53 protein-coding genes and 1 pseudogene (1 of these 54 only partly in view) are annotated in these 54,825 nt (G+C 68.7%); 37 read left to right on the plus strand and 17 right to left on the minus strand.

Features of this window, described 5'->3' with window-relative positions; all coding sequences use genetic code 11:
* Window positions 1–995 (minus strand): annotated as a pseudogene (locus tag QZ772_RS23765) (hypothetical protein); the annotation flags it as partial.
* Between the two features lie 438 nt (window positions 996–1,433).
* On the opposite strand from QZ772_RS23765, the gene QZ772_RS23770 reads away from it, so the two are divergent.
* The 8 genes from QZ772_RS23770 to QZ772_RS23805 all read left to right on the plus strand — a co-directional run bounded on the left by QZ772_RS23770 (window position 1,434) and on the right by QZ772_RS23805 (window position 11,376).
* Window positions 1,434–2,198, plus strand: a complete 765-nt coding sequence (locus tag QZ772_RS23770; RefSeq protein ID WP_295532041.1) for a response regulator transcription factor — start codon at window positions 1,434–1,436, stop codon at window positions 2,196–2,198.
* A 287-nt stretch (window positions 2,199–2,485) separates the two neighbouring features.
* The gene (locus QZ772_RS23775; RefSeq protein WP_295532044.1) at window positions 2,486–3,979 is read left to right on the plus strand and encodes a DUF4331 domain-containing protein; all 1,494 of its coding nucleotides are present in this window, start codon (window positions 2,486–2,488) and stop codon (window positions 3,977–3,979) included.
* Between the two features lie 11 nt (window positions 3,980–3,990).
* Window positions 3,991–4,305, plus strand: coding sequence for a hypothetical protein (locus tag QZ772_RS23780; RefSeq protein ID WP_295532047.1), 315 nt, complete (start codon window positions 3,991–3,993; stop codon window positions 4,303–4,305).
* On the plus strand, window positions 4,302–5,486 hold the full coding sequence (locus QZ772_RS23785; protein ID WP_295532049.1) for a hypothetical protein: 1,185 nt from the start codon (window positions 4,302–4,304) through the stop codon (window positions 5,484–5,486). Before QZ772_RS23780 ends, QZ772_RS23785 begins: the two co-directional genes overlap by 4 nt.
* Window positions 5,473–6,660, plus strand: a complete 1,188-nt coding sequence (locus QZ772_RS23790) for a HupE/UreJ family protein (RefSeq protein WP_295532051.1) — start codon at window positions 5,473–5,475, stop codon at window positions 6,658–6,660. The genes QZ772_RS23785 and QZ772_RS23790 overlap by 14 nt, the downstream gene beginning before the upstream one ends.
* Window positions 6,661–6,764: 104 nt before the next feature.
* A complete protein-coding gene (locus QZ772_RS23795) occupies window positions 6,765–7,172 on the plus strand; it encodes a YkvA family protein (RefSeq protein ID WP_295532054.1) in 408 nt (135 codons plus the stop codon).
* Between the two features lie 274 nt (window positions 7,173–7,446).
* Window positions 7,447–9,477 (plus strand): ATP-binding protein, encoded by a 2,031-nt coding sequence (locus QZ772_RS23800; RefSeq protein ID WP_295532057.1) that lies wholly within the window; start codon window positions 7,447–7,449, stop codon window positions 9,475–9,477.
* Between the two features lie 36 nt (window positions 9,478–9,513).
* Window positions 9,514–11,376 carry a DUF262 domain-containing protein gene (locus tag QZ772_RS23805; RefSeq protein WP_295532060.1) on the plus strand — a complete coding sequence of 621 codons (1,863 nt, stop codon included), beginning with the start codon at window positions 9,514–9,516 and terminating at the stop codon, window positions 11,374–11,376.
* Between the two features lie 146 nt (window positions 11,377–11,522).
* Here QZ772_RS23805 and glmS read toward each other — a convergent pair whose 3' ends face one another.
* Window positions 11,523–13,400 (minus strand): glutamine--fructose-6-phosphate transaminase (isomerizing), encoded by a 1,878-nt coding sequence (gene glmS, locus QZ772_RS23810; RefSeq protein WP_295532063.1) that lies wholly within the window; start codon window positions 13,398–13,400, stop codon window positions 11,523–11,525.
* Between the two features lie 157 nt (window positions 13,401–13,557).
* On the opposite strand from glmS, the gene QZ772_RS23815 reads away from it, so the two are divergent.
* The gene (locus QZ772_RS23815) at window positions 13,558–14,031 is read left to right on the plus strand and encodes an Lrp/AsnC family transcriptional regulator (RefSeq protein ID WP_295532066.1); all 474 of its coding nucleotides are present in this window, start codon (window positions 13,558–13,560) and stop codon (window positions 14,029–14,031) included.
* Between the two features lie 39 nt (window positions 14,032–14,070).
* Here QZ772_RS23815 and glmU read toward each other — a convergent pair whose 3' ends face one another.
* Entirely contained in the window at window positions 14,071–15,504 is a 1,434-nt protein-coding gene (glmU, locus tag QZ772_RS23820) for a bifunctional UDP-N-acetylglucosamine diphosphorylase/glucosamine-1-phosphate N-acetyltransferase GlmU (RefSeq protein WP_295532069.1), read from the minus strand.
* Between the two features lie 85 nt (window positions 15,505–15,589).
* Here glmU and QZ772_RS23825 point away from each other — a divergent pair, with 85 nt between their 5' ends.
* Window positions 15,590–16,444, plus strand: a complete 855-nt coding sequence (locus QZ772_RS23825; RefSeq protein ID WP_295532072.1) for a DUF6279 family lipoprotein — start codon at window positions 15,590–15,592, stop codon at window positions 16,442–16,444.
* A gap of 211 nt (window positions 16,445–16,655) precedes the next feature.
* On the opposite strand, the gene QZ772_RS23830 is transcribed toward QZ772_RS23825, so the two are convergent.
* Window positions 16,656–17,405, minus strand: a complete 750-nt coding sequence (locus QZ772_RS23830; RefSeq protein WP_295532075.1) for a Crp/Fnr family transcriptional regulator — start codon at window positions 17,403–17,405, stop codon at window positions 16,656–16,658.
* Between the two features lie 108 nt (window positions 17,406–17,513).
* Between QZ772_RS23830 and QZ772_RS23835 the strand changes: the two genes are divergently transcribed.
* Window positions 17,514–17,921 carry a BLUF domain-containing protein gene (locus QZ772_RS23835; protein ID WP_295532078.1) on the plus strand — a complete coding sequence of 136 codons (408 nt, stop codon included), beginning with the start codon at window positions 17,514–17,516 and terminating at the stop codon, window positions 17,919–17,921.
* Between the two features lie 117 nt (window positions 17,922–18,038).
* On the opposite strand, the gene QZ772_RS23840 is transcribed toward QZ772_RS23835, so the two are convergent.
* Entirely contained in the window at window positions 18,039–18,353 is a 315-nt protein-coding gene (locus QZ772_RS23840) for a DUF2917 domain-containing protein (RefSeq protein ID WP_295532080.1), read from the minus strand.
* Between the two features lie 160 nt (window positions 18,354–18,513).
* Here QZ772_RS23840 and QZ772_RS23845 point away from each other — a divergent pair, with 160 nt between their 5' ends.
* Window positions 18,514–19,497, plus strand: coding sequence for a LysR substrate-binding domain-containing protein (locus tag QZ772_RS23845; protein WP_295532083.1), 984 nt, complete (start codon window positions 18,514–18,516; stop codon window positions 19,495–19,497).
* A 76-nt stretch (window positions 19,498–19,573) separates the two neighbouring features.
* Here the strand turns inward: QZ772_RS23845 and QZ772_RS23850 are convergent, their stop codons facing one another.
* Entirely contained in the window at window positions 19,574–20,191 is a 618-nt protein-coding gene (locus tag QZ772_RS23850; RefSeq protein WP_114801292.1) for a 5-formyltetrahydrofolate cyclo-ligase, read from the minus strand.
* 9 nt (window positions 20,192–20,200) lie between these two features.
* On the opposite strand from QZ772_RS23850, the gene QZ772_RS23855 reads away from it, so the two are divergent.
* From QZ772_RS23855 to otsA, 6 genes are all read left to right on the plus strand, one after another.
* Window positions 20,201–22,198 (plus strand): lytic transglycosylase domain-containing protein, encoded by a 1,998-nt coding sequence (locus tag QZ772_RS23855; protein WP_295532086.1) that lies wholly within the window; start codon window positions 20,201–20,203, stop codon window positions 22,196–22,198.
* Between the two features lie 23 nt (window positions 22,199–22,221).
* Window positions 22,222–22,800, plus strand: coding sequence for an MgtC/SapB family protein (locus QZ772_RS23860; protein ID WP_295532089.1), 579 nt, complete (start codon window positions 22,222–22,224; stop codon window positions 22,798–22,800).
* A gap of 152 nt (window positions 22,801–22,952) precedes the next feature.
* Window positions 22,953–23,645, plus strand: a complete 693-nt coding sequence (locus QZ772_RS23865; protein WP_295532091.1) for a glutathione S-transferase family protein — start codon at window positions 22,953–22,955, stop codon at window positions 23,643–23,645.
* 78 nt (window positions 23,646–23,723) lie between these two features.
* Window positions 23,724–24,983, plus strand: a complete 1,260-nt coding sequence (locus QZ772_RS23870) for a multifunctional CCA addition/repair protein (RefSeq protein WP_295532094.1) — start codon at window positions 23,724–23,726, stop codon at window positions 24,981–24,983.
* A gap of 91 nt (window positions 24,984–25,074) precedes the next feature.
* The gene (gene otsB, locus QZ772_RS23875) at window positions 25,075–25,824 is read left to right on the plus strand and encodes a trehalose-phosphatase (protein WP_295532097.1); all 750 of its coding nucleotides are present in this window, start codon (window positions 25,075–25,077) and stop codon (window positions 25,822–25,824) included.
* Window positions 25,825–25,859: 35 nt separating this feature from the next.
* Window positions 25,860–27,245, plus strand: coding sequence for an alpha,alpha-trehalose-phosphate synthase (UDP-forming) (otsA, locus tag QZ772_RS23880; protein WP_295532100.1), 1,386 nt, complete (start codon window positions 25,860–25,862; stop codon window positions 27,243–27,245).
* 18 nt (window positions 27,246–27,263) lie between these two features.
* Here the strand turns inward: otsA and QZ772_RS23885 are convergent, their stop codons facing one another.
* A complete protein-coding gene (locus QZ772_RS23885; RefSeq protein ID WP_295532102.1) occupies window positions 27,264–28,187 on the minus strand; it encodes a LysR family transcriptional regulator in 924 nt (307 codons plus the stop codon).
* Between the two features lie 109 nt (window positions 28,188–28,296).
* On the opposite strand from QZ772_RS23885, the gene QZ772_RS23890 reads away from it, so the two are divergent.
* Window positions 28,297–29,076 carry an SDR family oxidoreductase gene (locus QZ772_RS23890; protein ID WP_295532105.1) on the plus strand — a complete coding sequence of 260 codons (780 nt, stop codon included), beginning with the start codon at window positions 28,297–28,299 and terminating at the stop codon, window positions 29,074–29,076.
* On the opposite strand, the gene QZ772_RS23895 is transcribed toward QZ772_RS23890, so the two are convergent.
* On the minus strand, window positions 29,069–29,449 hold the full coding sequence (locus QZ772_RS23895; RefSeq protein WP_295532108.1) for a hypothetical protein: 381 nt from the start codon (window positions 29,447–29,449) through the stop codon (window positions 29,069–29,071). The genes QZ772_RS23890 and QZ772_RS23895 overlap by 8 nt on opposite strands.
* A gap of 181 nt (window positions 29,450–29,630) precedes the next feature.
* Here QZ772_RS23895 and QZ772_RS23900 point away from each other — a divergent pair, with 181 nt between their 5' ends.
* The gene (locus tag QZ772_RS23900) at window positions 29,631–31,091 is read left to right on the plus strand and encodes a PLP-dependent aminotransferase family protein (RefSeq protein ID WP_295532112.1); all 1,461 of its coding nucleotides are present in this window, start codon (window positions 29,631–29,633) and stop codon (window positions 31,089–31,091) included.
* Between the two features lie 16 nt (window positions 31,092–31,107).
* Here QZ772_RS23900 and QZ772_RS23905 read toward each other — a convergent pair whose 3' ends face one another.
* Entirely contained in the window at window positions 31,108–31,755 is a 648-nt protein-coding gene (locus QZ772_RS23905; protein ID WP_295532115.1) for a ferric reductase-like transmembrane domain-containing protein, read from the minus strand.
* A gap of 85 nt (window positions 31,756–31,840) precedes the next feature.
* On the opposite strand from QZ772_RS23905, the gene QZ772_RS23910 reads away from it, so the two are divergent.
* Both QZ772_RS23910 and QZ772_RS23915 read left to right on the plus strand, forming a co-directional pair.
* Window positions 31,841–32,551, plus strand: coding sequence for a TetR/AcrR family transcriptional regulator (locus QZ772_RS23910; RefSeq protein WP_295532118.1), 711 nt, complete (start codon window positions 31,841–31,843; stop codon window positions 32,549–32,551).
* Window positions 32,548–32,967, plus strand: a complete 420-nt coding sequence (locus tag QZ772_RS23915; protein ID WP_295532120.1) for a GFA family protein — start codon at window positions 32,548–32,550, stop codon at window positions 32,965–32,967. The genes QZ772_RS23910 and QZ772_RS23915 overlap by 4 nt, the downstream gene beginning before the upstream one ends.
* Window positions 32,968–32,982: 15 nt before the next feature.
* Here QZ772_RS23915 and QZ772_RS23920 read toward each other — a convergent pair whose 3' ends face one another.
* The 4 genes from QZ772_RS23920 to QZ772_RS23935 form a co-directional block, all read right to left on the minus strand.
* Window positions 32,983–33,909, minus strand: a complete 927-nt coding sequence (locus QZ772_RS23920; RefSeq protein WP_295532123.1) for an ROK family protein — start codon at window positions 33,907–33,909, stop codon at window positions 32,983–32,985.
* Window positions 33,910–34,009: 100 nt separating this feature from the next.
* Window positions 34,010–34,204 carry a DUF2905 domain-containing protein gene (locus QZ772_RS23925; RefSeq protein WP_295532125.1) on the minus strand — a complete coding sequence of 65 codons (195 nt, stop codon included), beginning with the start codon at window positions 34,202–34,204 and terminating at the stop codon, window positions 34,010–34,012.
* 21 nt (window positions 34,205–34,225) lie between these two features.
* Window positions 34,226–34,987, minus strand: a complete 762-nt coding sequence (gene hisN, locus QZ772_RS23930) for a histidinol-phosphatase (RefSeq protein WP_295532128.1) — start codon at window positions 34,985–34,987, stop codon at window positions 34,226–34,228.
* A gap of 44 nt (window positions 34,988–35,031) precedes the next feature.
* Window positions 35,032–36,087: an SAM-dependent methyltransferase gene (locus QZ772_RS23935; protein WP_295532226.1), complete on the minus strand. Its 1,056-nt coding sequence runs from the start codon at window positions 36,085–36,087 to the stop codon at window positions 35,032–35,034.
* A 171-nt stretch (window positions 36,088–36,258) separates the two neighbouring features.
* Between QZ772_RS23935 and QZ772_RS23940 the strand changes: the two genes are divergently transcribed.
* Window positions 36,259–37,035, plus strand: coding sequence for an SDR family oxidoreductase (locus QZ772_RS23940; RefSeq protein WP_295532130.1), 777 nt, complete (start codon window positions 36,259–36,261; stop codon window positions 37,033–37,035).
* Between the two features lie 160 nt (window positions 37,036–37,195).
* Window positions 37,196–37,582, plus strand: a complete 387-nt coding sequence (locus QZ772_RS23945; protein WP_295532133.1) for a dihydroneopterin aldolase — start codon at window positions 37,196–37,198, stop codon at window positions 37,580–37,582.
* A gap of 37 nt (window positions 37,583–37,619) precedes the next feature.
* Here the strand turns inward: QZ772_RS23945 and QZ772_RS23950 are convergent, their stop codons facing one another.
* The 3 genes from QZ772_RS23950 to QZ772_RS23960 form a co-directional block, all read right to left on the minus strand.
* Window positions 37,620–38,609 (minus strand): tripartite tricarboxylate transporter substrate binding protein, encoded by a 990-nt coding sequence (locus tag QZ772_RS23950; RefSeq protein WP_295532135.1) that lies wholly within the window; start codon window positions 38,607–38,609, stop codon window positions 37,620–37,622.
* A gap of 64 nt (window positions 38,610–38,673) precedes the next feature.
* On the minus strand, window positions 38,674–39,444 hold the full coding sequence (locus tag QZ772_RS23955) for an alpha/beta fold hydrolase (RefSeq protein WP_295532137.1): 771 nt from the start codon (window positions 39,442–39,444) through the stop codon (window positions 38,674–38,676).
* Window positions 39,441–40,598 carry an alpha/beta fold hydrolase gene (locus QZ772_RS23960; RefSeq protein ID WP_295532139.1) on the minus strand — a complete coding sequence of 386 codons (1,158 nt, stop codon included), beginning with the start codon at window positions 40,596–40,598 and terminating at the stop codon, window positions 39,441–39,443. Before QZ772_RS23960 ends, QZ772_RS23955 begins: the two co-directional genes overlap by 4 nt.
* Window positions 40,599–40,709: 111 nt before the next feature.
* Between QZ772_RS23960 and QZ772_RS23965 the strand changes: the two genes are divergently transcribed.
* The 11 genes from QZ772_RS23965 (at window position 40,710) to mdoH (ending at window position 52,226) form a co-directional block, all read left to right on the plus strand.
* Window positions 40,710–41,642 carry a LysR family transcriptional regulator gene (locus QZ772_RS23965; RefSeq protein WP_295532141.1) on the plus strand — a complete coding sequence of 311 codons (933 nt, stop codon included), beginning with the start codon at window positions 40,710–40,712 and terminating at the stop codon, window positions 41,640–41,642.
* Window positions 41,643–41,775: 133 nt separating this feature from the next.
* Window positions 41,776–42,717 (plus strand): tRNA 2-thiocytidine(32) synthetase TtcA, encoded by a 942-nt coding sequence (gene ttcA / locus QZ772_RS23970; protein ID WP_295532143.1) that lies wholly within the window; start codon window positions 41,776–41,778, stop codon window positions 42,715–42,717.
* Between the two features lie 101 nt (window positions 42,718–42,818).
* On the plus strand, window positions 42,819–43,541 hold the full coding sequence (locus QZ772_RS23975; protein ID WP_295532145.1) for a DUF4136 domain-containing protein: 723 nt from the start codon (window positions 42,819–42,821) through the stop codon (window positions 43,539–43,541).
* A 60-nt stretch (window positions 43,542–43,601) separates the two neighbouring features.
* Window positions 43,602–44,249 carry a histidine phosphatase family protein gene (locus QZ772_RS23980; RefSeq protein ID WP_295532147.1) on the plus strand — a complete coding sequence of 216 codons (648 nt, stop codon included), beginning with the start codon at window positions 43,602–43,604 and terminating at the stop codon, window positions 44,247–44,249.
* Between the two features lie 55 nt (window positions 44,250–44,304).
* Window positions 44,305–44,745: a hypothetical protein gene (locus tag QZ772_RS23985; RefSeq protein WP_295532149.1), complete on the plus strand. Its 441-nt coding sequence runs from the start codon at window positions 44,305–44,307 to the stop codon at window positions 44,743–44,745.
* A 124-nt stretch (window positions 44,746–44,869) separates the two neighbouring features.
* Window positions 44,870–46,237, plus strand: a complete 1,368-nt coding sequence (gene miaB / locus QZ772_RS23990) for a tRNA (N6-isopentenyl adenosine(37)-C2)-methylthiotransferase MiaB (protein ID WP_295532151.1) — start codon at window positions 44,870–44,872, stop codon at window positions 46,235–46,237.
* Window positions 46,237–47,664, plus strand: a complete 1,428-nt coding sequence (locus tag QZ772_RS23995) for an ATP-binding protein (RefSeq protein WP_295532153.1) — start codon at window positions 46,237–46,239, stop codon at window positions 47,662–47,664. The genes miaB and QZ772_RS23995 overlap by 1 nt, the downstream gene beginning before the upstream one ends.
* A 20-nt stretch (window positions 47,665–47,684) precedes the next feature.
* Complete coding sequence (locus tag QZ772_RS24000; RefSeq protein WP_295532155.1) at window positions 47,685–48,362, plus strand: hypothetical protein; 678 nt, start codon at window positions 47,685–47,687, stop codon at window positions 48,360–48,362.
* 41 nt (window positions 48,363–48,403) lie between these two features.
* Window positions 48,404–49,822 (plus strand): sigma 54-interacting transcriptional regulator, encoded by a 1,419-nt coding sequence (locus tag QZ772_RS24005; RefSeq protein WP_295377509.1) that lies wholly within the window; start codon window positions 48,404–48,406, stop codon window positions 49,820–49,822.
* Window positions 49,823–50,003: 181 nt separating this feature from the next.
* Complete coding sequence (locus QZ772_RS24010) at window positions 50,004–50,207, plus strand: hypothetical protein (protein WP_114801312.1); 204 nt, start codon at window positions 50,004–50,006, stop codon at window positions 50,205–50,207.
* A 9-nt stretch (window positions 50,208–50,216) separates the two neighbouring features.
* A complete protein-coding gene (gene mdoH / locus QZ772_RS24015) occupies window positions 50,217–52,226 on the plus strand; it encodes a glucans biosynthesis glucosyltransferase MdoH (protein WP_295532159.1) in 2,010 nt (669 codons plus the stop codon).
* A 179-nt stretch (window positions 52,227–52,405) separates the two neighbouring features.
* On the opposite strand, the gene ffh is transcribed toward mdoH, so the two are convergent.
* A complete protein-coding gene (ffh, locus tag QZ772_RS24020; RefSeq protein WP_295532161.1) occupies window positions 52,406–53,800 on the minus strand; it encodes a signal recognition particle protein in 1,395 nt (464 codons plus the stop codon).
* A gap of 116 nt (window positions 53,801–53,916) precedes the next feature.
* Here ffh and ccsA point away from each other — a divergent pair, with 116 nt between their 5' ends.
* Together ccsA and QZ772_RS24030 are read left to right on the plus strand one after the other, a co-directional pair.
* On the plus strand, window positions 53,917–54,726 hold the full coding sequence (gene ccsA / locus QZ772_RS24025) for a cytochrome c biogenesis protein CcsA (protein ID WP_295532163.1): 810 nt from the start codon (window positions 53,917–53,919) through the stop codon (window positions 54,724–54,726).
* Window positions 54,726–54,825, plus strand: the start of a protein-coding gene (locus QZ772_RS24030; protein ID WP_295532165.1) for a PP0621 family protein. It continues 140 nt past the right edge of the window; only the first 100 of its 240 coding nucleotides appear in the window; it begins with the start codon at window positions 54,726–54,728; its stop codon lies off the right edge, out of view. The genes ccsA and QZ772_RS24030 overlap by 1 nt, the downstream gene beginning before the upstream one ends.

Below are 54,825 nucleotides of genomic sequence, written 5' to 3' on the forward strand. Positions count from 1 at the left end.
ACCACGGGCGTGAGTACGGTGCCCAGACCGTCGGTGACGCTGTCCACGCTCTGGTCGACGGGGTCGAGGGCGTTGGGATCGTTGGCGGTGAATTCGGAGCCGACCAGGGGTGCGAGGGTGTTGTCCAGCACGGTGGTCACGTTGTCGACGACGCCGACCACGGGGCTGAGCGAGTCGCCCAGTCCCACGGCGTCGGAGACACCACCGACGACGGTGCCGCCGAGGCTGTCGGTGGGGTCGAGCAGGGCGTCTGCGTCGGCGTCGGCGTCGGCGTCGGCATCCGCATCGGCATCGGCATCGGCATCTGCGTCGGCATCTGCGTCGGCGTCGGCGTCGGCATCCGCATCCGCGTCCGCATCCGCATCCGCATCGGCATCGGCATCCCCATCCTCTCCGGGCTGCGGGACCAGCAACGGCAGCACGCTGCTGTCGTCGCCGCCGCTGTCGGCCACGGCAGCCAAGGCGACGCCGCCCAGCGCGGCCAGCGCGAAGTCGGCCAGTCCGAGTCCGCCCGTGGCGGCCAGCGTCTTCTTCACGGCCAGGGCCGCGCCCTCGGCATCGGCGGCGGGCGCCACGGCAAGGTCGCCGGCAGCCAGATCGACGTCGACCTGCTGCAGGCCACCCGGCAGCGCCGTGGTGGAAATGGTGGCATCGGTGCCGCCGGTGAAGGTGCCGACGAGCGGCGCCTGGTTGGCGCCCGCGCCCGGAAAGTTGACGGCCGCCTGGCCGCCGTCCGGCACCAGAACCCGGTCACCGGGCAGCAGGGCCTGGGTGCCGTCCACAGGCATGCGGACGCCCTCGCGAATGACTGCGACACCCGGCGTGGCATTGGACAAGGTGCCCACGCCCGCCGTGGCGGCGCTGCTGGCCGCCGCCGAGGTGGCGACCGGCGCAGCGGGTATCGCCGTCGCCTGGGCCAGCATCATCGGCTTGTCGCCGACCGAGGGCGCCGAATTGGCGGAAGAAGAAGCGGAAGTCGGAGTCTGGAGCGTCATGAGGGCCTCGTTGTGCGACGGAGATGACCCTGTGGGGCAACATGCATGCCGCCACGGCCTCGGCTCACCGCCCTCATCGCTGCGCGATCGCAAGTCGTTGCCAGAAAAGGCATTTTTTCCGATTCATGCCCCTTCGACACAGCGCTGGCGCCGCTTTGCGCAGCGGGCGTTACGGGCTGGCGGCACGTAACGCCGTAACGACATGCGGACGCTGCCTGCCCCCCAGGCCGGTCAAATAAACATTTCTATTCCTATAGGACACGATGTTGTTATCGGTAAATATTTACATTCTTGAATCAATGATATTCAAACATCTTCAATGGTCATTTCGCCTTCTCAACAATAGGCGCGAAATTTAACAGTGCACCTTTTATGTCCTGTCTAATGGCGTCGCTTCCCCGCTAAATCGAATTCCAAACCCTTTCAGGAGAGAGCGATATGCGTATTGCAGTTGTGGACGACGAACCGGCGTCGCTGGATTTCCTGCACCGGACCATCACCCAGGAAGGCCACGAATGCTTCGGCTTCACCAGCGGCCTGGATCTCCTGCGCACCCTGCGTCACCACAGCTTCGACCTGCTGGTGATCGACTGGACCCTGCCCGACCTGACTGGCGCCGAATTGATCCGCATGATCCGCAACGGGCTACCCAGCACCGTGCCGATCATCTTCATCACCACCGGCGACAACGATGCCGACATGGTCGAAGGCCTGGGTGCCGGGGCGGATGACCACCTGTGCCGACCGGTGCGCAGCGGCGAGCTGGCCGCACGCTTGCAGGCCCTGCTGCGCCGCACCTACCCGCAGCTGACGGAGGCCGAACTGGAATTCGGCGTGTACACCTTCCTGCCCCGCCGCCGTCAGTTGACGGTGCGCGGCACCATCGTGCCCCTGACCAATCGGGAATTCGAGCTGGCCCTGCTGCTCTTCCGCAACCTGGGCCGCCTGCTGTCGCGCGAGCACCTGTGCGGCACGGTGGTGGGCCCGGGCGCCGAGACGACGTCCCGCTCGCTGGACACCCACGTCTCGCGCCTGCGCCACAAGCTGGACCTGCGGCCCCACAACGGCTACCTGCTGTCGGCGATCTACCGCATGGGCTACCGGCTCGATGCGATCGAGGAGCGCGCGGTCGGCGCCGCCGCGGCGGCGGGCACAGAACGTCCGCTGTCGCCGGGCCGCAGCCGCACGCCGCCGGCCGCCTGACGTCCCCGCGCCGCAGGCTGCAACGCCGCGGCGCATGTGGCCCAGTCGACCGCAGACGCAGACCGCCCCGGCGGTTGCGCACGCGCCAGTCACTCCAAGCCTTGCCCCCATGAACGGCCGCCCTCGATGGCGGCCGTTTGCTTTGTGTCGCGCCAGGGGTGTCTCAGTGAAAACCCGAGGCCCGGCCTTCCTCTGAATCCAGTGCATGCGCAGTGCCGTATCCGATCTGCCGATGCGAAATCGGTCGAGTCCCACTGCCCATCACTCCACCTACAGAGGTCACGCCGATGAGACTGTCCACCCCTGCCAAGGCGCTCGGCATTGCCGCCGCCGGCGCGCTGCTGATTGCGGGCGCGCATGCGTCCAGCCACCGCGAGGCACCCTCCATCGCGGGCATGCCCAAGCTGGATGCCACCGATTTCTACATGTTCCGCAGCTACGAGGCCGGCCGCCAGGACTACCTGACGCTGATCGCCAACTACCAGCCCGACCAGAGCGCCTACGGGGGGCCCAACTACTTCAGCATGGATCCGAACGCCCTGTACGAGATCCACCTGGACACCAACGGCGATGCGGTGGAGGACCTGACCTTTCAGTTCCGCTTCAAGAACACGCTGCGCGACATCCAGCTGCCCGTGGGCGGCAAACAGGTGTCGATCCCGCTGATCCAGGCCGGCGGCATCACGGGGCCCAACCAGGCCACCAGCAACCTGCGCGAGACCTACACCCTGAGCGTGGTGCGCGGCGACCGGCGCAAGGGCACCGTGCAGCCGGTGACCGGCCCCGGCGGCGCCACCGAGTTCGACAAGCCGACCGACAACATCGGCGAGAAGACCTTCGGCGCCGGGGCGGGCTATGCCAACTACGCCAACCAGCACATCTACACCGTCAACATCCCCGGCTGCAGCGCGCCCGGCCGCGTGTTCGTGGGCCAGCGCAAGGACCCGTTCAGTGTGGCGCTGGGCCAGGTGTTCGACCTGGTCAACCTCAACCCGCTGGGCGCGCCCGATGCCAATGCCGACGCGCTCGCGGCCAAGAACGTGACGACGATGGCGGTGGAACTGCCCATCGCCTGCGTGACCACCGCCAGCCAGCCCATCGTCGGCGGCTGGACCACCGCCAGCGTGCGCCAGGGCCGGCTGATCGCTAGCCCGCCCAAGAGCGGCCACGGCACGACCGCCATCCAGGGCGGCGCCTGGGCGCAGGTCTCGCGCCTGGGCATGCCCCTGGTCAACGAGGTGGTGATCGGCCTGAAGGACAAGGACCGCTTCAACAGCTCCAAGCCCATGGACGACGCCCAGTTCGCCAACTACGTGACCAACCCCACGCTGCCGGCGCTGGTGCAGACGCTGTTCTCGGCGCCCGCCCCGACGAACTTCCCGCGCACCGACCTCGTCGCCGCCTTCCTCACCGGCGTGGACGGCCTGAACAAGCCGGCCAACGTGAAGGCCTCCGAGATGCTGCGGCTCAACACCAGCATCGCCGCGACGCCCAAGGCGCAGCAAAGCAACCTGGGCGTGCTGGGCGGCGACAACGCGGGCTTCCCCAACGGCCGCCGGCCCGGCGACGACGTGGTGGATGCGGAACTGCGCGTGGCCATGGGTGCGCTGTGCGTCGCCACCGGCGCCAACGATGCACTCAAGGTGGGCTGCAAGCCCGCCGACGCACCGGCGGGCAGCGCGGCCTTGACCGATGGCGCGGCGCAGTCGCCCGCGCAGTTCCCGGACGCCTTCCCCTACCTCAACACACCGCTGCCGGGCGCGACCCTGGCGCGCCAGTGAAAGGGCGCGTCATGACCAGCGACAACCGGCTGTCCCTCCGGCTTGCGGGCGCCTTGCTGGCCGCCGCCGCCCTGGCAGGCTGCGGCGGTGGCGGCGGCAGCTCCTTCGCGTTCTTTCCGGCGACACCGCCCGGCAACGGCACGACGAGTCCGCCCCCCCCCACCGCGCCCTCACCCTCCACACCGCAGGCGAGCGCCTATGACCAGTTCGTGGCCTACGTGGTGGCACTCGTGAGCAGCGTGCAGGACACGGCCGAGCCGGCGGACGTGGCGGCCTTCGATCCGCCGCCGACCTCGGAAACCGCCGAACCGACCGCCACGCAATGAGCGTGCAGCCACTGCGCGGCGGGCGCATGCCGGCCCTGGGCCTGGCGCTTGCCGCCGCAGTGGCCTCGGCCGGCGCTGCGCCGCACCTGCCGACTTCCGACGCGCAGGTCGTCGAGACACTGCCGGGCGGGCCCGGCGCGGCCGAGGCTAAGCGCCGACTGCGTGCCAGCCTCGGCGTCAGCGCCGCGGATCCGAAAGCCGCCGTCGAGGCGGCCAGCGCCTATCTCGGCCTGGCCCGCACCCAGGGGGACGCCCGTTACGCGGGACAGGCCCTGGCCGCACTGCGGCATTGGGCGACTGTGCCGCCGGACCAGACGCCTCCCGAAGTGCTGGTCATGCGGGCGACCGTGCAGCAGTTCATCCACGACTTCGACGGTGCCGAGGCCTCGTTGAAGTCCGCGCTGGCCCGCCGGCCGGGTGACGCCCAGGCCTGGCTGACGCTGGCCACCATCCGCCGCGTGCGGGGCCGGCTGGCCGAATCCGACGCGGCCTGCCAGGCCACCGGCCGCACCGGCCCCGCCGTCTACGGCATCGCCTGCCTGGCCGAGAACGCCGCTCTGCGCGGCCGGCACGAGGAAGCGCGCGCCAGCCTGCGTGCCCTGCTGCAGGAGCCCGCGCTGCGCGGCGCGGCACAAGCCGGCCTGCGCCAATGGTTGTCGACCACGCTGGCGGAAGTCGAAGAGCTGGCGGGACGCCCGGCCGATGCCGACGCCGCGTACCGCGAAGCGCTGCCGCTGGGCGAGGACGGCTACCTTCGACTCGCGTACGCCGACTTTCTGCTGCAACAGGGCCGGGCGGCCGAAGTTGCCCCTCTGCTGGCTGCTGAACCGCGCAGCGACGCCGTGTTGCTGCGCCTGGCCATCGCCGAGACCCGCAACGGCCAGCGCAACGGCGCCGCCCGCGAGGAACTGGCACGCCGCTTCGATGCGGCGGCGCAGCGCCCCGAAGGCGCCGTCGGCCATGCGCGCGAGCAGGCGCTGTTCGCCCTGGACGTACAGGGCGATGCCCGCCAGGCCGTGGCGCTCGCCCGCCAGAACGTTGCCCTGCAACGCGAACCGATCGACCTGCTCCTGCTCGCGCGGGCCGCGATGGCGGCCAAGGACGACACGGCCTTGGCCGAGCTGCGGCGTCTGCGCGACGAAACCGGCCTGAAGGACGCCCGCATCGATGCGCTGCGCTGAACGACCCCATCGCGGCCGTTGGCGCCTCGCGCTGGCCATGGTCATGCTGCCGATGCTGGCCCTGGTAATGGTGGCATGGCCGCGCGCCGCCCACGCGCACAAGGCCAGCGATGCCTATCTGCTGATCGACCGCGACGGGCCGACGCTGACCGTGCGCTGGGACATCGCGCTGCGCGACCTCGATGCCGCGCTCGACCTGGACGCGAACCGCGACCAGCGCCTGCAATGGGGCGAAGTGCGCACCCGACTGCCCGAGATCACCGCCTATGCCGCCGCAAGATTGACGCTGCAGAACGGCCAGTGCGCCCTGCAGACGCGCGAGCCGGAAGGCATCGACGACCGGGTGGACGGTGCCTATCTGGCACTGCGCTTCACCGCCACCTGCGCTGCCACCGATGCGCTGACGGTGGACTACCGGCTGCTCAGCGATGTCGACCCCACCCATCGCGGACTGCTGCGTCTCGGCGCAGCAGGCGGCCAGGACTTGAGCGTGCGCTCGCTCGATCCGAATGGCGGCGCGGTCACGGTTCGCTGGCCAGGCAGTGCCGACGCGGGTGCCGGCGGCGGACACGGTTTCTTTGCCGATGGCCTGCACCACATCCTGATCGGCTACGACCACCTGCTCTTTTTGCTGTGCCTGCTGCTGCCGGCCGTGATGCGCCGCAGTGCCGCGGGCTGGACGCCGGTGGGCCGCTGGCGCGACGCCGTCTGGCCCATCGTGAGCTGGGTCACGCTGTTCACCCTGGCGCACTCGCTCACGCTGGCACTGGCAGCGCTCAAGATCGTGAGCCTGTCGCCGCGCATCGTCGAACCGGCCATCGCGGCCACCATCCTGCTGGCGGCGCTGGACAACCTGCGGCCGCTGCTCGGCACACGTCGGCGCTTCTTCAGCTTCGGCTTCGGGCTGATCCACGGCTTCGGCTTCGCCGGTGCCCTGGCCGAGCTAGACCTGCCCACCCGGGCCTTCGCCAGCGCCCTGCTGCAGTTCAACCTGGGCGTGGAAGCGGGGCAACTGCTGGTGGTGGGCATCGCCATGCTGTTGCTGCTGGCCCTGCGGCGCTGGCGTGGCTATGTGCCCGTGGTGCTGCGCGGTGGATCGGTGCTGGCGGCGATGCTGGCCATGGTGTGGCTGGTGGAGCGGGTGTTCGACCTGTCGCTGCTGCCGATGGGGTGAAGGCGGCGGCGGCCGCGCTCCGAGGCTCCGATGGCGAACCGCGGCCGGGAGCCGGCCCGCCTCTGCCTATAGTCACGGCCGCCGCCACTCTTCGCCTCGATGCCGTGTCCTTCATTGACGCCCTGCGCCGTTGGGCACGTCAGCTCAAGCGCGACGTACTCGCCCTCTGGTTCGCCCGCCGTCATCCACAGGCGCCCTGGCATGCCAAGGCCCTGGGCGCCTTCGTCGTGGCCTACGCGCTCAGCCCCATCGACCTGATCCCGGACTTCATTCCGGTGCTGGGCTTTCTGGACGACGTGATCCTGCTGCCCGGCCTGATCTGGCTCACGCTGCGCCTGCTGCCTCCGCAGGTGCTGGCCGATTCGCGCGACAAGGCACAGGCCTGGATGGACGCGCGCCGCGACCGGCCGCGCAGCCGGGTGGGGGCGGTGGTGATCGTGCTGCTGTGGGTGGGGATGGTCGCGGCGCTGGCGGTCTGGGCCTGGCCGTGGGCCCGAAAACGCTTCGGCTGAAAGGCGCCGTTAAGCTGATCCGTGGGATTAACGTCTGTCGGTTCTCTCCCACGGCTGAATCCCAATTTCGGAAGTCAAGGGGCATATGGTGCTCGACAACTGATCACCTTTCTACTTGTGCCCACGCAATAAGGCCTGTCGAGCGCTGTAACAGACTCGTGAGAGCCGGCAGGACCTCTCCTTGCTCCACGGACCAACGCTGCCGGCCGAAAGAGGGTCTTGGACGGCAACTTGGGAATTTGTATATTTGTACAGCCCCACTCAGATAAGCGCCATGAGCGATTTCGCCACTGCCGAGCCGACGAGCACCCGGTTCATCCACGTTCAGGCGCAAGCCGACCACCTTGAATCTCTAGCGCGAGGGAAGCCAGTGACGGCGCTGGCTGAGCTCGTTTGGAACGCTTTGGATGCCGATGCGGACCGGATCCGCATTGGTATCACGGACAACGATCTGGGGAGCCCGGTTGCCGTCGAGATCGCCGACAACGGCAGCGGCATCAGCCTGAGCGACGCAGAGCGTGCGTTCGGCAATCTTGGTGGTTCATGGAAGCGTGAGCAGCGCCTCACGCAGCGGGCCCACAAGAAGATGCACGGGCGTGACGGCAAGGGCCGTTTCAAGGCGTTCGCCCTTGGCCATCGCGTCGAATGGGACACAGTGTTCCTCGGAGAAAATGACGAAGCTCAGCACTACGTCATAAAGGGAAGTAGCGACCGGCTGCAGGATTTCGAGATTGGCTCGCCATCCCCGCCGCCGAATGGCCGAGGCCGAGGCACGCGGGTTCGCATCACCGGTATCCAAGAGTCGCTTAGCGTGCTGTCGCGAGATGGTTCAGCGCCTCGCCAATTGGCGGAAGTATTTGCGCTGTACCTGCGCAACTACCCGGCCACCGACATCATCTATCGGGGTGAGCGCCTTGATCCCAAGGCGGTGCAGAAGGCTCACGAGACGTACGTTCTGCCGGCCTTCGTGACCGAGAACGGTGTGAGTGTCTCGGGTGAACTGGACATCGTCGAGTGGACCTTTTCGAAAAAAGAGCGCCGTATCTGCATGTGCGACTCGGATGGCTTCGTCCTCCACGAGATAGAGGCCGGCATCCGCCCGGGGAGCGAGTTCAACTTCACCGCATACCTCCGCTCTGACTACGTTTCGAAGCTGCAGCAGCAGAACGTTCTCTCGTTGGAAGAGCTTGAGCCAGGCCTGCGCCGGCTGGTAGAGGATGCTCGAGCATCACTGCGTTCCCACTTTCGTCGCCGAAAGGCCGAATCGGCTTCTGAACTCGTGAAGCAGTGGAAGCAGGAGGGTGTGTACCCGTTCGCTGGCGATGCGACGGGGCCACTCGAAGCCGCTAGGCGTGAGGTCTTCGACATCTGCGCATTGAGCATTCATCAGTACCTCGACTCCTTCCGGGAGGGCCCGGTCAAGGACCGGCAGTTCACCCTGCGCATGCTCAAGACAGCACTGGATGAAAACCCCGAATCTCTGAAGCGCATTCTTTCGGAAGTCCTCGAACTGCCGAAAGAGCGACAGAACGAACTCGCGGACTTACTGCAGTACACGACCTTGTCATCCATCATCGAGGCCAGCAAGCTCGTTGCGGACCGACTTCATTTTCTTGCTGGCCTGCAAGAGTTGCTTTTCCGCGAAGAGACCAAGCGTGATCTTCGCGAGCGATCGCAACTGCATCGCATGCTCGACAACGAGACCTGGATATTCGGTGAGGAGTACCTCCTCACAAGTAGCGACGAGAATCTGAACACGGTCCTGCACAAGCATCTCTCAACACTGCGGCCTGAGTTGAGCAGGAAGAAAAGCAAGCAGAAGGCAGTGCTCCGCGACGACGGCACGCAAGCCGTTATTGATCTGATGCTTGCCAGGGAGATTCCGGCATACGCGCAGACACAGCGTGAGTTTCTGGTCGTTGAACTCAAGCGTCCATCTCAGAAGATCGACCTTGACGTCCAGCGACAGATCCTCGGCTACGCGATGGCAGTGGCAAGCGACGAGCGGTTCGACACTCAGAACACTCGCTGGACGTTCCTCGCCGTTTCGAACGAGATGACGCCAGACGCACGTCGAACGATTAGCCAGGATGGCAAGCCGTACGGATTCTTCCACCATGAGAAGAACATTAGGGTCGGCCTCGCAACCTGGGGTGAGGTGCTCAACGCATCTCGTGCTCGACTCGAGCTGTTCCGCACGAAGCTTGACTACACGGCGACAAAGGACCAAGGCGTAGCGCTCCTGCATCGGAAGTACGCACAGTACCTTCCGGAGAGCCTCGCTCCGCCGGAGAGCGACCGTTAAGCTACATGCTCTTCACGTTCAAGCAGGAGGGACGCGATGGACGCGAATGCAATTGCGCTGCTGGACATCTTTGAAAAGAAGATGCGACTTGAGGTGCCGATGTTCCAGCGGCAGTACGTCTGGAAGCAAGAGCATCAGTGGGCTCCACTTTGGGAGGACATCTCTCGCAAGTTCGTGGAGTTCATCGAAGGTCGTACAGACGCGCCAGTTCACTTTCTCGGCGCGATGGTGCTCGATCAACGACAAACGCAGACAGGCCGCGTCGAGCGGCGCAGCGTAATTGACGGTCAGCAGCGTCTTACGACTCTTCAGATCTTCCTTGTAGCCTTTCGCGACTTCTGTCGAGGTGAAGGGCTGGTCGACTTCGCCGACGAGTGTGAGAAGTACACAGTAAACACTGGCCGAATGACCGAGCCCAAGGTGGAGAAGTACAAGGTCTGGCCAACGCTTAGCGACAGACAGCAGTTCATTGACGTCGTTGACGCAGGGTCACGAGATGCACTCGAGAAGCTTCACCCTCTAACGAGACGCAAGTATTCGCGGAAGTTCGAACCCCGTCCTAGGATGGTGGAGGCCTACTTGTTTTTCTATGACAGTCTTGCTGAATTCTTCAAGGGAACCCCGACCGAGCCACCAGTAGCGGCCGAAAAGCCGCTGGCAGATCGTCTTGAGGAGTGCTTTGAAGCCTTGAAGACGGCGCTGAAGGTGGTGGCCATCGATCTTGACCGAGACGACGACGCTCAGGTCATATTCGAGACTCTCAACGCACGCGGAGAGCCGCTGCTACCTGCTGACCTCCTTCGGAACTTCATCTTCCTGCGAGCCGCTCGGCAGAACGAAGAGCAGGAGACTCTGTACAGGAAGTATTGGGCGGCGTTCGACGAGCCCTTCTGGCGCCAGGAGGTCGTACAGGGACGCCTAGTGCGGCCACGCAGTGACCTGTTCATTCAGCACTTTCTTGCCGGCAAGCAGGCCAGAGACATCCCGATCAAGCATTTGTTCGTCGAATACAAGTATTGGGTCGAGCGCACCGCTCCCTATAAGACGGTCGAGGCAGAACTTGCGGCGTTGGCGAAGCAAGGCAAGGACTACAGGCGTCTTGTCGTTCGTAGTGACGCCGATGCGCTCGGCCCGCTCGCTCATTTTTTGGAGACGTTCGATGTGAGTACCGTCTTCCCGCCGCTCCTCGCGATGCTTGATCTTCAGGCTAGCGACGACGAGATGCGCGAGACGGCACGCGTGCTCGAGAGCTATCTCTTACGCCGGACGGTTTGCGTGTCGGACACCAAAGCGTACAACCGTGTTTTCATGAGCCTCACGCGTGCGATTCATCGAGATGGGGCAACTGCTGCGGTTGTCCGCTCTCACCTGGCAAGTCTGCAAGGCGCCACTGATGCATGGCCGAGCGACGAGAAGTTCTCGGATGCCTGGATGACGGGGCATGCGTATTCGGCGCTCAACAACGCCAGGATCGTCTACATCCTCAGCAAGCTCAGCGATACCTATCGCACCTCCAAGACCGAACAGGTCAAAGTAAGTGGGCAGCTGACCGTGGAGCACCTGATGCCGCAAGGCTGGATCACCCATTGGCGGCTGTCGGATGGAAGCAAGGGCCTCGAGAACCCTTGGTCAGCTCCGGCAGATGACCCAACAGCGTTGGCAACGCGCGCTCGCAGCGCCATCGTCCAGACATTTGGCAACCTCACACTAATCACGGGCGGTCTAAACAGCTCGATCTCGAATGGCGATTGGGCAACCAAGCGGGCAGCCATCGAGGCGAACAGCTTGCTGCCGATCAACCTTCAACTCCGGAGCGCCGAAACTTGGGACGAAGCAGCGATTGAGCGGCGCGGTCGCGACCTGCTTTCTCGGGCGCTTCACCTTTGGCCGCGAGGGTGAGCCTCACCTGGTGCTAGAGCAACCGTTGGCGGCTGTCCGCTCATGGCCAAAATCCGTTGATTATTGCGGGGCCAGATCGCGATCTCTCGGCACTTCGCCATCAATCAGAATGACCGGGCAAGCCCGCAATTAAGCGGCAGAGCCCCCTACTCCACCGTCACGCTCTTCGCCAGATTCCGCGGCTTGTCCACATCCGTGCCGCGCGCGCAGGCCGTGTGATACGCCAGCAGCTGCAGTGGCACCACATGCAGCAGCGGCGACAGGCGGCCGTAGTGCTCGGGCATGCGGATCACATGCAGGCCTTCGCTGTTCTCGATGTGCGTGTCGCCGTCGGCCAGCACGTAGAGCACGCCGCCGCGGGCGCGCACTTCCTGCAGGTTGCTCTTGAGCTTGTCCAGCAGCGCGTCGTTGGGCGCCACGGCCACCACGGGCATCTCGCTCGTCACCAGCGCCAGCGGCCCATGCTTGAGTTCGCCGGCGGCATAGGCCTCGGCGTGGATGTAGGTCACCTCCTTGAGCTTGAGCGCGCCCTCCAGCGCGATCGGATAGTGCAGGCCGCGGCCCAGGAAGAGCGCGTTCTCCTTGCGCGCGAAGTCCTCGGCCCAGGCCACCACCTGCGGCTCCAGCGCCAGCACCGACTGCAGCGCGACGGGCAGGTGGCGCATCTCCTTGAGGTAGCGTGCCTCGTCCTCCTCGCTCAGCCGGCCCTTGGACTGGGCCAGCGCCAGCGTCAGCAGGAAGAGCCCGGCCAGTTGGGTGGTGAAGGCCTTGGTCGAGGCCACGCCGATCTCCACGCCGGCCCGCGTGATGTAGGCCAGCTTGCATTCGCGCACCATGGCGCTGGTGGCCACATTGCAGATGGTCAGCGTCTGTTCCATGCCCAGGCTGCGCGCGTGGCGCAGGGCCGCCAGCGTGTCGGCCGTCTCGCCCGACTGGCTGATGGTGACCACCAGCGTGCGCGGGTTGGGCACCGAATCGCGGTAACGGTATTCGCTGGCGATCTCCACCTGCGTCGGCACGCCGGCGATGCCTTCCAGCCAGTACTTGGCGGTGCAGCCGCTGTAGTAGCTGGTGCCGCAGGCCAGGATCAGCACCTGGTCGATCTCCTGGAACACGCGGTAGGCGCTGGCGCCCGGCTGGCCATCGACCTCCGCACCGTCGAAGAGCTCGGGCACGATCCCTTCCACGCCTTCCAGCGTGTCGGCGATGGCGCGCGGCTGCTCGAAGATCTCCTTCTGCATGTAATGGCGGTAGGGCCCCAGCTCGGCCGCACCGCTGTGGGCATGCACGGTGCGCACGCGGCGCTCCACCCGCTTGTGCTGGCGGTCGGCGATCCAGTACTTGCCGGGCTGCAGGTCGACGAGGTCACCCTCTTCCAGGTAGACGATCTGGTCGGTCACGCCGGCCAGGGCCATGGCGTCGCTGGCCAGGAAGTTCTCACCCTGGCCCACGCCCAGCACCAGCGGCGAGCCGGCGCGTGCGCCCACCACGCGGTGTGGCTCGTCGCGGCAGATGACGGCGATGGCATAGGCGCCGTGCAGTTGGGCCACCGCCGTCTTCACCGCCTCGAAGAGGTCGCCGTCGTAGGCGCTGTCGATCAGGTGGGCGATGACCTCGGTGTCGGTCTGGCTGGCGAAGACGTAGCCGCGGGCCTGCAGTTGGGTACGCAGGCTCTCGTGGTTCTCGATGATGCCGTTGTGCACCAGCGCGATCCGCGGCGGGCGCTGGCTGCTGGGCAGTTCGCCCACACCGTGGCTGAAATGGGGATGGGCGTTGTGCACCGCGGGCGCGCCGTGCGTGGCCCAGCGCGTGTGGGCGATGCCGGTCTGGCCCTGGATGTGCTCGGTGCTCACCTGCGTGAGCAGGTCGGCCACGCGCGAGGTGGTGCGGGCCCGGCCCAGGCCGCCGCCGGCATGCACGGCCACGCCGCAGGAGTCATAGCCGCGGTATTCCAGCCGCTGCAGGCCCTGCACCAGAAGGGGAACGATGTCGCGATGGGAGGCTGCGCCGACGATGCCGCACATGGGAAGGTCTCCAGGTAGATGGAAGCAGCGAGCAGGCTGCCGAGGTGGGCGATGCTAGGTCAGGCAGAATGAACGTTGCTTTCTATTTTTTCATCTATTTGGTGATTAATTTCATCTTACCCAGATGCCGGAATAAATAGCCATCTTATGGCCGATTATGGAATCATTAAACCTCGACGCTATCGACCGCCGCCTGCTCGACGCCCTGCAGCGCGATGCGTCTCGAACCAACCAGCAACTGGCGGCGGACTTGCACCTGTCCCCGCCCACCTGCCTGCGGCGCGTGCAGCGCCTGCGCCAGTCGGGCCTGATCGCGCGCGAGGTGGCGTTACTGGACGTAGACCGCCTGGGCGCCACGCTCACCGCCATCGTGGAGATCTCGCTGGACCGGCAGGATGAGCAATCGCTCACCGCCTTCGAGGCGCGCGTCGCCCCCGACGGGGCGGTGCAGCAGTGCTACCGCGTCTCGCCCGGGCCGGACTTCGTGCTCATCGTCACCGTGCGCGACATGCCCGCCTACCAGGCGCTGGCGCAGCGGCTGTTCACCAGCGACGCGAACGTGCGCAACGTGAAGGCCTTCTTCAGCGTGCGCCGGGCCAAGTTCGAGCCACGGGTGCCGCTGGCGGATTGAGCGCTGGGCTTGTCAATGGCCCCCGGCGCTTCGACAGGCTCACTTCTTCTTCGCGCCCTTCACCGGCCGCTTCCAGTCCGCAAAGCTCACCTGCCGCGCGCGCGCCACAGTGAGCGCGCCGGGTTCGGTGCTCTTGCTGACCGTCGATCCACCGCCGATGGTGCCGCCCGCGCCCAGGGTCACCGGCGCGATCAGCACGCAGTTGCTGCCCACGTGCACGTCGTCGCCGATCACGGTGCGATGCTTGTTGGCGCCGTCGTAGTTGGCCGTGATGCTGCCCGCGCCGTAGTTGACGCGCTCGCCGACGGTGGCGTCGCCCAGGTAGGCCAGGTGGTTGGCCTTGGCGCCATCGGCCAGGGTCGAGTTCTTCACCTCGACGAAGTTGCCGATGTGCACCTCGCGGCCCAGTTGCGCGCCGGGCCGCAGACGGGCATAGGGGCCGATCAGCGCACCCACGCCCACCACCACACCGGCCGCTTCGCCGGCGATGTGGGTGTAGGGATGGATCACCGCGCCGGCCTCGATGCACGCATCCGAGATCACGCAATGCGCGCCGATGCGCACGCCCTCGCCCAGGCTCACGCGCCCTTCGAAGATGCAGTTGATGTCGATCTCGACGTCGGCGCCGCATTCCAGCTCGCCGCGCAGGTCGAAGCGCGCCGGGTCGGCCAGGCGCACACCCGCGTCCATCAGGCGCTCGGCCTGGCGCCGCTGCCAGTCGCGCTCCAGCGCGGCCAGTTGCGACGGGCTGTTGATGCCGGCCACCTGCAGCGCGTCGGTGGTCTTCTGCGCCACCACGGGCAGGCCCTGCGCCACCGCCATGCCCACCACGTCGGTCAGGTAGTACTCGCCCTGGGCGTTGTCGTTGGACAGCCGCGCCAGCCAACCCGCCAGCGCGCGGGCCGGTGCGGCCATCGCGCCCGAATAGATCTCGCGCACCTGGCGCTGGGCCTCCGTCGCGTCCTTGTGCTCGACGATGGCCTGGACGCCGCCGGCCGCATCGCGCAGCACCCGGCCGTAGCCGGTGGGGTCGGGAAGGTCGATGGTGAGCAGCGCGAGACGCTCGCCGCCGCTGGCCTCGACCAGGGCGCGCAGCGTGTCCTCGGCGATCAGCGGCACGTCGCCCGAGAGCACCAGCACCACGCCATCGCCGGCCAGCGCCGGCACCGCCTGCTGCACGGCGTGGCCGGTGCCCAGCTGCGGCGACTGGCGCACGCAGCGCACATCGGTGCCCACCTGCCAGGCCGGGATGGCGGCCTCGACCTCCTCCGCGCCATGGCCGGTGACCACCACCACGCGCCGCGCCCCCAGGCGGGCGGCCGTACGCAGCACATGGGCAAGCAGCGGCCGGCCGGCCAATCGATGCAACACTTTGGGCAGGCGACTCTTCATGCGCGTGCCCTTGCCGGCGGCCATGACGACGACATCGACGGCGATCGAGGAAAGGCTGGACGTGGTGGGTGCAATGGTCATGGTCGGTGCTGCGTCGGCAGCGTGCGAAGAGGCGGAAAGCGGTCCGCGCGAGGGGCCGCGAGGCGGCGGCAGCGGGCTGCGAAAAGTGGCGCGGATTATCGGCGCGCTGCTGCTGGCCTTCGTGCTCGGCGGCTGCAGCGCGGTGCGCCTGGCCTACAACAACCTGCCCGAGATCAGCTACTGGTGGCTGGACGGCTACCTGGACTTCGATGGCGCCCAAAGCCTGCAGGTGAAGGCGGCCCTGGCCGGGCTGCAGGAGTGGCATCGCCGCGAGGAACTGCCCCGCTTCGTCGCCCTGGCCGGCCAGGCCCGCGACCTGGCGCGGGGCGACATCTCGGCGGCGCAGGTCTGCGCGCTGTCGGAGGCGGTGCAAGCACGCCTGCTGGCCCTGGCCGTGCGGGCCGAGCCCGAGGCGACCACGCTCGCACAGAGCCTGTCACCCGCACAGATGCAGGTGCTGGAGCGCAAGTTCACCCGCATCAATGGCGAGTTCCGCCGCGAATGGCTGCGCCTGCTGCCGGCCGAGGTGCAGGACAAGCGTTACGACACCTTCCTGGACCGTTACGAGGACTTCTACGGCCCGCTGGACGCGCGCCAGCGCGAGCTGCTTCGGCAGCTGGTGCGCCAATCGGCCTTCAGCCCCCAGAAGCTGGACAACGTGCGCCGGGCGCGTCAGACCGATGTGATGGCGCTGCTCCGGGGACTGCAGCAGCAGCCCGGCCTGCCGGCGGCGGAGGCGCAGCAACGTGTGCACGCGCTGGTGATGCGCGTCTTCGAGCCGCCACCTGGCGAATGGCGCACCCAGCAGGACGCGCTGACGCAGGAGGGCTGCCGCAACACGGCCCAGTTGCATGCGGCGATGAGCCCCGCGCAACGCGAGCGGGCGGCGCAGCGCATCGAGGGTTATCGACAGGACCTGATCGCACTCACCGCACCTTGAGGCGGCCGCAGCGCCGCGCGGCGTGTCAGCTTTCCAGGGCAGAGACGCGCCGCCCACACGGCATGAAACTGGCGCCGCCACACCGATCAAAGGGCCGCGGAGCAGGCCACGCCAGCGCACCCGCGGAGCGGGCTTCGCCCGGCCGCCGGGTGCGCCCCTTGAGGGGGATGGGACTTCCACACGCAGTGAGGAAGTCCAAACGGGGTGAGCTTTAAAGCAGCGGGACCGGCCGCATGGGGCGCTCGAAGTAGTCGCCCAGCGCTTCCAGCGCGTGGGGCTCCAGGATCTCCAGCCAGCCGCCTTCCAGCCGGTGCAGGCCCAGGCGTTGCAGCTTGCGCAGCGTCTTGTTGGTGTGCACCAGCGACAGGCCGAGCGCATCGGCGATGTGCTGCTGCTGGAACGGGAACTCCACCTTGCCACCCTCCGTCATCCCCAGGTGCTGGGCACGGCGGTAAAGATGCATCAGCAGCATCGCGACCCGCTCGGCCGCCGTGCGGCGGCCGGTGGTGACGAGGTTGTCGTCCACCATCTTCTCCTCGCGTGCGGCCAGCCAGGTGATGTCGTAGCCGAGCTTGGGGTGCTGCAGGAAGAAGTCCCACAGCCGGTCACGGGGGAAGGTGCACAGCACCACGTCGGATGCGGCCTCCACACCGTGGGTACGGCCATCGGCAAACTCGTCCTGCAGGCCGAGCAGATCGCCGGGCAGCAGGAAGTTCAGGATCTGCCGCCGCCCATCGCTGAGCGTCTTGTAGCGGAAGGCCCAGCCCGAATAGAGCGTGTAGAGCTGATCGCTGCGCACATGCTCGCCGATGATGCGTTCCCCTGCGGCCACACGCCGGCTGCCGGTGCGCCATTCGGCGACGGCTCGGCGTTCGGGTTCGGAGAGGGCAAGAAAGGCGGGAAGGCTGCGCAGGCGACATTTGCTGCACGGATGGCCACAGGCCGAATGGGACACCGACATCGGGCAGATGCAAGGGTTGGAGGTACCCCAATATAGACATTCGCCCTGTGTCTTTTGACATTCCTCCAACGCCGCCTGGCGTCGGCCGGCGCCCTAAAGTGGATGGCGATGCCTGCTGACCCCCACAGCCTCTACGAGTTCTTCTACACCAGCCAACTCGATCCGCAGACCTCCCCCGGTGTGGTGGGACAGATCCTGTCCAAGGCCCGCCCGCACAACGCGCAGGCCGGCGTGAGCGGACTGCTGGTGTTCGACGGCCTGCGCTTCTTCCAGCACCTGGAAGGGCCGCGCATCGCGCTCGAACCGCTGATGGGCCGCATCGTCGAAGACATGCGGCACGAGGACGTGCGCATCCTCCACGAAGGCCTGCTCGACCAGCGGCGCTACCACCGCTTCGACATGGGCTACGCGCAGACCGACGACTTCGATGCGCTGGCTGCATTGATGACGCTCTCGGGCCTCCCGGCGGTGGAGCAGTTCCTGCGCATGCGCGCCGGCTTTGACATCCAAGCCTGACCTAAGAAGGCCGCGGAGCAGGCCTAGCGGGAACATCCGCGGAACCGGCTCCGCCGGGCCGCAGGATGTGCCCCCCCGAAAGGGGGTAGGCGAAGCGCGAAGCGCGCAGCCTGGGGCTTAGCCCTGATCCCAGGTGTAGGTCGCGCCGAAGCCGTCCCACGGCTCCATCACGATGCGCTGGCCGGCCTCGACCACCAGCGACTCGCCGGGGCCGACGACCAGGTCTTCGCTGCCCCACTGGGCCGTGGCGTCGCGGGTGACCCACACCCGGCCCTGCCGCATCCGCAGCACGCTGCGGCTCTGCGCCCGCAGGCTGATCGCCTGCCCCGCCTTGAGCTGCCAGGCGCCGCGTCGCACGGCCGGCGGAATCGCGGCGGCAGGGGCGGCGATCAGGGCTTCGCGGGTCGTGGTGCTCAGGGTGGCGGCGGTCATGGCGGTTTCTCCTCGTCGAGCAGCGTGTCGCCCATTGCGCCACGTCTGCTTCGGGAACCGATCATCTGCAGCAAGGCGCGGCCGGTCCAATGAAAACGCGCTAGGCTACTGATGCCGGCGACGCATCAATCGCCGCCCGCCCCACCTGTCCGTCCAGCTCATGCAGCACTCCCAGACCCACCTGCGCACCCGGCCCATCGGCGCCGGCTACCTGCGCGCCTTCGAGGCTGTGGCCCGGCACCTGAACTTCCGCGCCGCGGCGGAGGAAATGGCGCTGACCCAGTCCGCGGTCAGCCGCCAGATCCAGTCGCTCGAAGAAGAGGTGGGCGTGCCGCTCTTCCTGCGCCACACCCGGGCGGTGGAGCTGACCAGCGCCGGCGCACAGCTGCTGCTGGCCACGCAACAGGCGCTGCCGCGCATCGACGGCGCCGTGCGGCAGATCCGCCAGAGCGCCGGCCGCAAGAGCGTGGCGCTGACCACCTTCGCCTCCTTCGCGTCGATGTGGCTGATCCCGCGGCTGGAGGCCTTCCAGCAGGAGCATCCGGACATCGACATCCGCATCGATGCCAGCGACGTGGCGGTGGACCTGGACCTGGTGGACATCGACATGGCGCTGCGCTACGGCCCGGCCGAGGCCATGCCCGTGGGCGCGGTGCGCCTCTTCGGCGAGACGCTGATGCCGGTGGCCAGCCCCTGGCTCATCAAGAGCAATCCGGCCATCCGCGAGCCGGCGGACATCACCCGCTTCACGCTGATCGAGGCCGGGGACGCGCATCGCACGCACCTCGAATGGCTGACCTGGCGGCGCTGGTTCGAGACCAATGGCCTGGCCCGCTCGCAGCCGCGGCGCTGGCTGTACTTCAACTATGCCTACCAGATGGTGCAGGCTGCGCTGTCGGGCCAGGGCGTGGTGCTGGCGCGCAGCCCGCTCATCGCCGAGAGCCTGGCCAGCGGCGACCTGGTGGAGGTGCTGCCGCGCCAGCGCATGGATTCGCCGATGGCCTACTGGCTGCTGGTGGCGCCGCGCAGTACGGCGCGTCCGGAAATCCGCGCCTTTTGCGAATGGCTGCGCGAACAGGCCGCGGTCACGCGCAAGACCATCGGCGACGGGCCGGACCCGGACACGCTCACGGAGTTGGACTGAACACCGGCGCCGCAGCGTGTCGGCGCAATCGCCCATCCAGCGAAATCGGTACCCCTGAGGCACCCCGAGGCGCCGGTCAGCCGACGGGCCAGACCACGCCGTTGTCGTTGAGGATGGCGTCCAGCGGCACGTCGTGGGCTTCGGGCTCGAAGTCGTCGACGAAACCGTTGGCAAAGCCCAGCCCGACGGTGAAGGGTCGGGGCTCCAGCGCCGCCAGCGTGCGGTCGTAGAAGCCGCCACCGTAACCCAGCCGGTAACCGCCGGCGCTGTAGCCCAGGCAGGGCACGAACAGCAGCGTAGGCACGATCAGCTCGGTGTCCTTGGGCTTGGGGATGTCGTAGGCATCGTTCTCCATCGGGCAGCCGGGGTACCAGACGTGGAAAGTGAGCGTCTTGGTCTCGCGGTCCACCACCGGCAGGCCGATGCGGCGGCGCTGAGGCTCTTCCATCAGCTCGCCGTCCTCCTTCCAGCGGTGCAGTGCCGGCAGGGGGTCGAACTCGCCCTTGATGGGCCAGTAGGCGCCGATCACCGTGTCGGGCCGGCCCACCAGCCAGAAGCGCATCACACGCTGCAGCAGGTCGGCGCGCTGTAGGCGGTCGGGCATCGCCAGGCGTTGCTCGATGAGCGCCGCGCGGACCTGGGACTTGAGAAAGGCCGCCGTGCCCGCGCGTTCTTCACCGTGTGCTTTGTCCATAATCCTTCGATGCAGTTTCAAGGCATTTTGTCACCCCGCCGCGGCTGGCTCGCCGCCCTGGCCCTGGTGGCCGCCACCCTCGCACCGCCGGCCTGCGCCCAGGCCAACCGCAACGACGACGTGCTGCTGCAGATGAAGCAGGCCTTCCAGCGTGGCGACAAGGCCCGGCTCACGGCCCTGCTGCCGCAGGCCCGCGGCCATGCGCTCGAACCCTGGGCCGCCTACTGGGAGCTCAAGGCGCGGCTCGGTGAAGCCAGCAGCGACGAGGTCAACGCCTTCTTCGCCCGCTACCCCGGCACCTACCAGGAAGACCGCCTGCGCAACGACTGGCTGCTCCTGCAGGGCCAGCGCCGCGCCTGGGACGAGTTCGCCGCCGCCCATGCCGCCTTCCGCATGAACGACGACCGCGAGGTGCAGTGCTATGCCGTGCTGGTCGATGCGCTGCGCAGCGGCCGCGCCACCACGGCGCAGGTCGAGCAGGTGCGCCGCAACTGGCTGGCGCAGCGCGACCTGGACGACGGCTGCCTCACCGCCGCCGATCGGCTGATCGCCGCGGGCGCCATGCCGAAGTCCGACGCCTGGAAGAAGGCGCGCATCGCCATGGAGGCCAACCGGCCGGGCGCCGCCCGCGCTGCCATCAACCTCGTCGCACCCGATGCGCTGCCGACCTTCGACCAGGTCAACGCCAGCGCGGTCAAGTTCCTGCTCGGCGCCGCCTCGGCGGCTTCGCGCGGTCGTAAGGAAATGGTGGTCCTCGGCTTGCTGCGCATGGCCGTGGCCGATCCCGACACCGCGGCCGCGCAGCTCGACAGCAAGTGGGGGCCCATGCTCAGCCCCGAGGAGCGCAACTGGGTCTGGGGCAGCATCGGCCGCCAGGCGGCGCAGAAGCTCTCGCCGCAGGCCTTCGTCTACTTCGCCAATGTCAGCAAGAACAGCGACCTGACCGACGACATGCTCGGCTGGAAGGTGCGCGCCGCGCTGCGCATGGGCGAGTGGAAAGAGGTCGACGCCGCCGTGCGCGCCATGAGCGAAGAGGCGCAGCAGGACCCGACCTGGGTCTACTGGCGCGCCCGCGCCCTGCTCGCCCAGGGTGGCGAGCGTCGCCAGCAGGAGGCCCGCACGCTGCTGGAGACCATCGCCGGCACGCGCGGCTTCTATGAGCTGCTCGCGCTCGAAGAGCTGGGCCAGCGCGCCCAGGTGCCCACGGCGCCCGCGCCCCTCACGCCCGAGGAGCGCGCCGCCGCGCAGAACAACCCCTCGCTGCAGCGCGGCCTCTACGCCATCGCCATCGGCTTGCGGCCCGAGGGCGTGCGCGAATGGAACTACGCCACCAACCTGCACGACCGCGGCGGCATGGACGACCGCGCGCTGCTGGCCGCCGCCGACCTGGCGTGCCAGCGCGAGGTGTGGGACCGCTGCATCAATACCAGCGAACGCACCAAGGGCACCATCGACGCGGTGCAGCGCTTTCCCATGCCCTTCCACGACACGGTTCTGCGCAAGAGCCAGGACATCGGCCTCGACCCCGCCTATGTCTACGGCCTGATCCGCCAGGAAAGTCGCTTCATCATGGACGCCCGCTCGGGCGTGGGTGCCTCGGGCCTGATGCAGGTGATGCCGGCCACCGCGCGCTGGACGGCGCGCAAGATCGGCCTGCCCTACTCGCCGGACATGATCACCGACCGCGAAACCAACATCACCATCGGCACCAACTACCTCAAGCTGGCGCTGGACGACTTCGACGGCTCCATGCCGCTGGCCGCCGCTGCGTACAACGCCGGCCCGGGCCGGCCGCGCAACTGGCGCAACGGGCCGGTGCTCGATGCCGCCATCTGGGCCGAGAACATCCCTTTTGCCGAGACGCGCGACTACGTGAAGAAGGTGATCGCCAACACCACCAACTATGCGGCGCTGATCTATGGCCGCCCGCAGTCCATCAAGGAGCGGCTGGGCCGCGTGGGCCCGCGCAACGCGGCCGAGCCCGAGCCGAACAAGGACCTGCCCTGATCCGCTGATCGCCCTGGAGCGCCATGGACTGGATGGACATCGTCGCCGACACGCTGGCCACCGAGTTCTCGGACGTGCCCGATCTCGCCCAGCTGGTGCGCATCGTGGTGCGCCTGCTCCTGGCAGCGTTGCTGGGTCTGCTGCTGGGCTTCGAGCGCGAATACGAGGGCAAGGCCGCCGGCGTGCGCACGCACATGCTGGTGGCCATCGGATCGGCGCTGTTCGTGCTGGTGCCGCAGCAGGCCGGCATCGAGCCGGGCGACATGAGCCGCGTGATCCAGGGCCTGGTCGCCGGCGTGGGCTTTCTGTGCGCGGGCACCATCCTCAAGCGCGGCCGCAACGAGGAGCAGGTGGAAGGCCTGACCACCGCCGCGGGCCTCTGGATGACGGCCGCCATCGGCATGGCCTGCGGGCTGGGTCGCGAGGTGACGGCCATCCTGAGTGCGCTGCTAGGCCTGGCGGTGCTGCAGGCCATGCCGCGGCTGGTGATCTGGGTGAGCCGCATGACCGGGCCGCCACGCGGCGGCGATCGCGCCCAGACGACGCGGGCGCCAGCCAGCCACGGCGACGAAGCGCGCCGAGGCCCCGGCCGCGGTCACTGAGCAACGCCCGCACGCCGCATGCGTCCTGCCGGTGGCGGCGCCGCGTCACCGCACGGCCCGCATCAATCGCCGTCATTTTTTGCATCGATACGAGCGGGAATCGCCCCTAGCATGCCGCTGGCCCTGTATCCCTCATCCCCTCGGAGATTCCCATGTCCACGCTCCAGCTCTACATCGGCAACAAGAACTACTCGTCCTGGTCCATGCGCCCCTGGGTGCTGATGAAGCAGGCCGGCATCGCCTTCGAGGAGGTGATGGTGCGCTTCGACAGCTTCGAGGCCGACTCGCGCTTCAAGGCCGTGGTGGGTGCCGTCAACCCGACCGGCAAGGTGCCGGTGCTGGTCGACGGATCCATCGTCGTGTGGGACACGCTGGCCATCGCCGAGTACCTGGCCGAACGCTTTCCCGACAAGCAGCTCTGGCCGGCCGACACCGCCGCCCGCGCCCATGCCCGCAGCATCTGCGCGGAGATGCATGCCGGCTTCGGTGCGTTGCGCAACCACTGCGGCATGAACATCGAGGCTTCGCTGCCCCAGATCGGCGCCCGCCTGATGCGCGAAGAGCCGGCCGTCGCCGCCGACCTGGCGCGCATCTGCCAGATGTGGGAAGGCCTGCTGCAGCGGCACGGCGGCCCCATGCTCTTCGGCGAATTCGGCATTGCCGATGCGTACTACGCACCGGTGGCCACGCGCATCCGCACCTACGGGCTGCCGGTGCCCGCGGCCGTCGATGCCTACATCGGCCGCCTCTACGCGCTGCCGGGCGTCAAGACCTGGATCGACGAGGCCCTCGCCGAGCACGACTTCGTGCCGATGGACGAGCCGTACCGTACCTCGCGCGACTGAGCCACTCAGCCGCTGAGCGATAGAGCAGCAGGCGGCAGCGCCACCGATCAGCGGTGCGCCCGCCCCTACACTGCCCCGATGCAGAAGTTTCTCGTCGGCGGCGCCATCCGCGACGCGCTGCGGGGCCGGCCCGGCAGCGACCGCGACTGGGTGGTGGTGGGCGCGACCCCGCAGCAGATGCTGGACGCCGGCTACCTGCCTGTGGGCCGCGACTTCCCGGTCTTCCTCCATCCCGACACGCGCGAGGAATATGCCCTCGCCCGCACCGAGCGCAAGAGCGGCCCGGGCTACCGCGGCTTCGTGGTCCATGCCGCGCCCGAGGTCACGCTCGACGAAGACCTGGCCCGCCGCGACCTGACCATCAACGCCATCGCCCTGCCTGCCGAATTGGCCGACTTCGAGCCACTGCGCACCGACGCCCTCGTCGATCCCTTCCACGGTCAGCGCGACCTGCAGCAGAAGGTGCTGCGCCATGTGACCGAGGCCTTCCGTGAAGACCCAGTGCGAATCCTGCGCCTGGCGCGCTTCGCCGCCAAGCTGCACGACTTCAGCGTGGCGCCCGAAACCCTGGCGCTGATGCGCGGCATGGTGGACGCCGGCGAAGTCGACGCCCTGGTGCCCGAACGCGTGTGGCAGGAACTGGCCCGGGGGCTGATGGAGCCCAAGCCTTCGCGCATGTTCGAGGTGATGCGCGCCTGTGGCGCCCTGCGCGTGCTGTTGCCGGAAGTGGACCGCCTGTGGGGCGTGCCCCAGCGCGCCGAGCACCACCCGGAAGTCGACACCGGCGTGCACCTGATGATGGTGCTGGACATGAGCGCCCGCCTGCAGGCCCCACTGCCCGTGCGCTTCGCCTGCCTCACGCACGACCTCAGCAAGGGCACCACGCCCGCCGACGTGCTGCCGCGCCACATCGGCCACGAACAGCGCAGCGCGCGCCTGCTGGCTGGCCTGTGCGAGCGCTGGCGCGTGCCCACCGAGGTACGCGAACTGGCCGACGTGATGGCACGCGAGCACGGCAACATCCACCGCAGCGGCGAGCTGGGCCCCGCCGCCCTGCTGCGCCTGCTGGAGCGCTGCGACGCCCTGCGTCGGCCGGAGCGCTTCGCGGATGCACTCCTCGCCTGCGAATGCGACGCCCGCGGTCGCCTGGGCTTCGAAGAGCGGCCCTACCCGCAACGCGAACGACTGCTAGCCGTCCTCGCTGCCGTGCAGGCCGTCGCCACCGAGCCCATCGCCCGGGAAGCCCAGGCCCGCGGCGCCAAGGGGCCCCAGATCGGGCAGGCGATCCAGGCGGCGCGCGAGGCGGCAGTCGCTGCACATCTGAACGTTCCGAACTGATCGAAGCGACCAACAAGCGCTGGCTTGGACTTCGGCGATAAAAGGCATTGGCCGACGCAGCCCCCGCCCCGCGGCTGCTAAGGTCGTTACGATGCAAATGCCTTTCCTGCCAGGGCGCGACGCCGCCCTGTTCCTGGACTTCGACGGCACGCTGGTCGGCATCGCGGAGACGCCCGAGGCGGTGAAGGTGCCGGACGGTCTGGTGCCGCTGCTGGCGCAGCTGCACGATGCGCTCGAGGGCGCCGTGGCGATCGTCTCCGGGCGACCCGTGGATGTGCTCGACCGCTTTCTCGCGCCCCTGCGTCTGCCTACCGCTGGCGAGCACGGTGCACACCGGCGCGATGCCGAAGGGCAACTGATGGAGCGCGCGCCGACCGACCTGTCCGAGGTGATCGCCGCGGCCAACGCGCTGGCCAACCGGCACACCGGCCTGCTGGTCGAGCGCAAGCAGGCCGCCGTCGCGCTGCACTACCGGCTCGCGCCGGAACTGGAGCAGCTCTGCCTGGACACCATGGCGGAGACCGTCGGTGACCGCCCAGAGTTCGAACTGCTGCACGGCAAGTGCGTGGTCGAGATCAAGCCGGCGGGCACCAACAAGGGCACCGCCATCACGGCCTACCTGAAGGAAGCACCCTTCCTCGACCGCAAGCCCTTCTTCTTCGGCGACGACACCACCGACGAAAGCGGCTTCGCCGTGGCCCAGGCCTTCGGCGGGCTTGGGATCAAGGTAGGACCGGGCAGTACGCGCGCCGCGGCGCGGGTCGACGGTCCGGCCGCCGTGTACGAATGGCTGAAGCACGCGGCCGACGCGCTGGCCGATGCTGGGAAGACGCCTCGTTGAGGGGCCACACAACCGACGAGGAGAAGCAAAGAGACATGGCAAGACTGGTCGTGATTTCCAACCGCGTGGCCGATCCGCGCAAGGTGGCCGCAGGCGGCCTTGCGGTGGCGCTGGGCGAATCGCTGCAGCAGACGGGTGGCCTGTGGTTCGGCTGGAGCGGCACCATCGTCGAGGACGGGCCCACCGGCGAAGGTGAGCTGCATCGCCACCAGGCCGGCAAGGTGACGCTGGCCACGCTGGACCTGTGCCGCGAGGACCACGACGCCTACTACCTCGGCTACAGCAACAAGGTGCTGTGGCCCGTCTTCCACAACCGCCTGGACCTGGCCAATTTCGACGCCGGCTTCATCGGCGGCTATCGCCGCGTGAACCAGCTGTTCGCGCGCAAGCTGATGCCCCTGCTGCAGGAAGACGACATCCTGTGGGTGCACGACTATCACCTGATCCCACTGGCCGCCGAGCTGCGCGCCATGGGCTGCAAGCAGAAGATCGGCTTCTTCCTGCACATTCCGCTGCCGCCGCAGATCATCCTGGCGGCCATTCCCCAGCACGAGTGGCTGATGCGCTCGCTGTTCGCCTATGACGTAGTGGGCTTCCAGGCCCAGCAGGACGTGCAGCACTTCGAGCGCTATGTGAGCAACGAGGCGCATGGCGAGGCCCTGGGCAACGACCAGTTCCGCGCGTGGGGCCAGACGGTGCGGGCCAGCGCCTTTCCCATCGGCATCGACGTGGACGAGTTCCTGGCCCTCACGCATGCCAAGGAAGCGCGCGACATGCACGAGACGGTGCGGCGCGAGTATTCGCAGCGCCGCCTGCTGCTGGGCATCGACCGGCTCGACTATTCCAAGGGCATTCCGCAGCGGGCACGCGCCTTCCGTGAGCTGCTGGCGCGCTATCCGGAAAACCACCGCAGTGCGACGCTGATCCAGATCGCCTCGCCCACGCGCGAGGACGTGGATGCCTATGGCGACATCCGCCGCGAGCTGGAGTCGCTGTGCGGCGCCATCAATGGCGACTACGGCGAGCTCGACTGGATGCCGGTGCGCTACATCCACCGCACGGTGGCCCGCAAGCGGGTTCCGGGCCTGTGCCGCGCGGCGGCCGTGGGCTTGGTCACGCCGCTGCGCGATGGCATGAACCTGGTGGCCAAGGAGTACATCGCCGCGCAGGACCCGGCCGATCCGGGGGTGCTCGTGCTCTCGCGCTTTGCGGGCGCGGCCGAGCAGCTGAAGGAAGCGCTGCTGGTCAACCCCTACGACACCCACGGCACGGCCGAGACCATCCAGCAGGCCCTGCACATGCCGCTGGAAGAGCGCCGGGCCCGCCACCAGAAGCTGCTGTCGCGCATCCGCGAGCACGATGTGCACTGGTGGCGCCGGACCTTTCTGGACGCGCTGCGCGAGGCGCCGGGCGTGGACTGACCGCGCCGCGCAGAGTGCTCAGCGGCTGCGGGCCGCGTCGTCCTCGGCCAAGGCCTGGCCGACCAGGCCAGCCAACCAGTCCATGAAGACCTGGAGCCGACGCGGCACCTGCCGCCGGTGCGCGTAGAGCAGCGTGATCGGCAGCGGCGGCGCACGCCATTCCGGCAACACCTCCACCAGCTCCCCGCGCGTCAGGGCCTCGCGGTGGCCCAGCACCGGCGCCTGGATCAGCCCAAGGCCGGCGCGGCAGGCAGCCTCGTAGGCCAGCGTGTTGTTCACCGTGATGGCGGCCGGCATCTCGAAGCTGCGCGTCTCGCCGTTCTCCACGTATTCCCACAGCGCCGGCCAGCCGGCCAGGCGAGAGGAATAGCGAACCAGCCGATGACCGCGGTGCAAGTCCTCCAGGCGGCGCGGATGTCCATGTTTCGCCAGGTAGGCGGGCGAGGCCAGGTTGGCCTGCACCATCTGCCCGACGGGCCGCGCCACTAGGCCCGACTCCTGCAGCACGCCGACGCGCAGCACGCAGTCGAAGCCGTCATGCACCAGGTCCACCCGCCGGTCGGTGCTGCCCAGGTCCACCTCCAGCAGCGGATGGTCGGCCAGGAAGGCAGGCAGGTTCGGCAGCACCACCCGTGCGCCCAGTTGCAGCGGCACGTCAGCACGAATGCGCCCCCGCAGTGACCCAGGCTGGCGGCTGAACAGCGACTGCAGGTCTTCCGCGTCCGCGAGCAGCGTCTGCGCCCGCTCCAGGAAGGCCTCGCCGTCGGGCGTGACGCGCACGGTGCGGGTCGTGCGCTGGAGCAGCCGAGTACCGAGGCCAGCCTCCAGCTGCTGCACGATGGCCGACACGCGCGCCCGCGTCAGGCCCAGGCGCTCGGCCGCTCGCGTGAAGCTGGCGAGCTCGGCCACCTGCACATAGACGCGAAGGGAATCGAGGTCCATTGGTCACCCAGAAATGACAGTGAAGTCATTTTGCGCGGCTTTTTCTGGGGATTGCGTTTACCTAAAGTTCCAGTCATCCCATCCACCGCTCCACACAAGGAAACCGACCATGACCGATACCGCCACCCCGAACACACCTCGCATCGCCCTCGTCACCGGCGGCAGCCGCGGCCTGGGCAAGAGCGCGGCCCTGCATCTGGCGCGCGACGGCGTCGACCTGATCCTCACCTACCGCAGCCGCGCCGACGAAGCCGAGGCCGTGGTGCGCGAGGTGCAGGCCCTGGGCCGGCGCGCCGTGGCCTTGCCGCTGGACGTCGCGCGCGCCGATACCTTCGCCGGCTTTGCCGCGGCCGTGCGCGAGGCGCTGGCCGCCACCTGGGGCCGTACGCAGTTCGACATCCTGCTCAACAACGCCGGCATGGGCATCCATGCCAGCTTCGAAGCCACCACGCAGGCCCAGTTCGACGAACTGATGGCCACGCACCTGAAGGGGCCCTTCTTCCTCACGCAGGCGCTGCTGCCGCTGCTGGCCGATGGCGGCAATGTGCTCAACGTGTCCTCCGGTCTCGCGCGCTTCTCGCTGCCCGGCTATGCGGCCTACGCCACCATGAAGGGCGGCATCGAGGTGCTGACGCGCTACCTGGCCAAGGAGCTGGGCCCGCGCCGCATCGCCGTGAACGTGATCGCTCCCGGCGCCATCGAGACCGACTTCGGCGGCGGCGTGGTGCGCGACAACGCGCAGATGAACGCCGCCATCGCGGCTCAGACCGCCCAGGGCCGCGTGGGCCTGCCCGACGACATCGGCGGCGCCGTGGCCGCGCTGCTGCGGCCGGGCAATCACTGGATGACCGCCCAACGCGTCGAAGTCTCGGGCGGGATGTTCATCTGAGCGCAGTCGGCCCACTGATCCTGCCGACGCGCGCCAGCCGCGCCAGGGCCGCCCGCCAGAGCGCCCGCAAGCCGACCGCCAGCGCGGAGGTCGGCGCCGGTGGCGTGAGCCGGGCGACCCGGGCAGGCACACCGTCCAGCGCCAGCACCTGAACCCAGCCCTCGGCATCGACCTGATGGGCTTGGCCAGCGTCCAGATGCTGGTACACGGGTAGCATCTGCTCCGCGACCCAGCGCGGCGGCTCCACCACCCGCACATGGCCTTCCACGGCGAAGAGCAGGGTGCCGCGGCTCACCGGCAGCAGCAGGCATTCGCCGGGGGCGATGCAGGCCGGGTCGGCAGAAGGGGAAAAGGCGGCGGGGCGGGCGGTCATGGAAGCTCCTCGGACAAGACGTTGAAGTGGCCTCCAGCGTAGGCCTGACAGTGCCTGCAAAACAGGCACACCCCGTGCGAACATCGACCGCAACAGCGGCGCCGAGAGACGCTCTGTTATGGTCGATTCGCCGCCCAACTGCATCTGTTCCGATCCACCCGGGCGGCGCACCATCGCAGCCATGTCCCCCCTGCCCCGCTACCGCCAACTGGCCCAGCACTACACCCAGGCCATCCGCGCCGGCACGCTGCAGCCCGGCGAGCGCCTGCCCTCGCTGCGCGAGCTGATGAAGCTGCACGGCGTGAGCCTGTCCACCGCCTTGCAGGTCTGCCGCACCCTCGAAGGCGATGGCTTCGCCGAGGCGCGCGAGCGCTCGGGCTACTTCGTGCGCCAGCCGCGCCGCCTGGCCATGGTGCCCATGGACGAGCCCGCCGCCGACCGGCCGCCCGATCCGGCGCAGTTCGTCGGCATCCACCAGACGGTCTCGGACTTCGTCACCCGCCGTCGCTGGGGCGAGGTGCACCTGGACCTGTCTTCCGCCCGCGCCTCGCCGGAGTTCTACCCAGCCGAGGCCCTGCGCACGGCCATGATGCGCAGCCTGCGTCAGCGGCCGCAGTTGCTCACGCAGGCATCGCCCTCCCGCGCCCGCACGCCCTTCCGCGAGGCGGTGGCGCGGCGGGCGCTGCGCGCCGGCATGCACCTCGCGCCCGAGGACGTCCTGCCCACCAACGGCTGCATCGAGGCGCTCAACCTGGCGCTGCGTGCCGTCGCCCAGCCCGGCGACACGGTGGCCGTCGAATCGCCCACCTTCTACGGCCTGCTGCAGGCGCTCGAAAGCCTGGGCATGCGTGCGCTGGAGATTCCCACCAGCCCGCAGACCGGCCTGTCGCTGGACGCGCTGGAGCTCGCCCTGCGCACCTACGAAGGCATCAAGGCCGTCGCGGTGGTGCCGCACCTTCAGAACCCGCTGGGCAGCGTCATGCCCGACACCCACAAGCAGCGGCTGGTGCAGTTGTGCCGCGCGCACGGCACCGCGCTGATCGAGGACGACACCTACACCGAACTGCTGGACATGGACGCCGTCCCGCGCGCCATCCAGTCCTTCGACACCGACGGCGGCGTGATCCACTGCGCCTCGCTGCACAAGGTGCTGGCGCCCGGCCTGCGGCTGGGCTGGATCCATGCCGGCCGCTGGCATGCGCGGGTGGAGATGCTCAAGTTCGCCCAGACCCGGATGAACGAGGAACTGTCGCAATGGGCCGTGGGCGAGTACATGGCAACCAGCGCCTACGACCGCCACCTGCGCCGCCTGCGCGAGACGCTGCGGCTGCAGCGTGAGCGCACCGCCGACGCCATCGCCGCGCACTTTCCGGCAGGCACCCGCATCAACCTGCCGCCGGGCGGGCTTCAGTTGTGGGTGGAGCTGCCGCCGGGCACGCAGGCGCAGGCGCTGTTCGATGCGGCGCTGGAAGAACACATCCTGATCGCCCCGGGCACGCTGTTCTCCAACAGCGCGCGCTGCGACGGCTTCGTGCGCATCAACTGCGGCCTGCCCTGGTCGCCGACGCTGGCCGCAGGCCTGAAGCGGCTGGGGGAACTGGCGCACGCCGTCGCTGCGCCGCGGGCGCGCCGCGCCGCCTGAACGTCGACGTCGTCGCTCAGGCGATCTTGCGGCGCGAGAGGCACCACTGGCGCACGCGTGCGCTGCCGATCACGCGCAGCACCAACGCGGCGACCAGCAGGGCCACCGCCAAACCATAGGCCGCAGACATTGGGATACGCTTGCCGAAGGTCGCCATGAAGCTGATCCATAGGTAGGCGATGCCCACCGTGTGCAGCAGACGCCAGCGGCGCACGCCCATCCACCGCACCGCGCCGTCCCACGACGTCGCGGCCAGCAGGGCGATGAACACATAGGCGATGCCGCCCGTCACCCAGTCCAGCGGGCGTGTCTGCTGCGCGAAGGCCGCCGCATCCAGCCGTGCGAAGGCCAGGATGGCGACCAGGTGCATCGCGTGCGAGAAGGCAAACGCCAAGCCGAAGGCGCGGCGGTGGCGCAGCAGCCACTGCGTCCGCGGGCCCGGCCACAGACGCGCCATCGCAGACGCCGTGAAGGCAAACAGGAACAACACCAACGAGGTACGGGCCGTGAGCCGGATCACCATCCGCGCGCCCTGGACAGGGTCGGCGCTGGCAGCCAGCACGACTCCGACGGCCAGGCCGAGCGCAAGCGCCAGGGCCGCGAAGGTGCGGCCGGTGCGCGGTGCCGGAGCCGCTGCAGAAGAACGAAAAGCGGGAGAAGTCATGGTCGGAAATGAGCGCAACAGCCAAGGAGCAGGCATTACATTGGCCGCCCCGGCATCGCGTCGACCTTTCCCACAAGGTGCTTACATGGGCTTGGACCGCCCCACCTACCACCACGGCAACCTGCGGCAGGCCCTGATCGAGGCGGCCCTCGAACTGGCGCGGCAGCGCGGGCCTGAGGGCGTCAGCGTGCGCGAGGCGGCGCGACGGGTCGGCGTCTCCAGCGCCGCGCCCTTCCGCCATTTCCCGAGCCGCCGCTCGCTTATGACGGCCGTGGCCGAGGAAGCGACGACGCGCCTGCGCATCGAAGTCCGGCGCGCCATCCGCCCCACAGACCGCACCGCCCTGCGGCGGCTGACCGCGCTGGGCCGCGGCTACCTGCGCTGGGCGGCCGAGCACCCTGCGCATTTCCGCATCGTGTCCGCGCGAGAGCAGATCGACATCGACGCCTCGCCCGGCCTGCTGCACGGCATGCTGGACGTGCGGGCGCTGACCGAGGAAACGCTGCGCACCGCCCAGGCCACGGGGCAGGCCGATCCGGCCCACGACCCGGCGCTGCTGGCCCTGCTGACGCGGGCCTGTGCCTATGGCCTGGCGCGCATGCGGCTGGACGGCCATCTGCCGCAATGGGGCGTGGCGCCCGGCGACGAGGACCGCAAGCTCGACGCGGCCCTGGCGCTGCTGGTTTCGCTGATCGGCAGCCACAGCCACGCCGGGACGGCGGCGCCTGGCGACGGCCCCACGGCATCTGCGCACGACGACCCTGTTTCGACCATCTTCAAGAAAGGCCACTCATGAAAGGCCAATGCCTCTGCGGCGCCGTGCGCGTCGACTCCCCGGATGCGCGCGAGATCGGCGCCTGCCACTGCGGCTACTGCCGCCGCTGGGGCGGCGGCGGCCCGATGCTGGCGGTGCACTGCGGCACCGGGCTGCGCGTCGAAGGCGAGGCGCAGGTCGGCGTCTACGCCTCGTCGGACTGGGCCCAGCGGGCCTTCTGCACGCGCTGCGGCACGCACCTGTACTACAAGCTGCTGCCCACGGGCGAGTTCTTCGTGCCGGCCGGCCTGTTCGACACGGACGACTTCGAGATCACGCAGCAGATCTACGTCGACAAGAAGCCGGGCTTCTATGCGCTGGCCAACCAGACGTCCGAACTGACCGAGGCGCAGGTGCTGGCGCAGTTCGCGCCGCCGGGGGACGGCGGGGCCGGTTGAGCGGCGGGCCGTGGTTCAGTCGACCAGCGCCAGCGCCGCGTAGTCGCCGACCTTGTCGCCCAGGCCCGCTGCGACCAATTCCACACCATCGGTGAGCGAAGGCAGGCGCCCCTCCAGCTGCGACTGCAGCCGCGGGAGCAGGAAGTCGCGGTTGTGCCAGAACACACTGCCGCCCAGGCTGATGCGCGACAGGTCCAACGCAGCCACCAGGTTGTAGAGCAGGCGGCCCATCACGCGACACAGCGCGTCCACCGTGGCCAGGGCCTTCGCGTCGCCCTGCTGCGCGGCACCGAAGAGCTCGGCCGCATCCACCCCGAAACGCCGGGCGATGGCATTGCCCGCCACCAGCGATTCCACGTCGCCGCGGTTGCCGCAGCCACACAGGGCCTCGTTGTCGTCGTCGCTGACGAACAGGTGGCCGGCATGGCCGGCATTGCCGTTCTTGCCACGCAAGGTGCGCCCGTCCACGCACAGGCCGACGCCCACGCCGGTGCTCCAAGTGACGTAGGCGCAATGGTCCTCGCCCTTCAAGGCACCCCAGCGCCGCTCGGCCTCCAGCGCGGCGACGGCGTCGTTCTCCACCCGCACGCGGGCAAATCGTGCGGCCAGCGGCGCCTCGATGGGCGCAAAGGTCCAGTCGTTGGGGAGGCCGCGGTCCGGACCCGCCAGGCCGCCGCAGATGTTGGGCGTGGCCAGGGCGATGGCGCCGTCCCGCAGCACGAAGGGACCCGCCGACGACACGCCCACCTGGTCCACGTCGGACACCGGCACGCCGGCCTCGGCACAGGCGGCCTCGATGAGCTGCATCACCTGCCGGGCCACCGCCTCGTTGTCGCCGGTCTTGGCGGTGGGCGCGTTCTGCCGGGCGATTAGGTCGGTGCTGCCAGCTTTGGCCAGGCTCACCGCCACCTTGGTGCCGCCGATGTCGACGCAGGCTTTCATGCGCAGGGTTTCCTTGGGTCGTTGAAAGAGAAGGGAAAGCTCAGAGGCTGAGAGCTTTTTGGCCGTGCAAGGTGGGCATGGGCAAAAGACGCGCAGCCTCTCAGAGCAAGCGAGCCACGCCGGCCGCGATCATGCTCAGCACCACGGTGCTGGCGACAGGCACTTGCCACACGCGGCCGAAGAGCTTGAATTCGAAGTCGCCCGGCAGCCGACCGAAGCCCAGCTTGCGCAGCCAGCCGGTGAGGCCCTGCAACAGCAGCAGGGCCAACATCGTGACGAGCAGCCAGCGCAGCATCGACGAAGCGGCGCGGCGCGCTCAGCCGGCCAGGGCCGCGAGGGCCTGTCGGTGCAGCTCGGGCGTGGCGGCGGCGACCACGCGGCCGTCGGAATGCAGGCCCAGCGGCTGGCCGGCCCAGTCGGTGATCACGCCGCCCGCGGCCTCCACCAAGCCGGCGGGGCCCAGGTAGTCGTAGGGCTGCAGGCCAGCCTCGACCACCAGGTCGATGGTGCCGCCGGCCAGCTGCGCATAGCTGTAGCAGTCGCCACCGAAGCGGCGCATGGCGCACTGGCGGCTCAGGCGGTCGAAGGCCGTCCATTCGTCGACCGAGAAGATGTCGGGCGAGGTGGTGAAGATGCGCGCCTCGGACAGCTGCGTGCAGTCGCGCACGCGCACCGGTTGGCCGTTGCGCAGGGCCACGCCGTCCTGACCCACCCAGCGCTCGCCGAGCACCGGCATGTCGACCAGGCCCAGCACCACGCGCCCGCCCTCCATCGCGCCGATCAGCGTGCCCCACAGGGGTGAGCCGGTGATGAAGCTGCGCGTGCCGTCGATGGGGTCGAGCACCCACACGCGGGCCGCGTCCAGGTTCTGCTGGCCATGCTCCTCGCCATAGATGCCGTCCTGCGGCAGGGCCTGGCCCAGGATGTCGCGCATGGCCTGCTCGGCCGCGCGGTCGGCCAGCGTGACCGGGCTTTCGTCGGCCTTGGTGATGATGTCCAGCGGCTGGCGGAAATGCGCCATCGACTGGGCGGCGGCGGCATCGGCCAGGGCGTGGGCGGTACGGAGCAGGTCGTTCATGGGCGGGCGGGGATGGCGCGGGGCGGTCGGTGAAATGAAGGAAATCAGAGCGTATGGCTGCGGTCGCCCTGGCGGAAGCCGACGGCATCCCACGATTCGCTGGCGGCGAAGGCGATCACCTTGAACAGCTCGCCCATCTCGTGCTCGTGGATCAGGCGGGCAGCCAGGGCTCGCTCGGCCAGCGGGGCGGCCATCATGCGCTCGGCCAGACCGCAGTCGAGCAGGAAGCGCGCCTGGCTGGTGTAGCCCAGCACTTCCAGACCGGCATCCTGGCCGGCCAGCGCGACGCCGGTGAAGTCGACATGGGCGGTGATGTCCTTGTCGCCCACGGCCACCAGCGGGTTGTCGTCGGAGCGGTGGGCCTGGTGGCACATCAGCGTGCCCATGTGGCGCTGCGGGTGGTAGTACTCGGCCTCGGGAAAGCCATAGTCCAGGAAGTAGGCGGCGCCGCGCTTCAGACGCTCGGCCAGCGTGGCGATGAAGGCGCGGGCCTGCGGATGCACCTCCGTCAAGTAATCCTGAGGACCATCGGGCTCGACGGGCGGGCGCAGGTCGGTCAATCGGTCATCCCAGCCGAAGCTGCCATCGGACTGCACGACGACGCCGCGCTCCAGCCACTGGCCGCCACGCCGCACCAGCAGCTGGACCGGCATGGCGTCCAGCACCTCGTTGCCGACGACCACGCCTTCGATGCCATCGGGCAGTGCATCGACCCAACGCACGCGGCCGGCCCAGGGCGCCAGGCGCTCCTGCTGGCGGGCGCGCAGGGCGCCCGAGAGGTCGACGATGGTGTAGCGCGAAACGCGCTCGCCCAGGCTTTCCAGCAACTGCGCGGCCAGCGCGCCGCTGCCGGCACCGAATTCCCAGACCTCGTCGGTACCGGTATGGTCGAAGGCGTCGGCCACGGCCACGGCCAGGCTCTGGCCGAACAGGGGCGACAGCTCGGGCGCCGTCACGAAGTCGCTGCCCGACTGCGGCAGGTGGCCGAACTTGCGGCTGCCGTGCGCGTAGTAGCCCAGCCCCGGCGCGTAGAGGGCCAGCGCCATGAAGCGGTCGAACGGCAGCCAGCCACCATCCCGCTCGATGGCGCGCCTCACCAGCGCTGCACAGGCAGAAGTGGCGGAAGAGGCGGTCGGTACACTGGGCGGGGTCGTCGGGGTGCTCACGGCACCCATTCTCCCTGCAACCTCCGGGCGGCCCGGCGCCTGGGGTCCTTGCCCTTTCGCGGCATGCCCGGCCGACCGACCGATGCCCCCACCGATCACCCAACCATGAGTGCCCTTCCCTCTGCCAGTGAACCGCGTACCGTGCTGGTGACCGGCGCCGGCCGCCGGCTCGGCCGCGAGATCGCCCTGGCGCTGGCGGCGGGCGGCTGGCAGGTGGCGGTGCACTACCGCAGCTCGCGCGACGAGGCCCAGACCACCGCCGCCGATTGCGCCCGGCTGTCGGGCCGCGCCGCGATCATCAGCGCCGAGCTGGAGGACGAAGCCGCCGTGCGCGCCATGGTGCCGCAGGTGGTGGCCGAGTTCGGCCGGCTGGACGCCGTGGTGCACAGCGCCTCGCGCTTCGAGCACGACGACGCAAGCAGCTTCGGCTACGCCGCCATGGAGGCCCATCTGCGCAGCAATACCGGCGCCGCCATCCTGCTGGCCCAGGCGCTGCGTCAGCACCTGGACGAGCGCGACGGCCACGGCGCCGTGGTCCATCTGCTGGACCAGAAGCTGTGGAACCCGAATCCCGACTTCCTGAGCTACACGCTGTCGAAGGCGGCGCTGGAAGCCGCCACGCCGCTGCTGGCGCTGGCGCTGGCACCGCGGGTGCGCGTCGTCGGCGTGGCGCCGGGCCTCACGCTCACCAGCCACATGCTGAGCGACGAGCGCTTCGAACAACTGCACCGCCTCTCGCCGCTGGGCCGCTCCTCCACGCCACAGGACGTGGCGGCCACGGTGCGCTTCGCGCTCGAGAACAACTCGATGACCGGCACGACCCTGCTGGTCGATGGCGGCCAGCACCTGATGCGCTTCGACCGCGACTTTTCATTGATGTGAAACACCCCCAGGCTCCGCGCTTCGCGCTGCGCCTCCCCCCTCCAGGGGGCGCATCCAGCGGCCCGGCAAAGCCGGTTCCGCGGATGCCCACGCGTGGCCTGCTCCGCGGCCCTCTGCATCCCGCAGGCGCATCGGCCGCCGACTCTCTTCACGACATGCCATGAATGTCCAGCCTACTTCTCCCCTCCTCGGCCAGCAGCGCCTGACGCTCACGGGCCTGCGCTTCGATGCCAACCTGGGCATCCTCGACAGCGAGAAGACCGCGCCCCAGCCGATCCGCGTCGATGCCGAGCTCAACCTGGGGCCGCAGCCGCTGGCACCGCAGGACGACGACATCTTCCATGTGCTCGACTACCGCAAGGTGCGCAAGATCATCATCGACGAGTGCACCGCGCACCATGTGAACCTGCTGGAAAGTCTGATCGGCCAGGTCGCCGGCCGGCTGATGCAGCTGCCCGGCGTGCTGGGCGTGCGCGTGAAGATCGCCAAGCTGGAAATCTTCGACGACTGCGAAGTCGCGATTCAAGTCGAGACCGGCCAGTGGTGAGCGCTGGCGAGGCCCGTCGAGTCGGATTGCATCGTGCTCATTCGGGTTGGATCCCGGCACGCTTGGCGAGCGTGCCGTAGAGGCCGATGTCCCGGTGGAGGAGCTCCGCCAGCTGACGCGGCTCGCCGCCCACCGGCACCAGACCCTGCTGCGCCAGCACCTGGCGCATGCCCGGATCGTCGAGCGCCGCACGCACGTTGGCATTCACGGCCCGGATGACGGCGTCCGTGGTTCCGCGCGGCGCAAAGAGGCCGTACCACAGCGTCATCTCCAGGCCGGCCAGACCGCTCTCGGCGAAGGTGGGAACGTTCGGGAAATCAGCGCTGCGGCGCTTGGCCGCGAATGCCAGGGCCCTCAGGCGACCCGCCTGCAGCTGGGGCCCGACGCTGGGCGCCGAGCCGATCAGGAACTGCACGTCTCCCGCCATCAGTGCGGTGACGGCCTCTCCCGCGCCTTTGTAGGGAATGTGGACGGCCTGCACGCCAGCGACATTGAGGAAGTTCTCTGCTGCCAGGTGAAAGGCATTGCCCACACCCGGAGAGGCATAGGCCAGCTTGGCGCCCGGCCGTCTGGCCGCCGCGATGAAGTCGGCCAGCGTCCTGGCAGGGTTGGCCGCATTGACGACGAGCAGCATGCCCTCGGCCGCACAGACCTCCACCACCGGGCGCAGGTCGCGCTCCGTATCGAAGGGAAGCTTCTTGTAGATGCTGGGATTGATGGCCAGGGAAGGACCATGCAGGAGCAAGGTGTGGCCATCCGGCGGCGCCTTGGCCACGATGTCGGCGCCGATGTTGCCGTTGGCACCCGCGCGGTTCTCGACGATGAAGGTGTTTCCGGTGCGCTGGCCCAGCACGTTGGCCAGCAGGCGGGCCACGATGTCGGGCGCACCGCCCGTGCCGAAGGGCACGATGATCCGTGTCACCCTGCTGTCGCGCTCCTGCGCCAGTACCGGCGGCACGCCACCCAGGCAGGCTGCGGCGGCCAGTGTGGCAAGGAAGGATTTTCTTGTGATTCCAGAGTCGGACATGGTGTCTCCAAGGTAGGGCCCGCGCTGTCTGGCCGGCCTCTTTCTGAGCCCGAGGGCTTCTGCTTCAGGGTTGCAGGAAGGCGTCCACCGTCTCGGTGAACGTCGCAGCCTGCTCGACATGACTCATGTGCGCGGCGTCGGCCATCAACCGGAACTCGGCATGCTGGATGCACGCGGCCAGCGCCTGCGAGACCGCCGGGTTGACCGCCATGTCCTGTTGACCTGCGATCACCAGCGTCGGCATCTCCAGCCGCCCCAGCGAGGCGATATGGTCCAGGCCGCAGATGGCATGGACCGCCGTGGTGTATCCCGTCACGGAGGTGTCGGCGACCATGCGGCCGATCCAATCGGTGGTCGCGGGCGCACGGGCCAGGAAGTCCGGCGTGAACCACCGTTCCAGGGTCGGACGGACCTGCTGCGCCATGCCGCCGGCCTGTGCGTCCGCCACCCGCTGCTGCCAGACGGCCCTCACCGGCGCCGGCGTCACCGCGCCGCAATGCGCGAGCACCAGTCGTCGGATGCAGGAGGGCGCCGCGAGCGCCATGGCCTGGGCCACCATGCCGCCGAACGACAGGCCTGCGAGGGAAAACTCCCGCAGTCCGAGGGGCTCGAGCGCGAGCAGGACCGCGGCCGCGTAGTCATGCAACGCCGCCCCGGGTGGCAGGGCCGCAGAGCGGCCATGGCCGGGCAGATCCGGAACGATGACGCGGAAGCGACGCGCCAGCACGGGAATCTGCAGGCGCCATGCCTCCGCGCGGGTCGCGATGGGATGCAGCAGAACGACGGCTGGCGCGGACTCGGCACCGAAGAGGTCCAGGTGCAGCGGCCAGCTCATGCTGGAACTCCCAGCTGTCCCGCCAGCCAGGCAACGATGGTGGGCAAGGTCTGCGGCGTCAGGCCCATGTGCCCGCCCGGGAACAGCCGCACATGCTTGGGATTGCCGTGTTCGGTCAGCAAGTGCAGATCGGCGATCGGGCACTGCTTGTCCTCGCGCCCGTTGACCAGCAGCAGCGGCGCGCTGCGGCGGTCGAGCAGTCCCTGGTCGAGCAGGGAAAGACGCTTGAAGAAGGCCAGGTATTCCTCGTCGTTGCGGGCGCCCAGCATGCGGCAGCGTGTCTCCACCAGTCCCATCAGGTAGCTGTCGGGATAGCGGGACGCGCCGATCCATTCAGGCTGGAACATGTAGTGCGCGCCACCGCCCCAGTTCACTGCGCCCCGCAGCCGGTCGGGGTAGAGCAGTGCAAGTTTGGTGGCCCAGTAGCCGCCGAACGAACGGCCCAGGCAGGCCAGGCGCTCGCCGTCGAGATCGGACTGCGTGTCGATCCAGTCGAACACCGTGGTGAACTGCCTTTCGGCGTCCTGCACACCCTTGACCGGGGACTCCCCCGTGCCCGCGTTGTCCATCGCGACCGTCGCGATGCCCAGCGCCAGCAGGGCATCGCAGGCCTGGGTCATCTGCTCCTTCCAGGCATCGACGCCGCCCCACATGACCACGACGGGAGGACGTTCGACATTCGCGGGCTTGCGCAGCAGGGCGGTGATCGAGTCCCCCTCGCCCTCCCGGCCAGCGAACGGAATGCGCACCACCTGCACCGGCAGCGTCCAGAGCCGGGCGGCTCTCAGGTAGGTTTCCCGCTCGAGTTCGGCGCAGCGCAGCTTGGCCGGATGATCCGGGCAGGGGAAGCGGCCCATGAAGTAGAGACCGCTCGCCTTCATGAACAGCTTGCAGGCCTCGTCCAGGGCGCCCGCCTGCTCGGCCTTTTCCGCGGAGGCGCTGCAGGCGTCGCCGGCCTCGCGCCAATGCGCGGCCCACTGGGCGCCGTCGAGTCCCGGGAGGCGGTCGATCAGGTCGATGCCCTCGTGCGGATCCAGCGCATTCATCGGGTGGGTGCGAGAGCGCAGCCTCGTCTTCATCCAGACACGCGCCTCGGCGAGCGTCTTGGGGCGTCCCTGGACATCGCCATCCGGCGTCTGCTGGGCATCCTGCATGGGGTCTCCTGTTCAATCGGCGTTGTTCGCAACGGGACTGTGCCAGCGGGCGCCCATAAACAAAAACTGTTCTTGTGGATTCAAACTATTTGTCTGACCTATAGTTTGCGGATGCGCGTCAACCGGCTGGATCTCAATCTCCTTGCATGTCTGGACGCGTTGCTGGCGCACCGCAACGTCAGCCGGGCGGCCAAGCAGATGCACCTGAGCCAGCCTGCGACCAGTGCCGCGCTGGCAAGGCTGCGGGACTACTTCCAGGACCCATTGCTGCTGCGGGAAGGGCGGCATTACGCGCTGACGCCGTTTGCGGAATCCCTGATCGATCCTGTGCGGGACATCTTGTCGCGCGCCCAGGCGCTGACGCAGCTGCGGCCCGAGACGGACCCGCTGCGCATGGAGCGGAACATCACGATCGTGGCGTCGGACTATGTGTTCAGTACCGTCCTGGTGCCGCTGTTCCGGATGGCCGAGACGACCGCGCCTCGGCTCACGTTCGCGGTCCGGCCGGTCTCGGGATACGACTCGCCCGAACTGGAGAACCAGCATGTCGACCTGGTGCTGCTGGGCGCCTCCGCCGTCGCCAGCCATCACCCCAGCGAGCTGCTGCTCTCGGACTCGTTCTGCTGCATCGCGTGGGCCGAGAACCCCCTGATCGGCCGGACCCTTTCGCTCAAGGCCTTCCAGAAGATGGGGCACGTCGTGCCGCTCCTCGGCGACGGCCGATTGCCGACCCTGGATCAGGTCGCTTATGAGATGCAGGGCGTCGTGCGGCGCATCGCGATGCGCGTCCCGACCTTTTCGGCCGTGGCGGAATGCGTGGTCGGGACTTCGCACATCGCCACCATTCCGAAATCCTTCGCCAAGAGCTTGTTGAAGACGCTGCCGCTGCGGCTGATGACCTGCCCGATCCACATCCCGCCCGTGCGCATCGCGATGCAGTGGCACCGGCACCAGGTGGACGACCCGGTGCTGCGCTGGGTGAGGCGCAACCTGCAGGATGTGGCGGTACAGCAGGGATTCCTCCGCCCTCACTCTCCGTCGTGAACAGCGCGGGCGTGGTCGCGCAGAAATCTTCCGCGATAGTCCGCGCCCGAGGCATCCCTGCGCACCCCGTTTCACGGCACCGAAGGCCCGCGCGGTCCATGAGGATGTGGCGTCCCGGGCAAAATCGCGCCCCATGAACGCCGTCTGGACCGAACCCGAAGCCCCTGCAGCCGCCGCCCCCAGCCACCAGGCGGCCGCGAAGATCGAGCGCGAGACGCACAAGCTGGAAAAGCGCCTGTGCCGTGAAGTCGGCCGCGCCATCACCGACTACAACATGATCGAAGAGGGCGACAAGGTCATGGTGTGCCTCTCGGGCGGCAAGGACAGCTACGGCATGCTGGACATCCTGCTCAAGCTCAAGGCCCGGGCGCCGGTCAACTTCGAGCTGATCGCCGTCAACCTCGACCAGAAGCAGCCCGGCTTTCCGGAAGACGTGCTGCCGGCCTATCTGAAGCAGGTGGGCGTGCCCTTCCACATCGAGGAGCAGGACACCTACAGCATCGTCAAGCGCGTGGTGCCCGAGGGCAAGACCACCTGCGGCCTGTGCTCGCGCCTGCGCCGCGGCATCCTCTACCGCGTGGCCGACGAGCTGGGCGCCACCAAGATCGCGCTGGGCCACCACCGCGACGACATCCTGGCGACCTTCTTCCTCAACATGTTCTTCGCCGCCAAGCTCAAGGCCATGCCGCCCAAGCTGGTGAGCGACGATGGCCGGCATGTGGTGATCCGCCCGCTGGCCTACGTGGCCGAGAAGGACCTGGTGCGCTGGGCCCAGCACCGCGGCTTTCCGATCATTCCCTGCAACCTGTGCGGCAGCCAGGAGAACCTGCAGCGCCAGGTGGTCGGCGACATGCTGCGCGACTGGGAACGCAAGCATCCGGGCCGGCTGGAGAACATGCTGCACAGCCTGCAAAGCGTCGCGCCTTCGCACCTGCTGGACGGAACCCTGCACGATTTCAAGGGTCTGAAGCCGACCGGCGTGGCCAGCGAGGACGGCGATCGGGCCTTCGATCCGCCCGAACTGCCGCCCGTGCCCGCCATGCCCTCGGCGGTGCAGGTGGTGAGCCTCGGCTGACACGCGCTTCCGCCAAGTTCCAGCCACGACGCGCGACCGCGCGTCCAGCCGATGCGACAACGACACAGGGGCCGGCCAACGGCCCCAGGGATGACGACGACATGCAACGTGCAGTGCGACTCCTCGGCTTGGCCGCCATGACGGCGGTGGCCGCCGGCCTGGCGGGCTGTGCCACCTCCTACGTGGTGGACAACAACGTCCAGAGCTATGCCAAGGCACCCATTCCGCCTGGCGCCACCTACCGCTTCGAACGCCTCCCCTCGCAGCAAGCGAACGACGCGGCCCAGACCGACCTGGAAACCCTGGCCGAGCCCTCGCTGGCCGCCGCGGGGCTCCGGCGCGACGACGCCAATCCGCGCTATGCCGTGCAGGTGAGCGCCCGCTCGCAGCTGGAACTGTCGCCCTGGGCCGATCCGTGGTTCGATGGTCCGGGCTGGGGCCCCGGCTGGGGTCCGCGCTGGGGCGTGGGCCTGGGCTATGGCCGCCCCGGCTGGTACGGCGGCGGCTGGTGGGGCCCGGGCGCCCTGCCGCCCAACCAGACCTGGTACGGCCGCGAAGTCTCGATCGTGATGCGCTCGCTGCCCGACCGGCAGGTCGTCTACGAAACCCATGCCCGCAACGACGGCCCCTACCCGGACACCCGCCGCATCCTGCCGGTGATGTTCCATGCGGCGCTGCAGGGCTTTCCCAATCCGCCGCAGGCCGTGCGGCGGGTGGACGTGACGGTGGAGACCAAGCCGCAGACCATCACGCCGGCTGCGTCCGCACCTCAAGCGGGCACGCCTGCGCCATCGGCGCAGCCTGCGGCACCGGCCCGCCCCTGACGCCACGGGGCCCGCCCGCCGCGTTCCGCCCGCTGGCGCGTTCTGGGTGACACTCGGCCGATGGACCTCACCCGCCTGATCGCCGTCCGCCATGGCGAGACACTCTGGAACGTCGACACCCGCATCCAGGGCCAGCTCGACATCCCGCTCAACGACGAAGGCCAGTGGCAGGCGCAGCAGGTGGGCCGCGCGCTGGCCGACGAGCCCATCGCCGCCATCTACGCCAGCGACCTGGCCCGCGCCTGGCAGACGGCCAGTGCCATCGCCCAGGCCCACCCCGCCGCACCCGCCCTGATCGCCGAGCCGCGGCTGCGCGAACGCGGCTTCGGCATCTTCGAGGGCCGCACCTTCGCCGAGATCGAGGCCGAGCTGCCCGAGCAGGCCCTCAAATGGCGCAAGCGCGTGCCCGACTTCGCGCCCGAGGGGGGCGAGAACCTGCTGGTCTTCCGCGACCGCATCGTGGCCGTCGCCGCCGAACTGGCGGCGCGGCACCCGGGCGAGCTGATCGTGCTGGTCGCCCACGGCGGCGTGATGGACGTGCTCTACCGCGCCGCCACCGGCCAGGAGCTTCAGGCGCCTCGCACCTGGGAGCTGCGCAATGCGGCCATCAACCGTCTGCTGTGGACGCCCGAGGGCTTCTCGCTGGTGGGATGGGCCGACACCGGCCACCTGAGCCGCGACTTGGCGCGGGACGAGACCAGCAGCTGAGCGCGGCAGACCCTGCCGCCTAGAATCCGCGCTCGCCAGCCTCTGGATGAACCCCATGAACCGCTGCAGCCCACGACTCGCTTTTCCCTTTCTCGCCGCCGCCCTGATCTACCTGGGCACCGCGGCCCTCCTGTCGCCCCTGCCGGCGCAGGCCCAGACCCAGAACGAAGCCGCCAACGGCGGCCGCAACTTCCCCGATGGCACATTGCGGGGACGCCTGCGCATGCTCGACTTTCCCCAGGCCGAGCTCGATGGCCGGCTGGAAGTACTGGCACCCGGCACCCGCATCCGCAATGCCCAGAACATGGTCGTGACCGGCAGCACGCTGCTGGGCCAGGACCTGGCCGTGAACTACCTGCGCGATCCTGCCGGGCAGGTGCAGCAGATCTGGATCCTCTCGCCCGACGAGGCCGCCACCGAGCGCGCGTCGGCCGGCGGCAAGCCGCTGCTCAACATCTGGCCCTTCGTCACCCGCGCCGACAACGAAGGCGGTTGAGCCCATACCTCCGCGGCCCCTGCCCTGCGGGCACACGCACGGCAGGCTGACCGCACCGATCCACGCATTCCATCGATCCCGCCGCCGGTGCCACCGGCCGGCCGCCTTGCAAGAAAGCCCCGCCATGTCCCGCAAAGTCTTCATCAAGACCTTCGGCTGCCAGATGAACGAGTACGACTCGGACAAGATGGCCGACGTCCTCGCCGCCGCCGAAGGCTACGAGCCCACCCAGAACGTCGACGAAGCCGACCTGATCCTCTTCAACACCTGCTCCGTGCGCGAGAAGGCGCAGGAGAAGGTCTTCTCCGACCTCGGCCGCGTGCAGCACCTGAAGGCCAAGGGCGTGAAGATCGGCGTCGGCGGCTGCGTCGCCAGCCAGGAGGGCGAGGCCATCATCGCCCGCGCGCCCTACGTGGACGTGGTCTTCGGCCCGCAGACCCTGCACCGCCTGCCCGAGATGCTGGCCCGCCGCGAGGCGGAGCGCCGGCCGCAGGTGGACATCTCCTTCCCCGAGATCGAGAAGTTCGACCACCTGCCGCCCGCGCGCGTCGAAGGTGCGACGGCCTACGTGTCGATCATGGAAGGCTGCTCCAAATACTGCAGCTACTGCGTGGTGCCCTACACCCGCGGCGAGGAGGTGAACCGCCCGCTGGACGACGTGCTGGTCGAGGTCGCCGGCCTGGCCGACCAGGGCGTGCGCGAGGTCACGCTGCTGGGCCAGAACGTCAATGCCTACCGCGGCAGGATGGGCGACACCAGTGAGATCGCCGACTTCGCCACCCTGATCGAGTACGTCGCCGAGATCCCCGGCATCGAGCGCATCCGCTACACCACCAGCCATCCGAACGAGTTCACGCCGCGGCTGATCGAGGCCTATGGCAAGGTGCCGCAGCTGGTGAGCCACCTGCACCTGCCGGTGCAGCACGGCAGCGACCGCATCCTGATGGCGATGAAGCGCGGCTACACCGCCATGGAATACAAGAGCACGATCCGCAAGCTGCGCGCCATCCGGCCGCAGCTGGCGCTGTCCAGCGACTTCATCGTCGGCTTCCCGGGCGAGACCGAGGACGACTTCGCGAAGATGATGAAGCTGATCGAGGACGTGGGCTTCGACGCCAGCTTCAGCTTCATCTTCAGCCCGCGACCCGGCACGCCCGCCGCCGCGCTGCACGACGACACGCCGCACGAGGTCAAGCTCGCGCGCCTGCAGCACCTGCAGAAGACCATCGACGACAACGTGCGCCGGCTGTCCGATGCGCTGGTCGGTACCACGCAGCGGCTGCTGGTGGAAGGCCCCTCCAAGAAGAACCCGGCCGAACTGATGGGCCGCACCGACTGCTTCCGCGTCGTCAACTTCGAGGCGCCCGCGCGGCTGGTGGGCCAGATGGTGGACGTGAAGATCACCCGCGCCCTGTCGCACACCCTGCGTGGCGAGATCGTGACGCGCGAGCATGACGGTGCCGGCGCCGCGCGTGCCGCGCAGACCGCCTGATGGCGGCCAGCCGGCCGCGCGCACGCGGCTCCTTCCAGCAGTTGATGCTGGCCGCCTTCCTGGTGGTCACGGCGCTGGTGGTGGGGGTGGCGCTGCGCGCCGTCTTCCAGTACGACCAGCTCATCACCCAAAGCCGCGAGGCGGCGCGGCGCGCGCTGCTGCTCTCAGGTGCAGCCCAGTCGCTGGCCGAGCGCAGCGCGGCCATGGAACGCTCGGGCCGCCAGTCGCTGGTGCTCAACGACGCCGTACTGCGCCGCCGCTTCGCCGACGCGCAGAAGGACGCGCAGAACGTGGTGCAGCGACTGGTCGACAACGGGCTGCTGCCGCAGTCGGCGCAGCTCTGGCGCGAGCAGATGAGCGCCATCGAAGGCCTGATGAACGGAGCGCCCGAGACGGCGCTGGCCCGCGAGGGCTCGATGGCGCTGCAGTTCCGCGAGCTGGATGCGCTCAACACCCAGCTCGCCCAGCAGGCGCAGATGCTGATCGAGGCGCAGAACAACGCCCTGGCCGACCGGCTCGAAGGCGCGCGGCGCCGGTTGACACTGCAGGTGGTGGCGGCCAGCGCGCTGGCCGCCGCGCTCGCGCTGGCCTTCGGCATCTGGCTGGCGCGACCCTTCAAGCGGCTGGAGCGCGCCATCGTGCGCCTGGGCGAGAACCGGCTGGACGAGCCCATCGACATCCTCGGCCCGGCCGACGTACGCCGTGTGTCGCAACAGCTGGACTGGCTGCGCCTGCGGCTGATGGAGCTGGACGCCGACAAGGCGCGCTTCCTGCGCCATGTGTCGCACGAGCTCAAGACGCCGCTGGCCGCGCTGCGCGAGGGCGTGTCGCTGCTGGAGGACGGCGTGACCGGCGAGCTCAACCCGGCCCAGCGCGAGGTGGCGCAGATCCTGCAACAGAACGCCGTGTCGCTCCAAAGCCAGATCGAGGCGCTGCTGCGCTTCAACGCCGCCGCCTTCGAGGCCCGCCAGCTCAGGCGCGAACGCTGCAACCTGGTCAAGCTGGTGCAGGAACAGATCGAGGCGCAACGGCTGCAATGGCAGTCGCATGGCCTCACGGTGCGGGTGGAGGGCGAGCCGGTGACGGTGATGGCCGATCCCGCCAAGCTGGGCACGGCGGTGGCCAACCTGCTGTCCAACGCGATCCGCTTCTCGGCCCGCGGCGGCACCATCGCGCTGGCCGTCTCCAGCACCGGCGACACCGCCAGCATCGAGATCAGCGACGCCGGCCCCGGCATCGCGCCGGAGGACCGCGACCGGGTGTTCGAGCCCTTCTTCCGTGGTGAGCGCCAGCCGGAGCACACCGTGAAAGGCACAGGCATCGGTCTGTCCATCGTGCAGGAGTACATTGCGGCCCATGGTGGCCGCATTGCGCTGCTGCCCACCGGCCCCGGCGCACGATTCCGCATCGACCTGCCGCACGGCTGACCTCTCCCGACCCCACGCCCATGACGACCTTGTCCGTCCGCAGCCCCCTCCTTGCCATGACACTGGCCACGGCCGGCGTGCTGGCCGGCTGCGCCAACCTCGCACCCGCGCCGACGCCGCCAGCGGCGGCTCCGGCCCCAGCGGCCAGCGTCAGCACGCCCACCCCTGCACCTCGCCCGGCCGTCCAGCCGGTGGAAGTGCAACCGATCGCGCCCGCCACGCAGATGCAGCCGGCCGGCAATGGCGTCGGTGGCCATGGCTACGGCAACGCGAGCAGCGAAGCGCTTTCCCGCATGCTGGCCTATGCCGACCGGGCGCGGAGCATGCAGTCCGCCGAGGCCATCGCAGAGATTGCGCGCATCGGCGACCCCGGTGACTCGGCCCCGCTGCAGATCCAGCTCGCCCTGGCGCTGGCCCAGACCCGCAATCCGTCCGATCTGGCCCGGGCCACGGCCCTGTTGCAGCGCGCCGCCGCCAGCACGCAGGCCGAGGCCCAGCCACTGCAGCCACTGGCGCGGGTGCTGGCCGCCCGCTACCTGGAGCAGCGCCGCGTCGAGGACGACCGTGACCGGCAGGTGCAGCAGCTCAAGGAGGCGCAGCGCCGCATCGAGCATCTCAACGACCGCATCGAAGCGCTGCGCGCCATCGAGCGCAGCTTTGGCCGCCCGTCCAACGGCGCGGCGCGCCCCTCGCCCTGAACCCGCCGGCACGGCCGCACCCACCCGAACCAGGCAAGCCCATGAGCGATACCGCCAAAGCCGCCGCCACCGGCGCCCGCATCCTGGTCGTGGACGACGATGCCGACATGCTGCGGCTGCTGTCGCTGCGCCTTGCCGCGGCGGGCTACCAGGTCACGGCAGTCACGTCGGCCGAGTCGGCGCTGACGCAACTCGAGATCGAGCATCCCCGCCTGGTGCTCAGCGACGTGCGCCTGCCGGGGCGCGATGGGCTGCAACTGTTCGACGAGATCCGCAAGCGCCATCCGACGCTGCCGGTGATCCTGCTCACGGCGCACGGCACCATTCCCGACGCGGTGGAGGCGACATCCCGCGGCGTCTTCACCTACCTCACCAAGCCCTACGACGCCCGCGAGCTGCTCGACAAGATCGGCCAGGCGATGGCCCTGGGCGCCCCCGCCGCCACGCCGGCCGCGGGCGGCGACGAAAGCTGGCGCGCCGAGATCGTCAGCCGCTCCAGCCGCATGGCCGAGGTGCTGGCCGAGGCGCGCATGGTGGCCAAGTCGGACGCCAGCGTGCTGCTGCGTGGCGACTCCGGCACCGGCAAGGAAGTGCTGGCCCGCGCCATCCACAAGGCCAGCGACCGCGCACGCAAGCCCTTCGTGGCCGTCAACTGCGGCGCCATTCCCGAGGCGCTGCTCGAATCCGAGCTGTTCGGCCACGTCAAGGGCGCCTTCACCGACGCCCATGCCAACCACAAGGGCCTGTTCCAGCAGGCCGATGGCGGCACGCTGATGCTGGACGAGATCGGCGACATGCCACCCGCCCTGCAGGTCAAACTGTTGCGCGTGCTGCAGGAGCGCGCGGTGCGTCCGGTGGGCGCCACTCAGGCCATCGCGGTGGATGTGCGCATCATCTCGGCGACCCACCGAGACCTGGAGGCGGCCATGGCGGCGGCGCAGTTCCGCGAGGACCTCTACTACCGCCTGAACGTCGTCACGCTCACGCTGCCACCGCTGTCGGCCCGGCGCGAGGACATTCCGCTGCTCGCCAACCACTTCCTGCAGAAGCTGGCCGGCAAGTACGGCAAGCGGCTGTCGGGCTTCGCCCCCGAGGCGCTCAAGGCCCTGACCACCGCCCCCTGGCCGGGCAACATCCGTCAGCTCTACAACGTGGTGGAGCAGGTGTGCGCCCTGTCCAGCTCGCCGCTCATTCCGCTGGCGCTGGTGCAGCGGGCGCTTCGCGTGCCGACCGTGGAGGTGCAGACCTATGCCGAGGCCAAGCAGCGCTTCGAGCGCGATTACCTGGTCGGGCTGCTCAAGCTGACCGACGGCAACGTGGCCGATGCCGCGCGGCTGGCCGACCGCAATCGCACCGAGTTCTACCGTCTGCTGCAGAAGCACGAACTCACGCCTGGCCACTTCAAGAACGACGGTGTCGCTGGCGCCTCAGAGCCTGTCGCCGACGAGCGACAGGGCTAAGTCATTGATTTGATTGGATTTGGACGCGCACCCTCGACGGTTTGTCGGGCTGCGGCGACAGATCCGGGGCCATTTGGGCTCTCGCTGCCAAAAATGCCAAAAATCCGCCGAGAAATCGACGGTAAGTTGCTGATTCTTAAGCGCTAATTCGTGCTGGCATGGGGATTGCCCTATGACCTGCATGACCCTCCTCACCACACCCCCTGTCATCCTGCGTCCGCAGCGTGATGCCCTGCGTCGCAAGACCGCGCAGACGGCCCGCGCCCGCTCGGCACGGAGCCAGGCCCATGCGCCGGCGCTCGCCGCCAGCGCCAGCGCGGACTGCGTCTTCAAGCGCCTCCCCGCCATCGGTGAGACCCCCATTTCGAATTTCCAGCACTGGTAAGGCCTCGCCATGAAACCGAACGAGTTTTCGCACCTGAAGGTCCTGACGCCCGAGCAGTTCCAATCGCGCCGCCCTGCCGCCCGCGAGGAACGCCATCCGAATGCCGTCACGGCGCCGCCGATCAACCGCGGCTCCATGACGCCCCGCCCGTGGCGCGGTTTCTGGAACAGCATCGGCACCGCCCTGCTATTGAAGATGGGTGCTGGCCGCGCCAGCGCTGCCGCCCAACCCGCGGGTCCCGTTCAGCCTTGGGAGCGCGCCGCCAAGCGCCGCCGCCTGACCTTCACGATGCTGGCCCTGTTCAGCACCGTGCTGGCCTCGGCCCTGTTTGCCCAGGTGCAGCCGGACTACGACAACGCCTTCCTGGAATACGGCCAGATCGCGCTGTATGGCCTGCTCTCCGGTTGGGTGGTCACCGGCTTCGTGACCGCGCTGATGGGTTTCTACGTGTCTGTGCGTGGCGACAAGTACGCCCTGTCGGCCAAGCAGGTCGCCGACCATCCGATGAATCCGAAGGCCCGCACCGCGATCATCATGCCGATCTGCAACGAGGACGTGGCCACGGTGTTCGCCGGCCTGCGCGCCACCTGCGAATCGGTGGCCAACACCGGCCATGCGAAGCAGTTCGACGTCTTCGTGCTGTCCGACAGCTACAACCCCGAGATCGCCAAGGCCGAACGTGCCGCGTGGGAAGAACTGCGCGCCGCCCTGGCCCAGTCCTTCGCCGACAGCCCGAACAAGCCGCAGGTCGAGGTGTACTACCGCCTGCGCACCCGCCGTACGCACCGCAAGGCCGGCAATGTGGCCGATTTCTGCCGCCGTTGGGGCAAGGACTACCGCTACATGGTCGTGCTCGATGCCGACAGCGTCATGAGCGGCGACTGCCTGACCAGCATGGTCAAGCTGATGGAAGCCAACCCCACCGCCGGGATCATCCAGACGGCCACCCAGGCCATCGGCCATGTGACGCTGCATGCACGCGCCCAACAGTTCGCCAGCCGCGTGACCGGCCGCCTGTTCACCCTGGGCATGCAGTTCTGGCAGCTGGGCGAATCCCACTACTGGGGTCACAACGCCATCATCCGCGTCGCTCCCTTCATGGAGCACTGCGCCCTGGCCCCGATCAAGGGCACGGGCGGCATGTCCGGCGGCATCATGAGCCACGACTTCGTCGAGGCAGCCCTGATGCGCCGCGCCGGCTACCACGTCTGGCTGGTGTCCGACCTGGTCGGCAGCTACGAGCAACAACCGCCGGACCTGCTGGCCGAACTGCAGCGTGACCGCCGCTGGTGCCAGGGCAACCTGCAGAACGCCCGCCTGATGGCCGAGCCCGGCATCCACCCCGTGCACCGCGCCATGTTCGTGACCGGCACGATGGCCTATGTGTCCGCCCCCATGTGGCTGGCGTTCATGACGCTGGGTACCGCGCTGTGGTTGACGGGTTCCCGCCTGGTCCAGGATTGGGCCGTGCTGCCGATGGAACTGGCCGGGCTGTGGGTGTGGACGCTGTGCCTGCTTTTCCTGCCCCGCATCCTCGGGGTGGCCGCCGTGTTCATGCGTGGCGAACAGAAGAATTTCGGCGGTGCCGCCCGCCTGTTCAAGAGCGCCGTGCTGGAAAGCGTCATGGCGATCGTGCAAGCCCCTGTGCGCATGCTCGCGCACTCTCTGTTCGTGATCGTTGCCCTGACCGGCCTCAAGCTGGAATGGAAGTCGCCTCCGCGGGAAGCTGCTGCCGTGCCCTGGAGCGAGGCGTTCAACCGCCTGGCCCCGATGAGCGGACTGGTTGCCGTGCTGGCCTGCGGTGTGGCCCTGATCGACGCCAGCGCGTTGGTGTGGCTCATGCCGGTCGGCCTTCCTCTGCTGCTGGCAATCCCGATGGCCGTGCTGACCAGCCGCATCGACGTTGGTGGCGTGATGCGCGAGCGCAACTACCTGCTGATTCCCGAGGAATCCCGCTCGCCCGCCGTGCTGCGCCGTGCGTGGGCCCATGCGGACCGACTGGCCCTGAAGGCAGCCTGAGTCCGGCGCCTCGCCAAAACAAAACGCCCGCGAATTTCGCGGGCGTTTTTCATTTGGGAGATCGGTCGTTTTACCGAAGGATAGATGGGTCGAAGGGCTTACGCCGAGGTATTCAACAGGCTCAGCCCGAACGGCCTCGGGTCAACCGGACCGCATGACCGGGCGACCCGCTCCTCGCGTCAGAACGGCAGCTTGGGCCCACCAGGGCCGCCCATACCGGGCATTCCCGGCATGCCCTTCATGCCACCCAGCCGCTTCATCATCTTCATGAGGCCGCCGCCCTTCATCTTCTTCATCATGCCCTGCATCTGCTCGAACTCGTTGAGCAGGCGGTTGACCTCTTGAACCTGCACGCCCGCACCCGTGGCGATGCGCTTCTTGCGGCTGGCCTTGATGAGTTCGGGCTTGCGACGCTCGGCCGGCGTCATGCTGTGGATGATGCCTTCCTTGCGGCGGATGTCGCGCTCGGCGCGCGTGAGGTCGGCCTCGCTGGCCTTGGCGGCCAGCTGCGTCGGCAGCTTGTCCATGAAGCTGGAGAGGCCGCCCATCTGCTTCATCTGCTGCAACTGGGCCAGGAAGTCTTCCAGGTCGAAGTGGCCGCTCTTGACCTTGGTGGCAAGCTTCTTGGCCGCCTCCAGGTCGACACCGGCCGACACCTGCTCGACCAGCGCCACGATGTCGCCCATGCCCAGGATGCGGCCCGCGTGGCGCTCGGCGTCGAATACCTCCAGGCCGTCGATCTTCTCGCTGGTGCCGGCGAACTTGATCGGCACACCCGTGATCTGCCGCACCGACAGCGCCGCACCGCCACGCGAGTCGCCGTCCATCTTGGTCAGGATGATGCCGGTCAGCGGCAGCGCTTCCTTGAAGGCTTTGGCGGTATTGGCGGCGTCCTGGCCCTGCATGGCGTCGACGACGAACAGCGTCTCGACCGGGTTCAGCGCGCCGTGCAGTGTCTTGATTTCCTCCATCAGCACTTCGTCGATGGCAAGCCGGCCCGCGGTGTCGACCAGCAGAACGTCGAAGTAGTGCCGCTTGGCATGGTCGAGCGCGGCACGGGCGATGTCCAGCGGCTTCTGGTCGGGCGTGCTGGGAAACCACTCGGCGCCGGCCTGCTTCGTCACCGTCTTGAGCTGCTCGATGGCCGCCGGGCGGTAGACGTCGCCCGAGACGGTCAGCACCTTCTTCTTGCGCTTCTCGATCAAGTGCTTGGCCAGCTTGGCGGTGGTGGTGGTCTTGCCGGCGCCCTGCAGGCCGGCCATGAGCACCACGGCCGGCGGCTGGGCGTTGAGGTTGATGTCCGAGACGCCCTCGCCCATCGTGGCCGCCAGTTCGCGGTTGACGATGCCCACCAGCGCCTGGCCAGGCTTGAGCGAGCCCATCACCTCCTCGCCCATCGCCTTTTCCTTGACGCGATTGACGAAGTCGCGCACGACGGGCAGCGCCACGTCGGCCTCGAGCAGCGCCATGCGCACCTCGCGCATCATGTCCTGCACATTGGATTCGGTGATGCGCGCCTGCCCGCTCATCTGCTTAACGAGACGGGAGAACTTGTCGGTGAGTGCGGTGGCCATGGCTGGAGGGGAAGAAGGCTGGGGGAGGAAGGAGGCGGCGGCAGCCGACTCCGGGGCCGGCACGGCGGGGTGTCCGGCGGCCCCGTCCGCTGGGGCCCAAAGGCTAAACTCAGCCGATGATTCTAGCGAGCCCCTCCCCACTCAGCGTGGCCCTGGGCATCGCCACGGCTGCGGCCTACGGCGTGGCCGCAGCCTTCTCCCACAGGCTCAACCGGGGTGCCACGCAGGCGCTCGTCGCCATCGCGTGGCTGCTGCATGCGGCGGCGCTGGCCACCGGGCTGCTGCCTGGCACGCCCCGCTTCGGCTTCGCGCCGGCCCTGTCGATCACCGCCTGGCTGGTGATGACGGTGTATGCCGTGGAGAGTCGGCTCTTCCCGGGCCTGACGGTGCGCCGCGCGCTCGCCGCGCTGGGTGCGCTGGCGGCACTGCTGGCGGCTGCTTTTCCGGGCTCGCCGCTGCATATGTCCGCCTCGCCGTGGCTGCCACTGCACCTTGCGTTGGGCATCGCTTCCTACGGACTCTTCGGCGCGGCGGTAGTGCACGCCTGGCTGATGACGCGGGCTGAGCGACGCATCCGCCAGGCGGCCGATCCGCACGCAGGTCTGCCGCTGCTGACGCTGGAGCGGCTGACCTTCCGCTTCGTCACCGCCGGCTTCGTGCTGCTGTCGGCCACGCTGCTGGCGGGCCTGCTGTTCAGCGAAACGCTGTACGGACCGCAGGTGCGTGCCTGGAAATGGGACCACAAGACGGTGTTCTCGCTGCTGGCCTGGCTGAGCTTCGCCATCCTGCTGGCCGGTCGCAGCCGGTTCGGCTGGCGGGGTCGCACGGCCAAGCGTGTGCTCTATGCGGGGGCCGTGCTGCTGCTGCTGGCCTACGTGGGCTCGCGCTTCGTGCTCGAAGTGGTGCTGCACCGGCCCGTCGCCTGATGAAATTCCTGCTCGTGACCCTCGTGGTGGCTGTGGCCATCTGGATCTGGCGGCGCAACCGCCAGGAAGAACTGGACGCCGCCCCGCCGCGCAAGCCCG

It is taken from the genome of uncultured Pseudacidovorax sp., assembly GCF_913773995.1.
Taxonomy (GTDB): Bacteria; Pseudomonadota; Gammaproteobacteria; order Burkholderiales; family Burkholderiaceae_C; genus Xenophilus.

What these genes read in the sequence shown, in the direction of transcription:
- QZ772_RS23770 (WP_295532041.1), top strand. Translation starts at nt 1,434, where the DNA reads ATGCGTATTGCAGTTGTGGACGACGAACCGGCGTCGCTGGATTTCCTG.
- QZ772_RS23775 (WP_295532044.1), top strand. Translation starts at nt 2,486, where the DNA reads ATGAGACTGTCCACCCCTGCCAAGGCGCTCGGCATTGCCGCCGCCGGC.
- QZ772_RS23780 (WP_295532047.1), top strand. Translation starts at nt 3,991, where the DNA reads ATGACCAGCGACAACCGGCTGTCCCTCCGGCTTGCGGGCGCCTTGCTG.
- QZ772_RS23785 (WP_295532049.1), top strand. Translation starts at nt 4,302, where the DNA reads ATGAGCGTGCAGCCACTGCGCGGCGGGCGCATGCCGGCCCTGGGCCTG.
- QZ772_RS23790 (WP_295532051.1), top strand. Translation starts at nt 5,473, where the DNA reads ATGCGCTGCGCTGAACGACCCCATCGCGGCCGTTGGCGCCTCGCGCTG.
- QZ772_RS23800 (WP_295532057.1), top strand. Translation starts at nt 7,447, where the DNA reads ATGAGCGATTTCGCCACTGCCGAGCCGACGAGCACCCGGTTCATCCAC.
- QZ772_RS23805 (WP_295532060.1), top strand. Translation starts at nt 9,514, where the DNA reads ATGGACGCGAATGCAATTGCGCTGCTGGACATCTTTGAAAAGAAGATG.
- glmS (WP_295532063.1), bottom strand. Translation starts at nt 13,400, where the DNA reads ATGTGCGGCATCGTCGGCGCAGCCTCCCATCGCGACATCGTTCCCCTT.
- QZ772_RS23815 (WP_295532066.1), top strand. Translation starts at nt 13,558, where the DNA reads ATGGAATCATTAAACCTCGACGCTATCGACCGCCGCCTGCTCGACGCC.
- glmU (WP_295532069.1), bottom strand. Translation starts at nt 15,504, where the DNA reads ATGACCATTGCACCCACCACGTCCAGCCTTTCCTCGATCGCCGTCGAT.
- QZ772_RS23830 (WP_295532075.1), bottom strand. Translation starts at nt 17,405, where the DNA reads ATGTCGGTGTCCCATTCGGCCTGTGGCCATCCGTGCAGCAAATGTCGC.
- QZ772_RS23835 (WP_295532078.1), top strand. Translation starts at nt 17,514, where the DNA reads ATGCCTGCTGACCCCCACAGCCTCTACGAGTTCTTCTACACCAGCCAA.
- QZ772_RS23840 (WP_295532080.1), bottom strand. Translation starts at nt 18,353, where the DNA reads ATGACCGCCGCCACCCTGAGCACCACGACCCGCGAAGCCCTGATCGCC.
- QZ772_RS23845 (WP_295532083.1), top strand. Translation starts at nt 18,514, where the DNA reads ATGCAGCACTCCCAGACCCACCTGCGCACCCGGCCCATCGGCGCCGGC.
- QZ772_RS23850 (WP_114801292.1), bottom strand. Translation starts at nt 20,191, where the DNA reads ATGGACAAAGCACACGGTGAAGAACGCGCGGGCACGGCGGCCTTTCTC.
- QZ772_RS23855 (WP_295532086.1), top strand. Translation starts at nt 20,201, where the DNA reads ATGCAGTTTCAAGGCATTTTGTCACCCCGCCGCGGCTGGCTCGCCGCC.
- QZ772_RS23860 (WP_295532089.1), top strand. Translation starts at nt 22,222, where the DNA reads ATGGACTGGATGGACATCGTCGCCGACACGCTGGCCACCGAGTTCTCG.
- QZ772_RS23865 (WP_295532091.1), top strand. Translation starts at nt 22,953, where the DNA reads ATGTCCACGCTCCAGCTCTACATCGGCAACAAGAACTACTCGTCCTGG.
- QZ772_RS23870 (WP_295532094.1), top strand. Translation starts at nt 23,724, where the DNA reads ATGCAGAAGTTTCTCGTCGGCGGCGCCATCCGCGACGCGCTGCGGGGC.
- otsB (WP_295532097.1), top strand. Translation starts at nt 25,075, where the DNA reads ATGCAAATGCCTTTCCTGCCAGGGCGCGACGCCGCCCTGTTCCTGGAC.
- otsA (WP_295532100.1), top strand. Translation starts at nt 25,860, where the DNA reads ATGGCAAGACTGGTCGTGATTTCCAACCGCGTGGCCGATCCGCGCAAG.
- QZ772_RS23885 (WP_295532102.1), bottom strand. Translation starts at nt 28,187, where the DNA reads ATGGACCTCGATTCCCTTCGCGTCTATGTGCAGGTGGCCGAGCTCGCC.
- QZ772_RS23890 (WP_295532105.1), top strand. Translation starts at nt 28,297, where the DNA reads ATGACCGATACCGCCACCCCGAACACACCTCGCATCGCCCTCGTCACC.
- QZ772_RS23895 (WP_295532108.1), bottom strand. Translation starts at nt 29,449, where the DNA reads ATGACCGCCCGCCCCGCCGCCTTTTCCCCTTCTGCCGACCCGGCCTGC.
- QZ772_RS23900 (WP_295532112.1), top strand. Translation starts at nt 29,631, where the DNA reads ATGTCCCCCCTGCCCCGCTACCGCCAACTGGCCCAGCACTACACCCAG.
- QZ772_RS23905 (WP_295532115.1), bottom strand. Translation starts at nt 31,755, where the DNA reads ATGACTTCTCCCGCTTTTCGTTCTTCTGCAGCGGCTCCGGCACCGCGC.
- QZ772_RS23910 (WP_295532118.1), top strand. Translation starts at nt 31,841, where the DNA reads ATGGGCTTGGACCGCCCCACCTACCACCACGGCAACCTGCGGCAGGCC.
- QZ772_RS23915 (WP_295532120.1), top strand. Translation starts at nt 32,548, where the DNA reads ATGAAAGGCCAATGCCTCTGCGGCGCCGTGCGCGTCGACTCCCCGGAT.
- QZ772_RS23920 (WP_295532123.1), bottom strand. Translation starts at nt 33,909, where the DNA reads ATGAAAGCCTGCGTCGACATCGGCGGCACCAAGGTGGCGGTGAGCCTG.
- QZ772_RS23925 (WP_295532125.1), bottom strand. Translation starts at nt 34,204, where the DNA reads ATGCTGCGCTGGCTGCTCGTCACGATGTTGGCCCTGCTGCTGTTGCAG.
- hisN (WP_295532128.1), bottom strand. Translation starts at nt 34,987, where the DNA reads ATGAACGACCTGCTCCGTACCGCCCACGCCCTGGCCGATGCCGCCGCC.
- QZ772_RS23940 (WP_295532130.1), top strand. Translation starts at nt 36,259, where the DNA reads ATGAGTGCCCTTCCCTCTGCCAGTGAACCGCGTACCGTGCTGGTGACC.
- QZ772_RS23945 (WP_295532133.1), top strand. Translation starts at nt 37,196, where the DNA reads ATGAATGTCCAGCCTACTTCTCCCCTCCTCGGCCAGCAGCGCCTGACG.
- QZ772_RS23950 (WP_295532135.1), bottom strand. Translation starts at nt 38,609, where the DNA reads ATGTCCGACTCTGGAATCACAAGAAAATCCTTCCTTGCCACACTGGCC.
- QZ772_RS23955 (WP_295532137.1), bottom strand. Translation starts at nt 39,444, where the DNA reads ATGAGCTGGCCGCTGCACCTGGACCTCTTCGGTGCCGAGTCCGCGCCA.
- QZ772_RS23960 (WP_295532139.1), bottom strand. Translation starts at nt 40,598, where the DNA reads ATGCAGGATGCCCAGCAGACGCCGGATGGCGATGTCCAGGGACGCCCC.
- QZ772_RS23965 (WP_295532141.1), top strand. Translation starts at nt 40,710, where the DNA reads ATGCGCGTCAACCGGCTGGATCTCAATCTCCTTGCATGTCTGGACGCG.
- ttcA (WP_295532143.1), top strand. Translation starts at nt 41,776, where the DNA reads ATGAACGCCGTCTGGACCGAACCCGAAGCCCCTGCAGCCGCCGCCCCC.
- QZ772_RS23975 (WP_295532145.1), top strand. Translation starts at nt 42,819, where the DNA reads ATGCAACGTGCAGTGCGACTCCTCGGCTTGGCCGCCATGACGGCGGTG.
- QZ772_RS23980 (WP_295532147.1), top strand. Translation starts at nt 43,602, where the DNA reads ATGGACCTCACCCGCCTGATCGCCGTCCGCCATGGCGAGACACTCTGG.
- QZ772_RS23985 (WP_295532149.1), top strand. Translation starts at nt 44,305, where the DNA reads ATGAACCGCTGCAGCCCACGACTCGCTTTTCCCTTTCTCGCCGCCGCC.
- miaB (WP_295532151.1), top strand. Translation starts at nt 44,870, where the DNA reads ATGTCCCGCAAAGTCTTCATCAAGACCTTCGGCTGCCAGATGAACGAG.
- QZ772_RS23995 (WP_295532153.1), top strand. Translation starts at nt 46,237, where the DNA reads ATGGCGGCCAGCCGGCCGCGCGCACGCGGCTCCTTCCAGCAGTTGATG.
- QZ772_RS24000 (WP_295532155.1), top strand. Translation starts at nt 47,685, where the DNA reads ATGACGACCTTGTCCGTCCGCAGCCCCCTCCTTGCCATGACACTGGCC.
- QZ772_RS24005 (WP_295377509.1), top strand. Translation starts at nt 48,404, where the DNA reads ATGAGCGATACCGCCAAAGCCGCCGCCACCGGCGCCCGCATCCTGGTC.
- QZ772_RS24010 (WP_114801312.1), top strand. Translation starts at nt 50,004, where the DNA reads ATGACCCTCCTCACCACACCCCCTGTCATCCTGCGTCCGCAGCGTGAT.
- mdoH (WP_295532159.1), top strand. Translation starts at nt 50,217, where the DNA reads ATGAAACCGAACGAGTTTTCGCACCTGAAGGTCCTGACGCCCGAGCAG.
- ffh (WP_295532161.1), bottom strand. Translation starts at nt 53,800, where the DNA reads ATGGCCACCGCACTCACCGACAAGTTCTCCCGTCTCGTTAAGCAGATG.
- ccsA (WP_295532163.1), top strand. Translation starts at nt 53,917, where the DNA reads ATGATTCTAGCGAGCCCCTCCCCACTCAGCGTGGCCCTGGGCATCGCC.